At 50.4% G+C, this 57,671-nt stretch carries 46 protein-coding genes (2 of these 46 only partly in view); 21 read left to right on the top strand and 25 right to left on the bottom strand.

The window, feature by feature from the left end:
* The 11 genes from BLU97_RS09715 to BLU97_RS09665 all read left to right on the top strand — a co-directional run.
* Positions 1–320: the 3' portion of a DUF5123 domain-containing protein gene (locus BLU97_RS09715; RefSeq protein ID WP_074761365.1), read on the top strand. 1,372 nt of this gene lie to the left of the window's left edge; the window shows 320 of its 1,692 coding nt (coding positions 1,373–1,692); the start codon falls outside the window, past its left edge; it ends in the stop codon at positions 318–320.
* An 82-nt stretch (positions 321–402) separates the two neighbouring features.
* Entirely contained in the window at positions 403–1,950 is a 1,548-nt protein-coding gene (locus BLU97_RS09710; RefSeq protein WP_081352959.1) for a glycoside hydrolase family 28 protein, read from the top strand.
* A gap of 260 nt (positions 1,951–2,210) precedes the next feature.
* Entirely contained in the window at positions 2,211–3,296 is a 1,086-nt protein-coding gene (locus BLU97_RS09705) for a sialidase family protein (RefSeq protein WP_074761363.1), read from the top strand.
* Between the two features lie 110 nt (positions 3,297–3,406).
* Complete coding sequence (locus tag BLU97_RS09700; RefSeq protein ID WP_081352957.1) at positions 3,407–5,935, top strand: helix-turn-helix domain-containing protein; 2,529 nt, start codon at positions 3,407–3,409, stop codon at positions 5,933–5,935.
* 146 nt (positions 5,936–6,081) lie between these two features.
* Complete coding sequence (locus BLU97_RS09695) at positions 6,082–9,033, top strand: SusC/RagA family TonB-linked outer membrane protein (protein ID WP_074761361.1); 2,952 nt, start codon at positions 6,082–6,084, stop codon at positions 9,031–9,033.
* 27 nt (positions 9,034–9,060) lie between these two features.
* The gene (locus BLU97_RS09690) at positions 9,061–10,791 is read left to right on the top strand and encodes a RagB/SusD family nutrient uptake outer membrane protein (RefSeq protein WP_074761360.1); all 1,731 of its coding nucleotides are present in this window, start codon (positions 9,061–9,063) and stop codon (positions 10,789–10,791) included.
* A 182-nt stretch (positions 10,792–10,973) separates the two neighbouring features.
* The gene (locus BLU97_RS09685; RefSeq protein WP_074761359.1) at positions 10,974–12,023 is read left to right on the top strand and encodes a pectinesterase family protein; all 1,050 of its coding nucleotides are present in this window, start codon (positions 10,974–10,976) and stop codon (positions 12,021–12,023) included.
* A 78-nt stretch (positions 12,024–12,101) separates the two neighbouring features.
* Positions 12,102–13,409, top strand: a complete 1,308-nt coding sequence (axe7A, locus tag BLU97_RS09680) for an acetyl esterase Axe7A (protein ID WP_139208979.1) — start codon at positions 12,102–12,104, stop codon at positions 13,407–13,409.
* Entirely contained in the window at positions 13,385–14,539 is a 1,155-nt protein-coding gene (locus BLU97_RS09675; protein WP_074761358.1) for a dienelactone hydrolase family protein, read from the top strand. The genes axe7A and BLU97_RS09675 overlap by 25 nt, the downstream gene beginning before the upstream one ends.
* Before the next feature lie 9 nt (positions 14,540–14,548).
* Entirely contained in the window at positions 14,549–17,179 is a 2,631-nt protein-coding gene (locus BLU97_RS09670) for a beta-glucosidase (protein ID WP_074761357.1), read from the top strand.
* Between the two features lie 21 nt (positions 17,180–17,200).
* Positions 17,201–18,859, top strand: a complete 1,659-nt coding sequence (locus tag BLU97_RS09665; protein ID WP_081352955.1) for a glycoside hydrolase 43 family protein — start codon at positions 17,201–17,203, stop codon at positions 18,857–18,859.
* A 7-nt stretch (positions 18,860–18,866) separates the two neighbouring features.
* On the opposite strand, the gene BLU97_RS09660 is transcribed toward BLU97_RS09665, so the two are convergent.
* From BLU97_RS09660 to BLU97_RS09650, 3 genes are read right to left on the bottom strand one after another with little or no spacing between them, the layout of a single operon-like run.
* Positions 18,867–19,787, bottom strand: coding sequence for an endonuclease/exonuclease/phosphatase family protein (locus tag BLU97_RS09660; protein ID WP_254771697.1), 921 nt, complete (start codon positions 19,785–19,787; stop codon positions 18,867–18,869).
* A gap of 39 nt (positions 19,788–19,826) precedes the next feature.
* Complete coding sequence (locus tag BLU97_RS09655) at positions 19,827–21,398, bottom strand: carboxylesterase/lipase family protein (RefSeq protein WP_254771706.1); 1,572 nt, start codon at positions 21,396–21,398, stop codon at positions 19,827–19,829.
* Between the two features lie 14 nt (positions 21,399–21,412).
* Positions 21,413–24,478 carry an FAD-binding and (Fe-S)-binding domain-containing protein gene (locus tag BLU97_RS09650; protein ID WP_074761354.1) on the bottom strand — a complete coding sequence of 1,022 codons (3,066 nt, stop codon included), beginning with the start codon at positions 24,476–24,478 and terminating at the stop codon, positions 21,413–21,415.
* 188 nt (positions 24,479–24,666) lie between these two features.
* Between BLU97_RS09650 and BLU97_RS09645 the strand changes: the two genes are divergently transcribed.
* Positions 24,667–26,271 (top strand): L-lactate permease, encoded by a 1,605-nt coding sequence (locus tag BLU97_RS09645; protein WP_074761353.1) that lies wholly within the window; start codon positions 24,667–24,669, stop codon positions 26,269–26,271.
* Here the strand turns inward: BLU97_RS09645 and BLU97_RS09640 are convergent.
* Positions 26,264–27,064 carry a hypothetical protein gene (locus BLU97_RS09640; protein WP_139208976.1) on the bottom strand — a complete coding sequence of 267 codons (801 nt, stop codon included), beginning with the start codon at positions 27,062–27,064 and terminating at the stop codon, positions 26,264–26,266. The two genes, BLU97_RS09645 and BLU97_RS09640, sit on opposite strands and share 8 nt — an antisense overlap.
* 154 nt (positions 27,065–27,218) lie before the next feature.
* Between BLU97_RS09640 and BLU97_RS09635 the strand changes: the two genes are divergently transcribed.
* Positions 27,219–28,484, top strand: a complete 1,266-nt coding sequence (locus tag BLU97_RS09635) for an MFS transporter (RefSeq protein ID WP_074761351.1) — start codon at positions 27,219–27,221, stop codon at positions 28,482–28,484.
* 12 nt (positions 28,485–28,496) lie between these two features.
* Here BLU97_RS09635 and BLU97_RS09630 read toward each other — a convergent pair whose 3' ends face one another.
* The 12 genes from BLU97_RS09630 to BLU97_RS09575 all read right to left on the bottom strand — a co-directional run bounded on the left by BLU97_RS09630 (position 28,497) and on the right by BLU97_RS09575 (position 40,900).
* Positions 28,497–29,243 (bottom strand): sensor histidine kinase, encoded by a 747-nt coding sequence (locus tag BLU97_RS09630; protein ID WP_175456356.1) that lies wholly within the window; start codon positions 29,241–29,243, stop codon positions 28,497–28,499.
* A 175-nt stretch (positions 29,244–29,418) separates the two neighbouring features.
* Positions 29,419–29,844, bottom strand: coding sequence for an Hsp20/alpha crystallin family protein (locus BLU97_RS09625; RefSeq protein WP_028907222.1), 426 nt, complete (start codon positions 29,842–29,844; stop codon positions 29,419–29,421).
* 110 nt (positions 29,845–29,954) lie between these two features.
* Positions 29,955–33,329, bottom strand: a complete 3,375-nt coding sequence (gene mfd / locus BLU97_RS09620; RefSeq protein ID WP_074761349.1) for a transcription-repair coupling factor — start codon at positions 33,327–33,329, stop codon at positions 29,955–29,957.
* Between the two features lie 318 nt (positions 33,330–33,647).
* Positions 33,648–34,184, bottom strand: a complete 537-nt coding sequence (locus tag BLU97_RS09615; protein WP_074761348.1) for an HU family DNA-binding protein — start codon at positions 34,182–34,184, stop codon at positions 33,648–33,650.
* A gap of 683 nt (positions 34,185–34,867) precedes the next feature.
* Positions 34,868–35,629: a carboxypeptidase-like regulatory domain-containing protein gene (locus BLU97_RS09605; RefSeq protein WP_081352954.1), complete on the bottom strand. Its 762-nt coding sequence runs from the start codon at positions 35,627–35,629 to the stop codon at positions 34,868–34,870.
* Positions 35,630–35,640: 11 nt separating this feature from the next.
* Positions 35,641–36,462: a nucleotidyl transferase AbiEii/AbiGii toxin family protein gene (locus BLU97_RS09600; RefSeq protein ID WP_081352953.1), complete on the bottom strand. Its 822-nt coding sequence runs from the start codon at positions 36,460–36,462 to the stop codon at positions 35,641–35,643.
* Positions 36,459–37,091, bottom strand: a complete 633-nt coding sequence (locus tag BLU97_RS09595; protein ID WP_074761346.1) for a hypothetical protein — start codon at positions 37,089–37,091, stop codon at positions 36,459–36,461. The genes BLU97_RS09600 and BLU97_RS09595 overlap by 4 nt, the downstream gene beginning before the upstream one ends.
* A gap of 237 nt (positions 37,092–37,328) precedes the next feature.
* A complete protein-coding gene (locus BLU97_RS15840) occupies positions 37,329–37,514 on the bottom strand; it encodes a hypothetical protein (protein ID WP_139208974.1) in 186 nt (61 codons plus the stop codon).
* A 1-nt stretch (position 37,515) separates the two neighbouring features.
* Positions 37,516–39,342: a DnaB-like helicase C-terminal domain-containing protein gene (locus BLU97_RS09590; RefSeq protein ID WP_074761345.1), complete on the bottom strand. Its 1,827-nt coding sequence runs from the start codon at positions 39,340–39,342 to the stop codon at positions 37,516–37,518.
* A complete protein-coding gene (locus tag BLU97_RS09585) occupies positions 39,339–39,839 on the bottom strand; it encodes a DUF4373 domain-containing protein (protein ID WP_074761344.1) in 501 nt (166 codons plus the stop codon). The genes BLU97_RS09590 and BLU97_RS09585 overlap by 4 nt, the downstream gene beginning before the upstream one ends.
* Positions 39,836–40,306, bottom strand: coding sequence for a D-Ala-D-Ala carboxypeptidase family metallohydrolase (locus BLU97_RS09580; RefSeq protein ID WP_081352952.1), 471 nt, complete (start codon positions 40,304–40,306; stop codon positions 39,836–39,838). The genes BLU97_RS09585 and BLU97_RS09580 overlap by 4 nt, the downstream gene beginning before the upstream one ends.
* A 264-nt stretch (positions 40,307–40,570) precedes the next feature.
* Entirely contained in the window at positions 40,571–40,900 is a 330-nt protein-coding gene (locus BLU97_RS09575; protein ID WP_074761343.1) for a hypothetical protein, read from the bottom strand.
* Between the two features lie 270 nt (positions 40,901–41,170).
* Here BLU97_RS09575 and BLU97_RS09570 point away from each other — a divergent pair, with 270 nt between their 5' ends.
* The 5 genes from BLU97_RS09570 to BLU97_RS09550 all read left to right on the top strand — a co-directional run bounded on the left by BLU97_RS09570 (position 41,171) and on the right by BLU97_RS09550 (position 44,524).
* Positions 41,171–41,356, top strand: coding sequence for a hypothetical protein (locus tag BLU97_RS09570; RefSeq protein WP_074761342.1), 186 nt, complete (start codon positions 41,171–41,173; stop codon positions 41,354–41,356).
* Positions 41,353–41,946 (top strand): zeta toxin family protein, encoded by a 594-nt coding sequence (locus BLU97_RS09565; protein ID WP_074761341.1) that lies wholly within the window; start codon positions 41,353–41,355, stop codon positions 41,944–41,946. The genes BLU97_RS09570 and BLU97_RS09565 overlap by 4 nt, the downstream gene beginning before the upstream one ends.
* A 112-nt stretch (positions 41,947–42,058) precedes the next feature.
* Positions 42,059–42,808, top strand: coding sequence for a polyprenol monophosphomannose synthase (locus tag BLU97_RS09560; protein WP_074761340.1), 750 nt, complete (start codon positions 42,059–42,061; stop codon positions 42,806–42,808).
* A 19-nt stretch (positions 42,809–42,827) separates the two neighbouring features.
* Positions 42,828–43,589, top strand: a complete 762-nt coding sequence (locus tag BLU97_RS09555; protein ID WP_074761339.1) for a lysophospholipid acyltransferase family protein — start codon at positions 42,828–42,830, stop codon at positions 43,587–43,589.
* The gene (locus tag BLU97_RS09550) at positions 43,586–44,524 is read left to right on the top strand and encodes a metallophosphoesterase (RefSeq protein WP_074761338.1); all 939 of its coding nucleotides are present in this window, start codon (positions 43,586–43,588) and stop codon (positions 44,522–44,524) included. Before BLU97_RS09555 ends, BLU97_RS09550 begins: the two co-directional genes overlap by 4 nt.
* 11 nt (positions 44,525–44,535) lie before the next feature.
* Here BLU97_RS09550 and BLU97_RS09545 read toward each other — a convergent pair whose 3' ends face one another.
* The 5 genes from BLU97_RS09545 to BLU97_RS09525 all read right to left on the bottom strand — a co-directional run bounded on the left by BLU97_RS09545 (position 44,536) and on the right by BLU97_RS09525 (position 48,253).
* Complete coding sequence (locus tag BLU97_RS09545; protein ID WP_074761337.1) at positions 44,536–45,351, bottom strand: vitamin B12 dependent-methionine synthase activation domain-containing protein; 816 nt, start codon at positions 45,349–45,351, stop codon at positions 44,536–44,538.
* On the bottom strand, positions 45,348–46,682 hold the full coding sequence (locus BLU97_RS09540) for a dihydroorotase (RefSeq protein ID WP_074761336.1): 1,335 nt from the start codon (positions 46,680–46,682) through the stop codon (positions 45,348–45,350). Before BLU97_RS09540 ends, BLU97_RS09545 begins: the two co-directional genes overlap by 4 nt.
* A complete protein-coding gene (locus tag BLU97_RS09535) occupies positions 46,648–47,421 on the bottom strand; it encodes a DUF4369 domain-containing protein (protein ID WP_074761335.1) in 774 nt (257 codons plus the stop codon). The genes BLU97_RS09540 and BLU97_RS09535 overlap by 35 nt, the downstream gene beginning before the upstream one ends.
* Before the next feature lie 90 nt (positions 47,422–47,511).
* The gene (locus BLU97_RS09530) at positions 47,512–47,910 is read right to left on the bottom strand and encodes a hypothetical protein (protein ID WP_074761334.1); all 399 of its coding nucleotides are present in this window, start codon (positions 47,908–47,910) and stop codon (positions 47,512–47,514) included.
* Entirely contained in the window at positions 47,894–48,253 is a 360-nt protein-coding gene (locus BLU97_RS09525) for an FtsB family cell division protein (protein ID WP_051611883.1), read from the bottom strand. Before BLU97_RS09525 ends, BLU97_RS09530 begins: the two co-directional genes overlap by 17 nt.
* A 155-nt stretch (positions 48,254–48,408) precedes the next feature.
* Between BLU97_RS09525 and BLU97_RS09520 the strand changes: the two genes are divergently transcribed.
* Entirely contained in the window at positions 48,409–50,208 is a 1,800-nt protein-coding gene (locus tag BLU97_RS09520) for a DNA polymerase III subunit gamma/tau (protein ID WP_074761333.1), read from the top strand.
* A 31-nt stretch (positions 50,209–50,239) separates the two neighbouring features.
* On the opposite strand, the gene BLU97_RS09515 is transcribed toward BLU97_RS09520, so the two are convergent.
* The 3 genes from BLU97_RS09515 to BLU97_RS09505 are packed head-to-tail and all read right to left on the bottom strand — an operon-like array spanning position 50,240 to position 53,927.
* The gene (locus BLU97_RS09515) at positions 50,240–50,596 is read right to left on the bottom strand and encodes a response regulator (RefSeq protein ID WP_074761332.1); all 357 of its coding nucleotides are present in this window, start codon (positions 50,594–50,596) and stop codon (positions 50,240–50,242) included.
* A gap of 11 nt (positions 50,597–50,607) precedes the next feature.
* On the bottom strand, positions 50,608–52,089 hold the full coding sequence (xylE, locus tag BLU97_RS09510; RefSeq protein ID WP_074761331.1) for a D-xylose transporter XylE: 1,482 nt from the start codon (positions 52,087–52,089) through the stop codon (positions 50,608–50,610).
* 2 nt (positions 52,090–52,091) lie between these two features.
* Complete coding sequence (locus BLU97_RS09505; protein ID WP_074761330.1) at positions 52,092–53,927, bottom strand: sensor histidine kinase; 1,836 nt, start codon at positions 53,925–53,927, stop codon at positions 52,092–52,094.
* Positions 53,928–54,088: 161 nt separating this feature from the next.
* On the opposite strand from BLU97_RS09505, the gene BLU97_RS09500 reads away from it, so the two are divergent.
* On the top strand, positions 54,089–56,098 hold the full coding sequence (locus BLU97_RS09500) for an alpha-L-arabinofuranosidase C-terminal domain-containing protein (RefSeq protein WP_074761329.1): 2,010 nt from the start codon (positions 54,089–54,091) through the stop codon (positions 56,096–56,098).
* 164 nt (positions 56,099–56,262) lie between these two features.
* Positions 56,263–57,237 carry a hypothetical protein gene (locus BLU97_RS09495; protein WP_074761328.1) on the top strand — a complete coding sequence of 325 codons (975 nt, stop codon included), beginning with the start codon at positions 56,263–56,265 and terminating at the stop codon, positions 57,235–57,237.
* A 3-nt stretch (positions 57,238–57,240) separates the two neighbouring features.
* Here BLU97_RS09495 and BLU97_RS09490 read toward each other — a convergent pair whose 3' ends face one another.
* Positions 57,241–57,671: the 3' portion of a hypothetical protein gene (locus tag BLU97_RS09490; RefSeq protein ID WP_074761327.1), read on the bottom strand. The gene runs 415 nt beyond the window's last position; the window shows 431 of its 846 coding nt (coding positions 416–846); the start codon falls outside the window, past its right edge; its stop codon occupies positions 57,241–57,243.

The raw sequence follows: 57,671 nt of genomic DNA, 5'->3' as shown, positions 1-57,671 counted from the left end.
CTGGTGGAATCAATATCAAGAACTCTATCTATGGCTCATGCGGTGAGGTTCACACCAAGCCACAGTCTGGCATCAAGGGATGGACAGGTACTGTAGTTCCTACTACCGACAATGTATTCTTCACCAGCGATCTGGAATGGGCTATCAGCGAGGCTGACGGCACACCTGTCAATCCGCTCGATGGTACGAAGTTGGACACAGAGACCAAGAAGACCTTCAAGAATCCAAATCCTGCAGGAAGTCTGATGCCTGGCGACTATACATTAACAAACTCTGACGCAATCAAGGCTAAGGTTGGCGACCCACGCTGGTTGCCATAATAGTCGCAACAGAAACAGTATCATTAAGGGGCGAATGCTATCATAGCGTTCGCCCTTTCAAAAAATAAAAAACTATTTAGGAATGAGAATTAGAAACTATATCACAGCAATCATGCTGCTTGCTGCCACACAGACAGCCCATGCCGATGTGAGTTTCAGCATGCAGGCCGAAGCTGAGGCGCAGAACACGCCGCAGGGCTGGAAAGCGGTAGAGCTGCCACAGGGGCTGCCTGCGTTCACGGCAGCCAACACGTTTGATATCACTGATTTTGGTGCTGCCACTACCGCGGCGGATAACACCGCTGCCATCCAGGCCGCACTCGATGCTGCCCACCAGGCTGGCGGCGGCATGGTGATCGTGCCTACCGGCGAGTGGCTCTTCGGTCGTATCACCATCGGTTCGCGCACGGTGCTGCATCTCTGTGCCGGTGCTACCCTCAAATTGCTGGCTTATGCCGACCAGCCCGACCACACCACCAAGACACCTTATATCACCGATAAGAAGGGAGCCACGGATATCGTCATCGAGGGCGAGAGTGCCGAGACTTCTGTCATCGAGGGGCAGGGCGGTCCCTGGTGGGATGCCGTCGAGGCCAAGGAGTCGGGTTTGCAGCGCGGCTCAATCATCCGCCTCTATCAGGGAGAGCGCCATCTGTTCCGCCATTTCCGTCTGCAGAATGCGCCAGGCACCAACCTCACCCTGGGACAGTCGGGAAAAGGGGCACACAACACCGTGCACGATGTGCACATCTATGCACCTGCATCGACTGTAGCCGACCCATCTCATAACACCGATGGCATTCCCATCTGGACACAGTATTGCAACATCTACAACTGCCTGATAGACACGGGCGACGATAACGTCGTCACCGACAGCAACGCCCAATACATCCATGTGTGGAACTGCCAGTTCAAGGCTGGTCATGGTGCCTCGTTGGGCAGCTATACTGTGGATATGCACCATATCATCTACGAGGACCTGAGCTTCGATGGCACCGACTGCGGCTTCCGCCTCAAGTCGAATACCGACCGCAGCGGCGACGTGCACGACATCATCTTCCGCGACTGCACCATGCACAATGTGGCCACCCCGATACAGATTACCGCCTGGTACGACAAGGTGCCCGACTCGCCAGCCGCTGCCGCAGCATCGCCCGAGAGCGTCAAGTCCACTACCCCACACTATCACGACATTCTCATCCAGAATGTCACCGTCTCAGGCTACGACACCAAGAACAGCAATGACAAGAACTACAACGGCATCATGATCTACGGACGCCCGGAGAGCTACGTGCACGACGTCACCTTCGACAACGTGCAGATAGCCCATCGCAACGGCGTGCGCCTGTTCTTCTGCAAGGATATCAAGTTTATCAACGGATGTACGTTCACCAAGACACGCACCAGCCAGAGCGTCAGTACCACCGATGCCGATCTGAGCAGCGTAATGGAGAATTCGTACGAGGCCTCCTATAGCTGGAACGGCAGCACCTCTGGCATAGCCACTGCCATAGTCGCCCCGCAGCCTACAGCAGACCGCTACTACAATCTGCAGGGGCATACCTACAACAAGATGGCACGCTCCAAGGGCATCTACATCCACAACGGAAAGAAAGTGATTATGAAGTAGGTTATAAGTTCCCTCAATAAAAAAATTGCTCTGAAGATTAAAAATAGTTGCCAAAAACTTGCACATTTGAAAAAATTACAGCATCTCTTTGCATTAAGATGCAAGACCAACAAAAGCGTCTAAAAATTGCGAACAAACCTGAGATATTTTTTTGTAGGCCTTCTAAAAAAATTCGAGGCTGGCACCGCAAATCCACGACTAAGGAAGAGGAAATGAAAGTTTATTATATTTTTGCAGCCAAAAGAAACTATTACACAGATATGAAACAAATCAAACTGCTATTTGCATTATTAGTAGTCATACTGTTAACAGCGGCGACGCCCGACAAACAACGCACAAAAGCCACTGTAACTACCACCTCTGTCTTCCATGCAACAGAGGGTAGCGACCACTATGCCAACGGGGTGGTGATGACGGTTTTCAAGGGAAAGCTGTACTGCATGTGGCAGAGCTCGCCTAAGGACGAGGACACCGACGACACGTGGGTGGCCTACAGCACAAGCAGCGACGAGGGAAAAACGTGGAGCAAACCAGCAGCGCTGGCCCTGCCAACAGCTACCGACTACTGCACATCGGGCGGATGGCTGGTAAATGGCAACACGCTAACGGCTTATATCGACCTGTGGCAGAAAGGACTTGAGCCTCGTGGTGGACGTACTTATTTCATGACCACCACCGACGGACGCACGTGGAGCCAACTGCAACCCGTACTGATGGCCGACGGCACGCCCATGCAGGGAGTGCTGGAGCAAGACCCTTACCGACTGAAAGACGGCCGACTGATTGGCGCAGCCCACTTCATGCCAGGTCTGCATGTATGTCCGATATATACTGACGATCCTCATGGCGTGAGCGGATGGAATAAAGCCCGTTTTGAGGCCGAAGACAAGGGTAAGACATCGCGCGAGATTGAACCCAGTCAGTATGTGCGCCCCGATGGCACACTGGTGATGCTGTTTCGCGACCAGAACAGCTCGTTCCGCAAGTTGGTCTCCTACAGCACCGACCGCGGTGTATCGTTCACCAAACCCGTGCTGACCGATTATATCGACGGCAGAACCAAGCAGTGTGCCGGCAATCTGCCCGACGGCACGGCTTTTATGGTGAGCTGTCCCTCTGGCAGCAAAGAGCGCTGGCCGCTGGTGCTGCAGCTCTCAAAAGATGGAAAAACATTCGATAAAACCATCACCCTGCGCACGAAAGAGGAGCTTCCACCCCGCCGCTACGAAGGCCGCTACAAAACACTTGGCTACAGCTATCCCAAAGCTTTCGTATGGGGCAACAAACTCGTCATCGGCTACTCCATCAATAAAGAAGATGTAGCCTGCACCATCGTGGAGCCTTAAATGGACGCTTCATGTCGCAAAAAAAGAACTTTATTGTTTTTTTACGCTCTAGTGCCTAATAAATGCAATTTTTGTCTTATCTTTGCATCCAATAAGACAACTATAAGAAAATGAAGAGGAATATTCTCCTAACTATACTCGTATTACTTACAACTCTGCCAACTAAAGCCCAATCACAATGCATAGTGACACATTATGATGAGTTTAGTGGCATGGCCCAATGGTATGTCACACAGATCGTGCAAGACCATCAGGGGATGATGTGGTTTGCCACATGGAACGGTCTGAACCGCTATGACGGCTACGAATTCCAATGCTTCAAGTCGAGACCGGGCGACGGCATCGACATCCCCAGCGATCGCATACAAGACATGATACTGGCCGACGATGGCAACCTGCTATGCCAGATAGAAGGGCGCGTGTTTCTCTTCGATGTAAAATGGTGCAGATACCAGACACTCGAGAGAGAGAAAGAGCTTTCGCTCATCAAGTATTTCGACAACAAACACCAACAAGAAGTGGCCAACTACGAAGCCCCTTATCTTCATACAGACCAATTTGGAGTGGAATGGAAAATCTGCAATGACGGACAACTGCTGACCCGCCAATCCAAATCTGGCAACTGGCTTCCCTATAAGCCCAACATCGCCTTAGGCCAGAAAGTGAAATACAGCACTACAGACAGTGAGGGAAACGTGTGGCTCATCAGCAGCTACGGAGCCTACCGACTGATTTTCAAAAAGAAGGCTTACCAAATGCTGCCACAAGAGAAGTCTGCACAGATACGCTGTTTCTACGTGGACTCGTACCAACGCTACTGGATAACAAGCAAGGATGATGCAACAATAAGATTGTACGCACACGATAATACCTTATTAGGCTATTTAGGGAAAGACGGCCGACTGCACCACAACTACACCTCGTTCGGATCGCCTATCTACTGCATGCTTCAGGACTCTAAAGGCGTGTTCTGGCTGGGCAGCAAACCCGACGGACTGTTCAGACTGACGGAACAGAAAGACGGCTCCTTCGGCATAGAGCACTTCAGGCATAACGAGACACCAAGTTCGCTGAGCTTCGACCACGTATTCTTTATGAAGGAAGACCCACGAGGTCGCCTGTGGATTGGCACTTTTGACGGCGGACTAAACTGTCTGGAGCACCCACATGAGAAGGCATTGCATTTCACCCACAAGGACAACGGACTGAAAGTGCCTCAGGATGCCTGTCTGCGCATCCGCCATATCCACATCACCAAGGATGGCAAGATGCTCGTGGCCACGACAACAGGACTGCTGGTGACCGACGTGAGCGCAGCCGACGTGAAAGCCATCAGGTGGACGCACCACACCAAGGATGCACAGCGCTGTTCGAGTCTGAGCAACAACGCCACGATGTTTGTGGCCGAGGACAACCGCCAGCGTCTGTATATCTGTACCGAGAGCGGAGGGGTGAACCAGATACTGTCGGAAGATATCCTGAGCCAGAATCTGGAATTCAGACATTTCGACACTTCAACGGGGATGCCATCGGATGTGGCCTTGTCGGCCTTCGTAGAGAGAGACAATCTCTATATCGTAAGCAACAACCAGATAATATGTCTGACGGCCGAGACGCTGGACAACAAACTGCATGCCAGATACGACAGCTATCTGTGGAACGACCATCTGCGCTTCTCGGATGCTACCTCGGTACTACTACCCGACGGCAGGCGCATCTTCGGACTGCAGAACGGGGCTTTCGTGATAGCCCCCAGCAGCATGAAGAAGAGTAGTTTCGCACCACCGATAGCCCTGACTGGCATATCCATACAGAACAGCCCGATAGACTATGCCGTGAACGCGCTCGACACGCTGACACTCTCACCATCGGAGCGCAACATCACCATCACCTTTGCTGCTCTCGACTACTCTGACGGCGGCGATATTCACTATGCCTTCCGACTAAGAGGCGGCAGCGAACAGTGGAACAACATCGGCACTAACCATTCGGCCACATTCCTCGACCTGCGACCTGACACGTATGTGCTCGAAGTGCGATCGACCAACAGCGAAGGCGTATGGAGCGACAACGTACGCCAACTGGTCATCATCGTGAAACCCACTTTCTGGGAGACTGCATGGGCCAAGGTTCTCTACACGCTGCTGGTAGCAATGACAATATGGGGCATACTGCGCACGCGACGCCATATCAGGAAACTGAAACGACAGCAGAACGAACTGCACGAAGCTTACTTGACTCTACTGAATACCAAAGAGAATACCCACCCAACAACTACTACAGAGGAGAAACAGCCTGCAATAAAGCCTGAAGACGAGGCTTTTATGAAGCGCGCTATGACATTCATCGAACAGCATCTGGGTGATGCCGATATCAACATCGGCGATATGGCCGAGGCCACTGCTACAAGCCGATCGGGACTGAACCGCAAGATGAAATCACTGCTGGGCGTCACCCCGCTCGACTTCATACGTGAGGCCCGCATACGCAAAGCCTGCCAAATGCTGAAGAACGGAGCTTCAGTAAACGACGTGGCTTACACCTGCGGATTCTCCGACCCGAAATACTTCGGCAAGTGCTTCAAAACCGAAATGGGTATGACACCTACAGAATATAAGGTGGAAAATTCTGCCACCTAAGGGGGATTTTTGTGCCAAAACGGGCTTTTTGGCACAAAATCACACTCCGATGAAACAATCTTCCACACTTTTTTGCTTCGATTGCCATAATTTTGCAGTCGATTAAAATCATCTTTTAACTAATTACTTAATTTTTTTAACTGGCAATGAAGCAAAACTCTAAAAAACTGTCGATCATCCTCGCTATGTCTATGCTCTGGATGATGAGCTTCGCCCAAAAGGCGATTACAGGTAGTGTGAAAGATGCCAATGGCGAACCTCTGATCGGTGTAAGCATCTCAGCAGGTAGTAGCCACGGCACAGTAACCGACGTGGATGGACACTTCTCGTTGAAGGACGTTAGCCCATCTACCATCCTGAAATTTTCGTATGTTGGGTATAATACCCAAGAATTGAAAGTGGGCAATCAAAACAACATCAACGTCATCCTGCAGTCAAGTTACGAATCGCTCGACGAAGTAGTGGTAGTAGGTTATGGCGTGATGAAGAAGCGCGACCTGTCGGGCTCTATCTCCCAACTGAAGCCAAAGGATATCACCGCTGTTCCTACCACCAACGTGCTGGAGAGCCTGCAAGGCAAGATAGCCGGACTCGACATGACACCATCGAGCGGTGCTGTGGGAGCAGGATTCAGCTTCAACGTGCGCGGTAACCGATCACTGACAGCATCAAACGCACCGCTGATCCTGGTGGATGGTATCGCCTATGGTTCCGACATCACCATCAATCCCAACGACATCGAGTCGATAGAGGTACTGAAGGACGCCTCTACAACAGCCATCTATGGTAGCCGAGGCGCCAATGGTGTGATCATCATCACTACTAAGAAAGGTAAGGAAGGTAAGACGAAAGTGGAATTTAACGCCTATGCCGGACCGGTGATGAAGACACGCATGCCTGAAACCATGAATGCCCAGCAGAATGTGGACTTCCAGCGCGAGGCACTGGTGGCTGCCGGCAGCTATACCGACGACTCGGCATTCCTCACATCGGAACAGCAGGAGCTGCTGCGACAGGGGGTGAGCATCGACTGGCTCGACCTGGTGATGCAGAGTGGGTTCACACAGAACTATCAGGCCAGCATCAGCGGGGGCACGGAGAGGACTCAAGCCAGTTTCTCTCTCGACTACCAGAACGAGAAAGGACTGCTGCGCGGTGACCAACTGAACCGCTATGGAGGCCGACTGAACATCACCCACAAACTGGCTAACGCACTGGAGGTGGGAGCATCCATGCACCTGAACTACCGCAACCAGAACTCTTCGCCCAGCGGTGCCTACCACTATGCACGTACCTACTCGCCACTGGCCAAGCCTTACAACGAGGACGGCAGCATCAACCGTCTGCCACTGTACGGCAGCAGCTCTACATCGGTCAACCTGCTGGTGGATCAGAACAAGGACAACTATCTGAACGAGACTAAAGCCTACCGCCTGTTTGGTACTGGCTATCTGTCGTGGAACATCGTCAAAAGACTGAACTATCGCACCAATCTCGGTATCGATCTGCAAAGCACCACACAGGGACTATTTCAGGGCATCAACTCATCATTCGCACAGGGCAACAGTAACCGCGCCTATGCGCAGAAAACAGAGACTCATAACAATGGCTATACCTGGGAAAACATTCTGACCTACAGCAACGACTTCGGCGTGCACCACCTGACAGCCATGGTGGGCCACAGCATGTCGAAAGGACATTATGAGAGTCTCTCGGCCGACGGCAAAGGATTTGCATTCGATGCAGCACAATATCACAATCTGACCAGCGCCGAAGCAGATAAGAACATCAGCAGCTCGCTCACAGAGTCGTCAATGATTTCATATTTCGGACGTATCTACTACAAGCTGCTCGACAAATATATGCTCACCTTGACCATGCGTGCCGATGGTAGTTCAGTGCTGGCCGAAGGTAATAAATGGGGTTACTTCCCATCGGTAGCTGGTGCATGGCGACTGAAAGAAGAGAACTTCCTGAAGAACGTGGATGCCGTGAGCGACTTGAAACTCCGACTCTCCTATGGCCTTTCGGGCAACAGCGCTGTAAGCGCCTATCAGACTACAGGTGGACTGAACCAGACCTACTACGACTGGAACGGCACAGCGGCCTATGGCTACCGCCCCTACGGTCTGGCCAACAAGGACCTGAAATGGGAAAAGACACGCGTGCTCAACTTCGGTATCGACTATGGTATGTTCAACAACCGCCTCTATGCCACCATCGACCTCTACAAGACTTGGACCAGCGACCTGCTGCTACCTATGCTGCTGCCAGGACACACGGGATTCGACCAGGTGATCAGTAATATCGGAAAGACCGAGACTAAAGGTATCGACATCACCATCACCGGTGCCATCGTGGATAAGAAGGACTTCAAGTGGAATGCCGATCTGACCATGGGACACACCAAAGAGAAGATCGTCAGCATCAACAGCGATCAGGATGACGAACTCAACGGATGGTTTATCGGACAGCCCACACAAGTGTACTACGACTATCATAAGATAGGCATCTGGCAGAGCAACGAGGAGGCCGAAGCTGCTAAATACGGTCAGAAACCCGGCGACATCAAGGTGGAAGACGTGAACCACGACGGACAGATAACACCCGAGGCCGACCGCATGATCATCGGTCAGCGCACACCCAAGCTGACACTGGGATTCAACAACAAACTGCAATATAAGGCATGGGAGCTGGACTTCTTCCTCTATGGACGATTCGGACACACCGTCATCAACAACTTCAAGCGCGGTTTCATCCGCAGCGGATGGCAGAACCAGAGTGTTTACGACTACTGGACACCCACCAACCCTACCAACGACATGCCTCGCCCACTCTATGGCGACAACAACCCACTCTATGCCAGCACACTGGGATATGAGAAGGGCGACTTCGTGAAAATCAAGGATATCACCCTGGCTTATAACGTTCCACTGAAAGCCATCAGCAAGATTGGCTTGTCACGCCTGCGCATCTATGGCACGATGAAAAACTTTTTCACCTTCAGCGGCGTGTCTGACTATGACCCAGAGGGCAATGGCTCTATCTATTACCCCATCACCAAGGAACTGGTGTTCGGCGTAAATGTTGCATTCTAAATAAACTAACAACAAGAAAAAACAATTATGAAGAAATATATCTTTACGATAGGCCTCAGCATGACACTTGGCCTGTCATCATGCTCTGACTTTCTCGATGAGACCAACCGCAATGCGGTGACTGCCGACGTGCTCTATGGCACACCAGAAGGTTATGAGAATCTGGTAAACGCATGCTATGCTTATACCAAAGCCTTTATGGGCAACACCGACGGCTACTCACTTACAGAGATGGGAACCGACTGTTTCACAGGTGCTGGCAGTAGCTCGGGCAATGTGCCTGCACTGGCATATTATGGTGCAGAACTGAATCCCACACTCAAGTCATTCCGATATATGTGGAACGTGCTCTACAGCGGACTGAACTGTACGAATGCTGCCATCAGCCGCATCGACAATGCCGGACTCGACGAGGCCACCAAGCGCCACCGCTTAGGCGAGGTGCATTTTCTGCGTGCCCTCTACCTGCACCTGATTACCGAGATATGGGGTGATGCTATCCTCTATACCAACGAGATTCAAGCTCCAGAGACCACAGCCACTCGCACTCCGCAGGCAGAAATATATCAGCAGATATTTGCCGACCTTGACGAGGCTGCCACATTGCTGAATGGCACACAGCCCAAAGAGAACGGCCGCGTGACACTGAATGCCGTAAAGGCTCTGCGCGCCCGCCTCGACCTCTATCGCGGCAACTACAGCGAAGCGGCTACGCTGGCCAAGGAACTGATAAACTCGGGAGCCTACGACCTGTACGACTCGTTTGCCGACACATTCGACATGGCCAATGAAGCTGGACAGAACAACAAAGAGGCCATCTGGTGGGTGAACTATGCTGGCGATGCCAACGACCAGACACTGCTCTCGGCATTCTCTGTACGTCCTGGAGGCGAGGACTCACCTACCTTGGGCAATCGCGTGGGCAACCAGTCGCCCATCTTTGCCTGCATGAGCTACTGGATGGTAAGCGGATGCGGCGTGTGGGTGACGCCCGACACGCATGCGCCATGGGTTCAAAGTCAGCCCACACTGGCCTATCTCCACTCGTTCAACGAGCACATCGATCAGCGTTATGACGCTACGTTCAAAGGAATATGGCTGGTCAACAGCACCTCGTCTAACTATGATCCCAACTTTGGTCCCACCTATGGTGCGGCAGGTCCGCTGCAGATAGGCGATACGGCCTTTGTGGTATCGAAATATGTCTATACGGATGAAGAGCGCGCACAGCATCACTACAAGATCTATGATGCCAACGACGTGTTCGACCCTATCACGCACAAGAGTTTTGGCACACGCGACTATTTCATCAGTGGCTACAAATTCCACGATAGCACCAATCCCACAGGATGGGAGTATTTCAGTGGGCGCGACTGGTTTGTGCTCCGTCTGGCTGAGATGTACCTGATTGCTGCCGAAGCAGAGATGCAGCAGGGCAACAAGGCCGAGGCAGTACGCCTGCTGAACATCCTGCGCGAAAAGCGAGCCATCCCAGGACACGAAGCTGAGATGCGCATCACAGAGGCCGATCTGGATATTGACTTCATCTTGGATGAACGTGGACGTGAACTCTCGATGGAGCAGCAGCGATTCTTCGACCTGAAACGCACAGGCAAATTTGTTGAGCGTATCAAGAAGATGAACCCTGATGTGGCCGACGTCATTCAGTCGTACCACCAGTTGCGCCCCATCCCCCAGTCGGAGATCGACGCACTGACCAACAAAAGTGAGTTCAAACAGAACGAAGGTTATCAATAAACAGAATGATTCACATATTTAAGTTATATTAGTTTTAGTTATACAATGCGTAGAAGAAAGGAGGAGTGCGAGATGTATTCCTCCTTTAGAAACAAAAAAAAGAGAATATGAGAAAAGTATTATTAAGTATCTATTTAGTTTTACTCGCCGCAAATGTTCAGGCGGCACACAAAGTTTTTCACATGGTCGTAGCAGCCGATGGTAGTGGTGATTTCACATCCGTTCAGGCAGCCATCGACGCTGTGCCGGATAACAACCTTAACCAATGCCGGATATTCATTAAGGCTGGCACCTATAAGGAACACGTCTTCATACCACAAGACAAAGGACGACTCAGTCTGATTGGTGAAGGAAGAGACAAGGTGTTTATCACGGACAACCAGAAAAGTGGAGGACCAGAAGCCGTGCCGGTAGATAAAGGGGCTACAGTAGTGGTACACGCCAGCGACATCATCTTCCAAGGCATCTCGTTCGTCAACAGCTATGGTGTAGAGGCAGAGAACGGACCACAGGCATTGGCACTCTATGCCAAGGGCGACCGCATCGCTATCGACCATTGTGCCATTCTGAGCTATCAGGATACCTATCGCACTTCTGAAAGCGACAACGGGCGCAACTATGTCAGCAACAGCCTCATTCTCGGTGCAGTAGATTTTATCTATGGCAGCGGTAATGTCTGGTTGGAAAATTGCACCATCAAGATCAATCGTAAGTCGGGCGGATGGATTGTGGCACCCAAACATCGTGATACCACACGATGGGGATATGTGTTTAACAACTGTACGCTGACTGCCGACGGCAATCCTGTTGAAACAAGTATCCTGCTGGGGCGCCCCTGGCACCACCAGCCACAAACAGTTTTTCTGAACACACGTGCAGAAGTCACTATTCCCGCAGTGGGATGGTGCCCACACATGAACGGACTGCCAAAGGTGTTTGCCGAATACAACACCATGAATGCCGATGGCACCCCACTCGACCTGTCAAAACGCATCAACCGCTACTATCGCCTTGATGAAAAAGGTGACACCATCTGGTGTACAGCCAAAAACGCCCTGTCGGCACAGGAAGCTGCACAATACACCATCAAGGCCGTGATGGAAGGTGACGACCACTGGAACCCACAACTGCTGTTTGATACAGCCAATCACCCCATTGGCTACATCACCATCAACAGAAAAAAAATACCTGTCAACCAATACGGCTGTTTCGAAAGAAAAAACAAGCAATAAAAATAGGCTAAATTCTTTGTGATATAAATATAATATTGTAATTTTGCACCCAAGTAAACTACTTAAACAAAAGTGATTATGGCACAATTAAATAACAGATGGACTCTGAAAGCAATGATGTTGACAATTGTTTTAGGATTGACAACAGCATTATGGGCTGAAAACTATCCATACCGCTCTGATTATTTGTGGCTGACAATACCAGACCACGCCGACTGGCTATACAAAGTAGGCGAAAAAGCCAAAATTGAAGTTAGTCTGACACTCTATGGCGTGCCACAAGATGTGGAGGTGAACTACGAGATAGGCCCCGATGAAATGCCTGCCACATCATCAGGCACAGTAAAACTGAAACATGGTAGAGCCACTATCGACATAGGAACCATGAAAAAGCCAGGATTCCTGGATTTACGTCTCAACGTCAATGGGAAATATCAGCACCACGTCAAAGTGGGTTTCTCGCCTGAAAAACTTAAACCTTATACCCCCAACCCCAAGGATTTTGATGCCTTCTGGCAGAACAATCTGGAAGAGGCACGCCAAAGTCAACTGCATGTAGATTGCAAGAAAGTGGACAGATACTGCACCGATGAGACCGACACCTATCTACTAAAGATAAAGACAGACAAGCGACATAGCATTTATGCCTACCTCTCCAGACCCAAAAAGCAGGGCCGATATCCAGTAGTATTGTGCCCTCCTGGGGCCGGCATCAAAACTATTAAGGAGCCCATGCGAAACATCTATTATGCCAAAAACGGCTTTATCCGTCTGGAGATGGAGATACATGGTTTGAACCCTGAGATGACCGACGAGCAGTTCAAAGAGATTACCACAGCTTTTGACTATGAGAACGGCTACCTCACCAATGGACTGGAGTGCAAGGACAACTACTATATGAAGCATGTCTATGTGGCCTGCGTACGAGCCGTGGATTACTTATGCTCGCTTCCCGAATGGGATGGCAAGAACGTATTCGTACAAGGAGGTAGCCAAGGAGGAGCCTTATCGCTCATCACAGCTGCACTCGACCCGCGTATCACGGCATGCGTAGCCAATCATCCTGCACTAAGCGATATGGCTGGCTATCTGGACCATCGTGCAGGAGGATATCCTCATTTCAATCGGTTAAAAGGGATGCTAACACCAGAAAAAGTTGAGACGATGGCCTATTTCGATGTGGTCAACTTCGCGCGTCGCATCACTTGTCCGGTATATCTCACCTGGGGCTATAATGACGATGTATGCCCACCTACCACCAGCTATATTGTGTGGAATCTTATCACAGCGCCCAAAGAGTCGCTCATCACGCCTATCAATGAACACTGGACATCAGATACTACAAATTACAATCAAATGTTATGGTTAAAAAAGCATCTCAGATAATACTGCTTCTGTTAATAGCAGTCACTACAGCACAGGCTCAGAAACGCGAGAAATATGAATTCATGCGCAACCTGCCGGCGTATGCCGACTCGCTGATAGCCGACCTCGACTATCCCTTGGCATGGGGCAACAGCAAAATCAAAAATTTCAAGAAATGGCGCAAGGTAGCCCGTCAAAAAGTGCTGGACTGCATGCTGACACCGCCGCCGGCTCCTGCCAACGGCTACGAGGCCACCGTGCTCTATGAGGAGCAGAGACAGGGCTATAAGGCACGCAAGATAGAGATACAACTATCGCGATACTACAAGGTGCCGGCTTACGTGCTGATACCGGACGGAAAAGGCCCCCACCCGGCCATCAACGTGCTGCACGACCACGGCGGACATTTCTATATAGGAAAAGAGAAATGTATCTATCCGCTGGCCTGCGAGGACTCGACGGTAATCAAGGATGCGCTGGACTGGGCCAAGGGCTACGAGGGACAGTTCTTCGGCGACTATCTGGCGCAGCACGGTTATGTGGTGCTGTGCACCGACGCACCAATGTGGGGCGAACGGGGCCTGAAGGAGGGTATGAAACGTAACCTCTACGACATGATAGCCGGCAACATGATGATGTATGGCATCGACCTCTCGGCCTATATGACCTACGATGATATCGCTGCCACGGAATATCTGGCGCAGATGCCAGAAGTGGATGCCAACCTCATCGGTTGCACAGGTTGGTCGATGGGCGCGTATCGTGCCTGGATGCTGGCAGCACTGAGCGACCGTATCAAAGCTGGTGCCGCTGTATGCTGGATGGTGACGACCGACGAACAGATGGGATTCAAGTACAGTCGCACGGAGAACGGCGGGTTTGCCAACTGTCTGCCCGGACTGCGCCGCTGGCTGGACTATCCCCACATCGCCAGCATAGCCTGCCCCAAGGCCATGCTGTTCATCAACGGCACGCAGGACAAGCTCTTCCCTGTGGCTGGCGTAGAGAAGGCTTTCAGCACGATGCACGATGTCTGGAAGAGTCAGGGTGCCGACAATCAGCTGGAAACCGAGCTCTGGGACATGCCACACAGCTGCGGCAAGAGATCGCAGCAACGCGTACTCGAATTCTTCAATAAGCATTTAAAATAACTATCACTCATGCGAACCAAAATCTTTGCACTCTTCATGATGAGCCTCGGCATAGCACCGGTCAGCGCTCAACAGTTACCCTATCAGAACGTACAGCTCAGTGCGGCACAGCGTGCCGACGACTTGCTGAAGCGTCTCACCATCGACGAGAAGGTCAGTCTGATGATGGACACCTCGCCTGCCATTCCCCGTCTGGGCATCCCTCAGTTCCAGTGGTGGAACGAGGCACTGCACGGCGTGGGGCGCAATGGCTTTGCCACCGTGTTTCCCATCACCATGGCCATGGCTGCCTCGTGGGACGATGCCCTGCTGCACCAGGTGTTTACAGCCGTGAGCGACGAGGCACGTGTGAAAGCTCAGCAAGCCAAGCGTTCGGGCGACATCAAGCGCTATCAGAGTCTTTCGTTCTGGACACCAAACATCAACATCTTCCGCGACCCGCGCTGGGGACGAGGACAAGAGACTTACGGTGAGGATCCCTATCTGACGGCCAAGATGGGACTGGCTGTGGTACGCGGACTACAGGGTGTAGGCTACAACGGCGAAGACTTGGGTGTAAGTCCCTACCGCAAGCTACTGGCCTGTGCCAAGCATTTTGCCGTACACAGCGGTCCGGAATGGAACCGACATGAGTTCAACATCGAGAACCTGCCCGAGCGCGACCTCTGGGAGACATATCTGCCAGCCTTCAAGGCACTGGTGCAAGAGGGAAAGGTGGCCGAGGTGATGTGCGCCTACCAGCGCATAGACGGACAGCCCTGCTGCGCCCAGACACGATATGAACAACAGATACTGCGCGACGAATGGGGATTCGACGGACTGATCACCAGCGACTGCGGTGCCATCCGCGACTTCCTGCCCCGTTGGCACAATGTGGCCAAAGATGGTGGTGAAGCATCGGCCAAAGCTGTATTAGCCGGTACAGACGTGGAGTGCGGATCGGAATACAAGCACCTGCCAGAGGCTGTGCGACGCGGCGATATTAAAGAGGCCGATCTGGACCGCAGTCTGCGCCGACTGCTCATAGCGCGTTTCGAACTGGGCGATATGGATCCCGATGAACTTAATCCCTGGACAAAGATACCCGAGAGCGTTGTAGCCTCAAAGAAGCACAAGGATCTTGCCGGGCAAATGGCACTTAAAAGCATAGTACTGTTGCAGAACCGCAACAACGTTCTACCTTTGGACTACAACCGTCCCAACGCTGGTTCGGCACTCGACATGGTGGTGATGGGACCAAACGCCAACGACTCAGTGATGATGTGGGGCAACTACAGCGGCTACCCCACCCGCACTTTTACCGCATGGGAGTGCATCTTAACGCAGGCTAAACTGCTGAACTCTCACGCCAAGGTGCGCTACATACCGGGCTGCGGACATACCCGCAACGAGCAGTATGAAAGCCGTTTCCAACGAATGGTCGACCCATTGGGCAATCTTGGAATGCGCGCTACCTACTGGAACAATACCGAAATGAAAGGCGATCCCGATGCTGTAGTTGTGGCCAGGCAGGCGCTTAAACTCAGTAATGGCGGCAACACCGTGTTTGCCCCAGGCATAAACCTCGAGCATTTCTCTGCCTGCCTAGAAGGCACCCTTATACCTGCTGTCGACGAGACACTGATTTTCAACATCAGCGGCGACGACAAGCTTCGACTCATTGTTAACGGCGATACGCTGGTAAACATATGGAAAGGTCGCCAGCGCATTCAAGGTAACAAAAAAGAACTGAAAGTAAAGGCTGGTCAGCACTACAACATACAGGTGGACTATGTACAAGAGACGGGCTTTGCAGCCCTGAACTTCGATGTTCAGCATAGGATAGCTCCTACCACCGACGAGTTGCTGGCACAGATTGGCAATACCGAAACGGTGATCTTTGTGGGCGGCATTTCGCCAAGTCTTGAGGGTGAAGAGATGCGCGTAAACGAACCCGGTTTCGAGGGTGGCGACCGTACCAGCATAGAGTTACCCCAATCGCAGCGCGATATGCTCCGCCGACTGCACGAGGCAGGTAAAAAAGTGATTTTTGTGAATTGCTCGGGCGGTGCTATGGCTCTGGCTCCCGAGATTGAGACCTGCGATGCCATACTCCAGTGGTGGTACGCTGGCGAGCGCGGGGGGGCAGCCTTGGCAATGATCTTGTTCGGCGAGTTTGCACCCTGCGGAAAACTACCCGTGACTTTCTACAAGAGCACAGACGATCTGCCAGACTTCCTTGACTACACCATGAAGAACCGCACCTATCGTTACTTCAAGGGCGAGGCGCTGTTCCCATTCGGTTTCGGACTTACCTACGATAAGGTTCAGATTGGTCAGCCCACCTATACTAACCATCAGGTGCGTGTAAATGTTAAGAATCTAGGCGGATATGCCCCTGCAGCCATCGAGACTGTTCAGGTTTATATACGCCGTTTGGATGATCAGGAAGGACCTCTTAAGACGCTGCGTGCCTACCAGCAGGTGACTCTGTACAAAGGTCAGAACAAGACTATCAGCATCCCTCTACCCCGCAAGAGCTTCGAACTTTGGGATGCCCAAACCAACACCATGCGTGTAGTGCCTGGCAAGTATGAGGTGATGGTGGGGCTCTCAAGTGCCGACAAAAACCTGAAGAAAATCCTAGTAAACATCAAATAAATACCAAAACGATATTTAATCATGAACAAGAAACTACTATTGAGTTTATCTCTCATGTCAATGACATTGGCAATACAGGCGCAATACCGCTCGAAGGTATGGTGCCCTGACAATGGCAACGGCACATATACCAACCCCGTGATCAATGCCGACTACTCCGACCCCGACGTGTGTGTGGGTCCCAGCGGCGATGACTACTATCTGACAGCTTCGAGCTTCCACTGCACACCCGGACTACCCATTCTGCACTCAAAGGATCTGGTGAACTGGCAGATTGTGGGCTATGCATTGAAAAACCTCTACACAGGCAATGAAGCACTGCTGCGTCACTTCAGTAGCAAACCACAGCATGGCAACGGTGTATGGGCACCCAGCATTCGCTATCACAACGGACAGTACTACATCTATTGGGGCGATCCCGACTTCGGCGTGATGATGGTGAAAACCAAACATGGCGACCCTGCCGGCGAGTGGGAAGACCCTATCTGCGTGATTGAGGGACAGGGCTATATCGACACCACCCCACTCTGGGATGACGATGGGCGTTGCTATCTGGTGAACGGATGGGCCAACTCGCGCAGCAAGTTTGCATCGGTGCTGACAGTGCGCGAGCTGAATAGCGAAGGTACCAAGCCCATAGGCGAACCAGTGATCGTGTTCGATGGTAACGGCACAGAGAACCGCACCTGCGAGGGACCTAAATTCTACAAACGCAACGAGTGGTACTGGATTATGTGCCCTGCGGGCGGCGTGCCCACAGGCTTTCAACTGGCCATGCGCGCCAAATCGCCCTATGGTCCCTATGAGCACAAGATAGTGCTGGCACAAGGCAAGACAGCTATCAACGGTCCTCACCAGGGCGCATGGGTACATACGAAATATGGCGAAGACTGGTTCCTGCACTTCCAAGACAAGGAGGCCTATGGTCGCGTGGTACACCTAAATCCAGTGGACTGGAGCAGCGGCTGGCCCATCATGGGACACAAAGGCGAACCGGTGACAAGCTATCGGAAACCAAAAGCCTCTGTGAACACCATCATCAATCCAGTAGAGAGCGACGAGTTTGACAAGCCTGCCACGGGACTGCAATGGCAATGGCACGGCAACTACGACGAGAAGTTTGGTATGGCTACCGCCTTTGGTACCTATCGCATCTACACCTATAAGCTGTCGGCTGGATGGAAAAACTTTTGGGAGGTACCCAACATGCTACTGCAGAAGACACCAGCCGATCGCTTTACTGTAACTACAAAGTTGCGCTTCACCTCGAAGGCTGAGGGACAGATGGGCGGCCTCATCATGATGGGACTGGACTATACAGCCCTGGTAGTGCGCCGTACCGGCAAGCAGTTCGAACTGGTGCAGATCACGTGCAACGGTGCTGACAAAGGTGCCGCACAAACAGAGCAGCTGATAGCCACCCTGAAGCCCACGGCTATAGACAAGATAGACTACAAGCCCGGCATGCACGAGGATATCTATCTGCGCATGATAGTGAACGACTCGAAACTGAAGCTGGCTTGGAGTCAGGACGGCAAGAATTTCAAACCTTGCGGCAGCGAGTTTAAGATGAAAGAAGGAAAATGGATTGGTGCCAAGTTCGGATTTGTATCAGTAGAGACCGATGCCAAAGCCGACCGAGGCTGGTTAGAGCCCGACTGGATAAGAGTCGGGCTCTAACCAGCCATTACTTTCTCAAACGTACAAAAACGGGATAGTGATCGGAGGGAAGGCGTTTCTGATGCTTTTGGAAGTTGATCTCCTGTGGAGCATTGGCGCCTTTGAGAACATCACCGTTTTGTGGAGCCTCCGACCAATAGGCATTGGTAAGTACGCCGTATCGCTCTACAACAAAACAGGGCGATACAAAAACATGATCGATACGACTGGCGGTCTTCAATTCAGGATCCCAGCTGTTAAAGGTACCGTTCTCGGCAAAGCGGAACTGCGCCTTCTCAAAGCTGTCGTCCAATACACCCGACTGTGTAAAGATACCATAAATCTCGTTAGTCTGATCAACATTAAAATCACCTGTCAGCACCACGGGCTTACCCTTAGAAATCTCTTTGATACGCTGCACCACCAGTTTGGCACCCTCGCGGCGTGCCACAGTACCTACGTGGTCCATGTGCAGATTAAAGTAATAGAACTTCAAACTGGTACCCTTGAGTTTAAAATAACCCCACGAGCAGATACGCACACAAGCGGCATCCCAACCCAAACCAGGCTTCTCAGGGGTTTCCGACAACCAGAAGTCGCCATGATCCAACAGTTTGATTTTGTTACGGTCGTAGAAGATGTTTGAGTGCTCGCCGGCATGTTTCCCATCGTCACGACCTAACCCGATACAGTCGTAATCGGTCAGCTGCTTTAATAAGTCCTGACGCTGCGACTCCAATACCTCCTGAGCACCGAAGATATCCGGATGTTCAAACAGTATCTGACCGCACAATACCGGCATGCGCTGCTGCCAGGCATTACCTGCTTTGGCATCGCCGTCGTTCTGGTAACGAATGTTGTAACTGCCCACGTAAAGCTCCTGGGCCTGTGTAGTAATGCTGGCTGCCATCATCATGGCAACCAGCATAAGTTTACTGAATACTTTCATTAGTAGCGTTTAATTATTTGTGTAAATGAATTGAATAAATTATCTGTTCGATTCTACTTCGGCACGCTTTGCACGATAGTAACGATCCACGAAATCAATCTGCTCACGGTTGGGCACATTGATCAGCGATGCACCATTGCTGAACTGCATAGTGGTTGGCTTGCTCTCGTCGAAGGTTGGCCAGTAAGGCAGCCCCTTACCGTTAGGATTACCCGTCTTGGCAAAGTTCACCCAATACTGCTGAATGATTTCGGCCACTGCACTCTCGGCTGGATATTTTTCGCTCTGCAGCAGGAAGTGACCGTTCAGGTACATGATATCATCGGCATGAGCCACACCCTTACGACGTGGATCACGTGAAAAACTCATCTCCGAAGGCTGAGCCAGATAAGCCGCATAAGCCGCACTCTTACCCGTCTTGGCCTGCAAGCTAACCCATGCGTACGATGGCCATGCAAAGCCCATATCACGGAAGGCATCGCCAAAGCCGTGCCAAGCCTCGTCGTTAGTAGCACCAGGATAGAACTTCAGTGCCTCATCGGCCCATGCACCAAAAATGCTCTTCAGCGTTTTCTGATAGTCCTCGGCAGTAATGTTACCTGGGGCAAACAGCGCACCCTCGTCGCTGTTAGTCATCACGATTACGGGCACATCGTTATACTCGCCACGCTCATACATACGATACTGGTCGTCGCAAATCACGTAGCCATCCACACAAGGCCAGAAACCGGCAAAGCCCACGTTACCATCGCACAGTGCCATGGCATCCATGGCACGCAGCTGCTTCAGGTTCCTTTTCTTCAGATGCTTCATAAAGGCCACGCCCTGCTGCTCGGCACCCTTCTGCGAGGCATCAAGTCCTAACGAACGTGGCGCATCGCTCCAAGGCGCAAACGAGCCACCGCTATGACTGATACAACGATGGAACAAACCACGTGCCAAAGGCGATGCACACAGCATGCTGCAGCTGATGGCACCGGCACTCTCACCAAAGATGGTTACCTGATCAGGATCGCCACCAAACTGGGCAATGTTACGCTGTACCCACTGCAGGGCATAAATCTGATCCAACAGTCCGTAGTTACCCGAGTGTCCGTCTTTGCTTTCCTTAGTCAGTTCGGGATGGGCCATAAAGCCTAAGGCACCTGTACGGTACTCGATGCTCACGATTACCACACCACGCAGTGCCAGGTGCTTCCACAGGTCGCCACCATACCACTCGGTCTGGAAACTGCCACCGTGAATCCATACCATCACAGGCAGTTTGTCGTTTACGGTCTTAGCAGGTGTGGCAATACCCAGATACAGGCAGTCCTCGCTCATCATATCGGCCGTACGACCAGGACGTGTGGGCTGTGGAGGCATTTTTCCAAACTCATCGCACACGCGTACACCCTCCCAGGCCTTAGCAGGCTGTGGAGCGCGCCAACGCAGATTACCTACAGGAGGTGCTGCGTACGGGATGGCCTTATACACGGCCAGTCCATCGTCCAGTACACCTTGTACATCACCAGTTTCTACATGTGTAGTCAGGAGCGCTTGCGCCTGCACAGCAGTGCTGGCTGCCATCACGATGACAACCAGCAACAGTTTTCTAAGTAACACTTTCATCACTTGTTTAATTATTATTTTTTAGTTGTTGTACATTCATTTACCAGATACACAATACTCATATAAGGTATGCCTGTGTTCGATTCGAGACCGATCTCACAGGTACGACTGTTAGAGTAGCCCACCTCGATATGGTTAGCCTCAATCTGTGGGCGCAGCTTGCGCAATCCGTACTTATTCAGCTCAGGGAAGGTAAAGCCTCTGTCGCCAGCAAAACCGCAACAGCCCACACCCTCGGGCAGGAACACGTTGTTTGAGCACAGCTTAGCCAAGGCTATCATATCCTTATCTACACCCATCTGTCGGGTAGAACACGTCAGGTGTAGTGCTATATGACGGTCGATAGGATGGAAATCCAATCGAGGTACCAGGAACTTCATAATAAACTCAGCAGGCTCATAAAGATGCATTTTATGCATCACCTTCTTCATACGGTGCAGACACGGACTCTGGGCGCACAGCACAGGATACTTACCCTCCTCGCTGGCTTTCCACAGGGCTGCCTCCAGTTCGGCACTCTTACGGTCGGCAATATCCAGCATACCCTTACTCTCCCATATCTGGCCACAGCACATACGCTCCATGCCCTCTGGGAAGATTACCTCGTAGCCAGCCTTAGCCATCAACTGTATCACCTCATCCACCAGGTCGTGAATCTTGCCGCCACTCTTCGACTGTCCCATGGTCTGATTGATACAGCTGGGGAAGTAAACCACCTTTGAACATTGAACATTGAACATTGAACATTGAACATTTTTATCTTCTGTTTGCGCAGCAGAATGGTCAATGGTCAACGGTGAATGGTCAATGGAATTAATGATAAACTGCGTCAGGTCGCTCTTCTTGGGCTGGCGATGCTTCTTAGGCATAGCGGTAGTCCAGAGTGGCAGGCCCATCTTGTTCATCGTACGACATACGGTAGTCATCAGTGTCGGACCGAGTGTGACGTGTGCGGCATGTGCCACGTCGAGCACTACGCGCAGTCCGCTCTTGATGCCCGCCATATGCTTGGATGCATAATCGCCCACCCAGTAGCCCAACGGACGCGTGTTCATATCCATCTGACGAATCAGGTGTGTCAGCTCGCCCGTATTAATCTTCATGGGGCATGAGGTTGAACACAAGCCATCGGTAGCACAGGTCTGATCGCCATAGTACTTATACTGTTTCTGCAGGCGCTCCAAGCGCTCGTCGTCCTCACCAGTCTTAATCAGATGACGAATCTCGCGCTGTACGGCGATACGCATACGAGAAGATAGTGTGAGTCCGCACGACATACAGTTAACCTCGCAGAATCCGCATTCAATACACTTGTTGGCACGCTTCACCTGCTCGATGGTTTCCTTGGCTGTACTCAGCTTGTGATCCATCAGGTAGTGTCCGCCATCAGGCACACTCTTGAAGTCGTAATCCAACTCTGGCAGCGGCTTCAGACACTTAATAAAGCAGTCGGGATCGTCGTTGAATATCACACCCTGGTTCAGTAGTCCGTTCGGGTCGAAGATAGACTTCAGCTCCTTCATCACCTCGTAGGCCTTCTCACCCCACTCATACTTCACAAACGGTGCCATGTTGCGACCTGTACCGTGCTCTGCCTTCAAACTACCGTCGTAGCCCTCAACCACCAGCTTAGCCACATCGCGCATCATCTCGGCATAACGGGCCACCTCGTGCTCATCGGCAAAGCTCTGATTCAAGATAAAGTGGTAGTTACCCTCAAAGGCATGACCGTAGATACAAGCATCGTCGTAGCCATGATCGGCTATCAGCTTCTGCAACTTCACCGTAGCCTCAGGCAGACTCTCGATGGGGAATGCCACATCCTCAATCAGGCACGAGGTGCCTACCGGACGTGTACCACCTACCGATGGGAATATACCGCTACGGATAGCCCAGTACTTACCGTACACCGCCGGATCCTCGGTAAACTCAGCAGGAATATAGAGTTTGAATGCCCCTAAGCACTCCTTGATCTTCTCGATCTTCATCAGCAGCTGATCGTGGGTAATACCCTTGGTCTCGGTCAGTATAGCCGTCAAGTTATGGTAATCGCCAGGCTGCACGCCCTCAATCTTACCGGCATCCACATCCTGCTTATACTGCAGATAAACGGGATCATCAACCGACGAGAGCGACTTATAGTCGAGCATCTCTGCACTCTTCACCATCAGGTTCTCGGCGCTCATCTCCAGGTCTTCGTCGCCAGCCTTCAGCTTCTTCATAGCCACCACAGCCTCACAACTCTCCTTCATGGTCATAAAGTAAACCATGGCCGATGCCTTGAACGGATAGTCCTTCAGTGTTTTCATCGTTACCTCCGACAGGAAGGCCAGTGTGCCCTCGCTACCTACGATAGAGTGTGCGATGATATCAAACGGGTCGTCGTAAGCCACCAGTGGGCGCAGATTCAAACCCGTTACGTTCTTAATACTGTATTTCTTGGTAATGCGATCGGTCAGCTCCTGATCGGCACGTACCTTGTCACGCAGTGCCTCGATCTTAGAGATAAAATCAGGATGTTGTTTCTTGAATACCTCGCGACTCACCGGGTCGCCAGTATCCAGCTCCGTACCATCGGTCAGGATGATACGCGCCGACAGCAGCATACGGTCGCTATTGGCATGCACGCCACAGTTCATACCCGATGCATTGTTTACCACGATACCACCTACCATGGCAGCACCTATAGATGCCGGATCAGGTGGGAACACGCGTCCATAAGGCTTCAGTATCTGATTAACCCTCGCCCCTACTATACCAGGCTGCAGTTTGATGCTTTCGGCATTTTCCGAGAGTGTATATTTCTCCCAATGCTTGCCAGCCACAATGAGCACGCTGTCGGTACAGCTCTGTCCTGAGAGCGATGTGCCAGCAGCACGGAAGGTAAAGGGCAGTTTATACTTATCGCACAACTGTACAATCTTTGATATCTCTTCCTCACCATCACTACGAAGCACTACCTTCGGAATCTGGCGATAAAAACTGGCGTCGGTACCCCAACCTAAGGTACGTAGCTCGTCGGTGTAAATGCGCTCGGCAGGCATGAATCGCCGAAGTTCTGATAAGAATTCGTTTAGCATAGGGCTCTTGGGTTTAGTTATACTCGATTTTTGTGAGCAAATATACAAAATTTTTCGATATCATCACACTTTTTCAACGTTTTTTTGCCTCTTTTGATTTTTTCACAAAAAAAATCGTGGTACGTATCAAAAGTTTTCGTATATTTGTCGGCAGAACTTATATAAATATTCACTAACACTAAAATCCTATGTCAGCATTAGTATCTGCTATCCCTATTCTGTTACTCATTGTTTTAATGATGGGTTTCAAGGTATCTGGCTACAAGAGCGCTATCATTACGCTGATTGTAACCGTTGTATTGGCACTGTTCGCAGCACCAGCCTTAGGCATTGTGCCCGAGAAGTATGCACAGGCAAGCATCGTTGGCATCACGCTATGGTCGGTAGTCGAGGGACTGCTCAAGGCCTGCTTCCCTATCATACTTATTATTATATGTGCGATTTTTAGTTATAACATCCTTTGCGAAACCAAGGAAATTGAGACTATTAAGACGCAGTTTATCCAGATGACCTCGGATAAAGGTCTGCTGGTACTGCTGCTTACATGGGGTCTTGGTGGTGTGCTCGAAGGTATGGCAGGCTTTGGAACGGCTGTAGCCATCCCTGCAGCCATCCTTATCGGCTTAGGTTTCAAGCCGATGTTCTCGGCTGTTATCTGTTTGATTGCCAACACCGTAGCTGTAGGATTTGGTGCTGTGGGATTGCCCGCCACCACACTGGCCAACCAGGTTGCTGCCAGCGGTACCGCAACCCCTGAGGAGCTTTGCGAGGTAGCCACCTTTATTATCCTGCAACTGTCGCTCATGTTCTTTATCACCCCGTTCCTCATCCTGATGCTAACGGATAAGACCAAGGTTATCAAGAACATCTGCATTGCGCTGTTTGTGGGTTCGTTCTCTATTATCGTGCAGTTCTGCTGTGCCCACTTTATCGGTCCTGAGACACCAGCCATTCTGGGTTCGGTAGCCGCCATCGCCGCCATGCTGATTTACAACAAGCTGTTTATACACGATGAGAGTGCTAACGATACGGTACAGATCGAGAAGAAGAACTTCGGTCTGGTTAAAACGCTCAAGGCCTGGAGTGTCTACGGCTTGATTATCTTCTTCATCCTGATCAGCAGTAAGATTGTGCCTCCTGTTAACGAGTTGTTGGGTAGCACACTGGTTACCAAGTTCGACCTGCCCGTTATTGGCAACACCTTTAAGTTTGGCTGGCTGTCGAATGCCGGACTGATGATTTTCCTGGGTGCCGTGATTGGTGGATTGATACAGGGCATGAGTTTTGGTGCGCTGATGAAGCTGCTGGCCAAAACCACACTGAACCTGCAGAAGACGGTAGTTACCATCTGCTGTCTGGTAGCCATGGCCATGCTCATGAACAATACGGGTATGACTAACGATATCGCTAAGGGATTGGTAATGCTTACCGGTGTGGCCTTCCCATTCTTTGCACCGCTCATTGGTAGTATCGGTACGTTTGTAACGGGTAGCGCCACCAATGCCAACATTCTGTTTGGTAAGCTGCAGGCCACTGCCGCCAGCGACTTAGGACTGGTTAACCAGGGCACCTTCTTTGGTGTGAGTGGTAGCGAAACCAACTGGCTGGCCGCAGCCAACTGTGCCGGATCAGAAGGTGGTAAGCTGCTGTCGCCACAAAGTATCGCCATCGCAACCGCAGCATGTGACATGGAGGGTCAGGATGGCGATATTATGCGTAAGACCATGCCGTTCGCTATCTTCTGGATACTGATGAACGGTCTGATGGTATTCTTAGGCTTGCACGTTATTTAGCAGGCTGCAGGTACCAGCGTACCGTCCAGCTTAGCTCAGCATTGGGAGCCAGGGTTGTATAAGCACCTTGGCTCTCTATTTCTATATAGGTCTTGCCACGGTTCACGTACACCTGTATCTCGGCCTCGCCAGGAGCAGGCTCATCAGCCTTCAGGTCAGCAAACTTCTTGGTCAATACCAGGCCGTTGTTCTCGTAGCTCAGCCAGCCCTTACCGTCGGCATTCACCTTACGGTTCTGCGGCGCCTCGTCGGCAGCATAGCAAGCCACACCGTCTTTCTGCTCAAAGTTCATCAAACCGGCAGGCCATATGCTCTCCACAGGGGCATCAAACTTAATCACACCAGCATTAGGCACACGGGTAATCTCCCATGGGGCCACTTTGCGTTCTTCGCCGCTCTCGTTAATAATACTGTAGGTAATCACAATGGCACCATCCTTGTTATCGGTACTGAAGTCCTTGCGCACACGGTACTTCAGCTTCTCCGACACCGGACTGGTCATCACCAGATGCCCGTCTTTCTCTACTACCTCGTACACGCCCTTGTCGAGTTCGAATACGGGAGGCCAGTTCCACTCCTTCTGCGGACTTGTCCAGAAAGTGCTTCCGAAGCTTTCGGGCCACTTGAGCTGCGAAATTACTTCCTGATCCTGATACTTGAGCGACATGATTTTGGCGCCCTTTTCGGGGTTGATAATCATGGTTACATCACCAATCTTCACCTCTTTGTTCTGAGCCATAGCTGCCGATGAAAGGACCAGGGCTACGGCCGAAAGCAATACAATTCTTTTCATACTTATAGTTGATAATGATTATTTTTTTTGTTGTTATGACGCATGCCGAGGTCAAAAGTTAAGCCGCGTTATAGTTCGTTAACGTTAGTTCTGCCGATAACCGCCCAAAAAAGCGTACCTTTGCATTTTAAAAGTAGAAAGATTGGAAGATAAGATGGACAGACTTTGGAATAGGAACTACTGCAAGGTGATGGCAGCCAACTTTACGTTGTTTTTTGCCTTTTACGTGCTTACACCGCTGCTGCCGCTCTACCTGAGCGAGCATTTCGGCGCTACTAAGGATGTAATCGGACTGGTACTCTCGGGCTATACCATTACCGCCCTGCTGGTGCGTCCATTCAGTGGTTATGTGGTAGATACGTTCCCCCGCAAAACAGTGCTCATGATAGCCTTCGGTTTGTTTGCCATCTTCTTTGCAGGCTATCTGGCCGCCTCTACCCTGCTGCTGTTCACCATTGTGCGCACGCTGCATGGCGGTCCCTTCGGCTCAGTTACCACGGCCAATGCCACAGTAGCCATCGATGTGCTGCCCAGCAGTCGACGTACCGAGGGTATCGGCTATTACGGCTTGAGTAACAACCTAGCCATGGCCATCGCACCCACCATCGGCATTTTCATCTACCAGCTTACCAACAGCTTCGAAGTTCTGTTCTGGCTAGCGCTTATCGTGGCCACTACAGGCTGGCTGATCGACTCAACCGTTGATTTATCGAGGAAGGACGAAGGAGGAAGGAGAAAGGAGAATTGTTCAACTCTCTCATTAGACCGCTTCTTTCTTACACGTGGCTGGCTGTTGGGCCTGAACATGGTGGCTTTTGGCTTTAGCTTTGGTGTGCTTAGCAACTATCTGGCCATTTATGGTAAGGAGGTTATGGGTATTACCGGTGGCACAGGCACCTATTTCATGCTGTGCTCAGTAGGTCTTATCCTCAGTCGCCTGCAAGGCAGCAAAGCCCTCCGCGAAGGTCGTGTAACCCATAACGCCGCTACCGGTATGGTCATCTCCCTGGTAGGCTACACATTGTTCATTTTAATGCCAACGCTAACTCAATGTTCCATGGTCAATGTTCCGCTCCAGCTCTGCTGGCTTGCAAGGCAAGAATGGTCAATGTTCATCGGCTACTATGGTTCCGCATTGTTGATTGGTTTGGGCAACGGTCATATGTGGCCTGCGTTCCAGAACATGACCATCAATGTGGCCACCAACAAACAGCGTGGCACTGCCAACAGTACCATCCTTATCTCGTGGGATATCGGTATGGGATTAGGAATTCTGGTTGGTGGTATCGTAGCCGAGTTGATTAGCTACAGCGCAGCTTTCTGGACGGTAGTACTCGTTAACGGTACGGGTGTAGCCACATATTTCCTGGCTACGCGCGCCTTCTTCCTGCGCCGCAACCTCAATCCTACCGTACGCTAAAACATGTTGTGATTATCTTACCAACCCCTTCTTCGTGTCGCGCATCTTACAAGGTATCCAAACCGTAACATGGGTACCCTTGCCTTTCTCCGACTTCAGTTCGATGGTGCCATGCAGACCCTCAACAATCGACTTGCAGATAGATAAGCCCAGACCCGAACGCTGATTAAACAGTGCCAGCGAATCGTTACCCTGAATGAGTGTTGAGAAGTTCGACTGGAAGTCCTGAGGCTCACCGTCGCCTGTATCAATCACCTCAATCCTCAGGCCCTTATCCTCTTGGTCATAATCGATGGTAATGGTACCCTCCTGGGTGTGCGCAAGCGCATTGTGCAACAGGTGTGTCATCAGCTGATACATCAGGTTGGTATCTACCATGCCCTTGGCGTGTGGCGACAATGGCGAACGTACAACTACTTGTACATTGGCACCTGCGTCGCGCTGAGCCTCACGGCGATACGACGCCATCAGCTCGGCCAGATTCACCTCTATCATGGTAAAAGTGGCCATATTACTATCAAAGCTCGACAGTTCGAGTAGCTGCGATATAAAATACAGCAACTGCTTACCATTCTGGTTAATGGTAGTCATCGCGGCATTCAGCTTCTTAGGATTTGTTTCTTCAGTATCCAGCAGCTTCTGACTATCGGTAATAATAGCATTCAAAGGCGTACGCAAGGCATGACTCACATTGGCCATAAACACCGTTTTAATACGCTCGCTACGCTGTGCACGACCTATTTCATTTCTTAGGCGCACATGATAATAATGCTGCACAAGGAAAAGACAGATTGCAAACAAAAACAGAATCAGAATAAAAATAATCGATTGCCAACTCATAATGCTATATTTTAGGTTATTGAGTGCAAAGATAAGAAATAATCCGAAAAAAAAGAAGCAGTTAACATTTGTTAACCGCTTCTCCGATGTTTTATTATGCTATGTCTATCTGTCGCGATAGCTTAACCTTCTCTTCTACTATCTTAGGCAGCTCTACAGTAAGTACTCCGTTTTCTACGCGTGCCTTAATGTCCTCCTTCTTAACGTCGTCGGGCAGTATCAGTGTCTGCTCAAACTTCGAGTACGAGAACTCGCGGCGCAGATAGCGCATGTTCTTATCCTCATCCTTGTGCTCCTGCTTCTGTTCCATCTTAATAATCAGGTTGCCCTCATCGTTAATATGAACATTAAAATCCTCCTTCTTCATGCCCGGTGCTGCAAGCTCTACGGTGTAGGCCTTGTCGCTTTCTTTTACGTTGATAGCTGGTGCTGTGCAATTTGCCTTCGGCATATACTCGGTGTCGAACAAATCTGCAAATACACTTGGAATCCAACTGTTAGTTCTCATTACTGGCATCATAATTTTTACCTCCTAATTCTATTTTTTAAAATTGTTAAACCATGTTGTTGAGCGCCTAGTGGCGTTCACAAGCCATGATTGCAAAACAGATACCAGAGGCAAATTATGCGTCAGATTGACAGAATCTCCTGACAGATTGTCAGCGCAGAAGCTACAGTAGGTACCTCGGATATAACCACCGAGTGCTTACCTTTACCCTCGCGGAAGTTGCACTTACGGGGATAGCGCGACACGTACTGCAGTATCTTACCAAAGGCCTCGCTCTGGAAGTAAGGACTATCGTCGCGACTCACAAAGTAGAAGTACATCTTCTGCTGCTTCAGCATGATTTTCTCGATACCCAGCTGCTTACCGGCCACACGTAGCGGTACCACCAGAATCAGCTCCTCGCTCACAGCAGGTATGGCACCGAAACGGTCAACCAGACGTTTGCGATAGGCATCCAGCTGCAGCTCCAACTGCGTACTGTTAGCCAGGTTGTCAAGCTCACGATACAGCAGCATACGCTCCGAATCGCTCGGCACATACTGATCGGGGAAGTACATCTCGATATCGCTATCCAGTGCACAGTCATCAACCCAGGAGATATTACTTGTATCACTAGCCAGGCTAGCCGGGCTAGTTTTTCCAGCGGCAGAGTCTGCCGCTGAAGCGGCCGATTCGGCCGAAGCTAGGAATTCGGGCTCTTCGTTTTTAAGCTCACTCATTGCTTGGCTCAATATCTTCTGGTACGTTTCGTAGCCCAAATCGGCAATAAAGCCGCTCTGCTCCGAACCCAACAGGTTTCCGGCACCACGGATATCCAGATCCTGCATGGCGATGTTAATGCCCGAACCTAAGTCGGAGAAGTTCTCCAGGGCCTCCAGTCGTCGGCGACTCTCAGGATTCAATGCCGAGAGTGGCGGTGCCAGCAGATAGCAGAAGGCCTTGCGGTTGCCACGTCCCACACGTCCGCGCATCTGGTGCAGATCGCTCAGTCCGAAGTTGTGGGCACCATTAATAATGATGGTATTGGCATTAGGTATGTCGATACCGTTCTCAACGATAGTGGTCGAGAGCAGTATGTCGTAATCGTAGTTCGAGAAGTCGAGGATAATCTTTTCCAGTTCCTCGGGCTTCATCTGTCCGTGTCCGATACATATACGCGCATCGGGCACGTACTTCTGTATAATCTCGGCTATATGCTGCAAATCGGCTATGCGGTTGTTCACAAAGTACACCTGTCCGTTTCGGCTCATCTCGTAGTTCACAGCCTCGGCAATAATCTCCGGACTAAAGGTGTGGATCTCGGTCTGTATCGGATAGCGGTTAGGTGGTGGCGTTTGTATCACACTCAGATCGCGTGCGCCCACCAGCGAGAACTGCAACGTACGTGGTATAGGTGTAGCACTCATCGTAAGCGTATCTACCGATGTCTTCATCTGGCGCAGCTTTTCCTTGGTTGACACGCCGAACTTCTGCTCCTCGTCGATAATCAGCAATCCCAGGTCCTTAAACTTCACGCTCTTGCTGATCAGTCGGTGTGTGCCGATGATGATATCTATCTTACCCTCGGCCAGATCCTTCTGTATGCGATTGGTATCCTTAGTGGTACGTGCACGTGTCAGGTAATCCACCGTTACAGGCATGTCCTTCAGTCGGTTGCTGAACGTACGGAAATGCTGATAGGCCAATACCGTAGTAGGCACCAGCACAGCCACCTGCTTACCATCCACGGCGGCCTTAAAGGCTGCACGCACAGCCACCTCGGTCTTACCAAAGCCCACATCGCCGCACACCAGTCGGTCCATCGGACGTGCCTTCTCCATATCGGCCTTCACATCCTGTGTAGCCTTCAACTGGTCGGGCGTGTCCTCATACAGGAACGATGCCTCCAGCTCGTGCTGCATATACGAGTCGCGACTAAAGGCAAAGCCCTTTTCCTTCCTACGCTTGGCATACAGTTTTATCAGGTCGCGCGCAATCTCCTTAATGTGCTGTTTGGTGCGCTCCTTCAGGCGTTCCCACTGTCCCGTACCCAAGGTAGAGAGTCGTGGTGCCTCGCCATTATCCTGCGACTTGTATTTGGCCACCTTATACAGCGAGTGGATGCTCACGTAGATGGCATCGCCATGCTGATAGGTGAGTTTGATCATCTCCTGATAGCCATCGCCCTGCGGCATACGTACCAGTCCGCCGAACCGTCCCACACCATGATCCACGTGTACCACGTAGTCGCCAATCTCAAACTGCTGTATCTCCTTCAGCGTCAGCGCCATCTTTCCGCTACGGGCCTTGTCGCTCTTCAGGTTGTACTTGTGGAAACGGTCAAATATCTGGTGGTCGGTAAAGAAGCACACCTTCAGGTCGTCGTCGATAAAACCCTCGTGCAGTGTCTTATCTACCGGTGTAAAACGTATCTGTGCATGCTCGCCCTCGTTTTCGGCGCGCTGCGCAAAGATATCCTTCAAGCGCTCGTTCTGCTTGGCGCTGTCGGCCAGTATATACACCTGGTAGCCCTTATGCAGATAGTTGTCGAAAGCCTGAAACAGCATCTCGAAGTTCTTGTGGAACAGAGGCTGAATGGTGATGTGGAAGCTGATCATTGACCATTGACCATTGACCATTGACTGGCGATGACCGAACTCAATCCTGCGGAAGCCCTCAGCCTGATGCATAAACTGCACGCCTGTTACCAGCGGCATATCCTCCTGGAAAGCGGCATCGATGGCATCGCGCACATACAGATAGTCCTTGGTGGCAATGATGGTATCCTGGGGCAACAACGACAGGAACGGCTCCTGGGCAGCCTCGTCGGCCTCCAGTTCGGGCACTATCTCTACCCTGTCACGGGCATCCAGTGAGAGCTGATCCTCCACCTGGAAGGTGCGCACGCTCTCCACATCGTCGCCAAAAAAGTCGATACGATACGGGTACTCGCAGCTGTAGCTGTACACGTCGAGGATAGAACCTCGCAACGCAAACTGTCCGGGCTCGTACACGTAGTCCACCTCGTTAAAGCCCAACTCGCGCAACTGCTTGGTGATATCTCCCACGGGCACCTCCTGCCCTTTCTCAATCACCACCGTACGGTCGTTAAGCGTTTGCTTAGGCACCACCATTTCGGCCAGAGCCTCGGGATAGGTTACGATGAACACCGATTTGTCGATCTGTGTCATCACCTCAGTGCGCAGGATTTGTGAGGCCGAATCAAGCTGTCCGTACTTGATGGCACGACGGTAGCTGCTTGGGAAGAACAGCACCCGTCGGGTGCCCAACAGCTGTGTCAGGTCGTGATAAAAGTAGCCCGCCTCCTCGGCATCCTGCAGTATAAACAGGATGGGCGACTTACACTTAGCAGCCAGACTTCCAAACAACATGGGTGCACTCGAGGCCAACAGCCCCTCAAGGAAAATACGTCGTGTTGCCGCATTTTCAATCTCATGAGCCAGCGCCGCCACCTGTGGCAACTTGGCATATACCTTCTCTAGTTCTTCTATCTTCATTGTGATTCGGTTGCAAAAGTACAAAAAAATTGGCACGGATTACACGGATTAACACGGATTAATAATAAAATTCGTGTATTTCGCGTAATTCGCGCCTCTTTCTTCACTCTGGCGCTACACGATTTCTTCGACAAGCGAAGCGTTTACACGATCTGTACGCCCGAGGCAGCTGCTCCTGCCGCACCTAACAAGGCGGTCAGCACTGCCAAAAGGAACTTTGCATAAGTCCTCCAGTTCTTCATCATAATTCCTCCTTTCCTAATTTTTACATTATTTCTTTTTTACCTTTTAATAAGGCCGGGGCCGAAGCCCCAAACCTTAATCGCCGTACGACTCATCGTCGTCACCATTGCCGCCACCATTGCTGGGCTGGGTGTTGCCGCCAGTGTTACCGCTGTTGTTACCACTGTTGCTGCCGTTGTTAGCAGGCTTAGTGGTGTCAACATCATTCTTGGGGGCTTCCTGCACACTGCAACCAGTGATGAAGGTCTTCTGACGCACGCCACTGCCATCGGTCTTAACCTCGGGCTGGAACAGCACGTGCAAGTCCTTTATGTTCTTGCTTACGCTGAAGTCGGCTGCGCTGTTAGCACCCTCGCCATGAATGCCGATCTTAAACGATCCAAAGCCATTCAGCTTTACACGCTTAGAATCCTGCAACTGGTCGGCCATCGTCTCGATGAGCTCAGTGATCACAGCCACGATATCGGCCCTTTTCAAGGTACAGTTACGCTGCATGATAGTGGCCAGCATCTCCGTATCCACGGTCTGGGTGATCACGGCTCGTGGATACCACTTGCCATAGCCTTTAGCCTTAGGCGATGTTACTTTCGACAATCTGTAAAATACAGACATATTGCTCCTCCTTTCTTTACTCGGGATTCACATCCCTACTGCGTTAATTACTACTTAGGGCAGGAGTTTCCTGCTTGCAGCATCATTTTTCAAATGCACTGCAAAGATACAATATTTTTAACCCTTTTCCAAGAAAATTAGCCTTTGGCAGTTAGCCAAAATCATGCTGGGTTCCCCAGCTGAGTCACAACCACCTTAATCCTCCTTGTCCTAAGGAGGATCTCAAACCACTCCCCAAACCCCTCGCCAATCTTTGGCAAGGGGCTTAAGTTGATTCCGAGGGAAAACCCTCTCCATCAAAATTTTGGTATGGCTCTCCAGCCTTTGCCCCTTCGGGGTTCGCCATTCCTTGCTTAATGGGGGCAAGCCCCCAAACCCCAGCACTTCGTGCTCCATATTTTTCAAGGTCAGTAGCCCTAAGAAAAACATTCTTCGACAAGCGAAGCGCTTCGCGATTACCGCACGAGGAGGTCTTTAGAGGCTGTACTATTATCGGAATCGTCTTCGATTCTTGTGTCGCGTAGCGAGACAAGTAAATCGACATGAGAAGCTGTTTGAGCGCAGCGAGTTCTTCGAATGATTCCGATAATATTACAGCCGGCCTCCGAGACAGGACGTTTTTCTTAGGGCTACTGACCTTGCAGTAGTCCCTTGCAGTAGTCCCTTGCAGTAGCCGAAAAAATTTATTTATAATCTGCGGATTGGAAGTTGCAGAGGTTTTCGCCTTTCTCGTGGTGCTTGGTGTTCTCGGCGGTGATGCGTATCTGGTGGACGTCGGTATCGTCGTTACACACCTTGTAGTCGAGCATCATCAAGAATGCACCCATCTTCTGATTGCCGTATTGCTCGGTCATATTCTGGATGCTCAGAATCTTTACCTCCTGACCATCTACGAACGCCTGCACCTTAAAATCCTCCAGCTTCACCGAATAGTCGATCACACCATTGTTGTTGTCGCGATACAGTTTTTCGTCGTATTTCATCGCCTCGGTAGCACTCATCGGACGTGTGTAAACCATCAGTGCATTGGTGCCTGTGGGACAGAATGCCGTAGTGCCATACAGTTCAAGTCGGTGATAGCGAGGGTTGATAGTCAGATCCTTGTCGGCCATGATATTCCAAGCCCAGAACTCCAGTCTTCGGTCCTGCTCGGGCAGCTTACTGAATCTTACGTACTCGTCCCACCTCACAGCCGTAAGAGCCATATACCGACCAGGTTTAACGTTGGCGATACAGTAATAACCGGCACTATCGGTAGATGCACTATCCACAGCATGAAAATGCTTGTCCATCAGCATCACTGCACAGTGACTGACAGGCTTGCCATCAAAATCAGTAACACAGCCCGATATCTTAACCCGCTGCTGCGCCATGCCCGTCATACAGCCCGCAATCAGCAGCATCCATAAAAACAGTTTCTTCAATTGTCTAACGTCTATCATCATGATTAAAATTATTATTTAAACACTATCATGTCGGCCAGTTGCAGGAAGTAATCATTCGACCAGATGTCGAGTTCGCGAGGGTTATCGATGAATCCCTCAACATCTTGTTTTACAAGATTGATATCGGATGTTGCGAGCTTTTCACGAAGCTGCTGCATAAAAACTTCTTTCTCAATTAACTCTCCACTGAACTCGCGAATTCTTTCCTGCAGGTGGTGATAATCAAGCGGTATCTGGTGACGTACATACCATTCAAAATCGTACCAGTCACGGCCCTTTATTCTGCGTTGCCAAGCACGATAAACCAATGCATGCATCTTGCCAGCATACAGATCGGGCAACGTAAAGCACCGAGTGATAAAGGTGTATGGCATAATCAGAGTTTTCTGCTCTGTTTCAAACGCCAATGGTGGATTGGTATCAAGCTCAATCTTTACTTTTATCGTTTTCTTGGTTTGGAACTTAATATCGTAAGCTTCAGTATTCTCCTTTAGGAAAGCCGACTCTACACGTCCGAATGTCTTCTTCTCTTTCTTTACGATATTTACTTCATGCCCTGCCAACTTAAACTCCTCGATGATAGCTGGGAAGTAGTTTTCGAGATGTATGTCATCGCGCTTCTCGACTAACGAGAAGTCCATGTCTTCTGAAAAACGTGGCAGGTTATGGAATATTCGCAGACATGTACCACCATAAAAGGCTGCATGCTGAAAAAATCCGCCTCGTTGTAATCCTGCAAGAGCTATGCGTTGCATAACTTCTTGTTCAACGTTTGGCGTGGCAGTGCCCACTCTCTCGGCTAGTTGCGCCACCATTTCGTCGTAAATACTCATACTCGCTTTATAATTTTAATGAGGTTATTAAATATCTGTTCCTTACCACCATTCTGGGCGCAAGCCTCGATAATACTGATGTCGAATTCGTTCAAGGCATCCATATCAAAGCGTATATCCTCTTCGAGATATTGCTGTAATCTAATAACCGATTGCGACGGTAGGTAAGAGTCGTATAGCATGGTATCGCAAAGTGCCTTTTCGGGTGTAGCCATCAGGCAATTTACGCCATTCTCCTCTACACTCCTGATGCCGATTGGAAAATAACTGGGCTTTACCTGATAATAGGTGAAACGTCCTAATTTATTCTCAAACTCTCTGCTACGCTTGGTGGTGATTGAGGTCATGGTAAATACGCGCTCTGGAATCAGTCCGTACCATCTTAAAGCCCATTGCAGCGAGACATACGAAGGGCCATAGATATGATTGGCGCACAGTCGTACATTGATGGGCTTGCCACTTACTTGCTCATCCACCACATATAGTCCGCGCTTTAATCGGATAAGCTGTCCGTCCTTTTCTAAGGCCCGCACCTTTTCGTTAGGAGCTGCCAGATAATCAAAACAGGCAGCTATGGTGCCAGTCTGTACAGGAACATTCCCCAATTGTATCAAAGGATTTACCTTCATAAGCACTATTCTTTTGGCTGCAAATCTATAAAAAACTGCACAGAAAACCAAATAATTCTTTGTTTTCTGTGCAAAAATTAATAGTTTTTAACACCCTGCCAGGGGACAGGTTCCTGACAGCGCTATGACCACCGGTCTGCCATAAAATGATTTTTTTTGTGTTATAAAAAGTAGCTTTTCATGCATCGAAAAGCTACTTTTTGATGGGTGAAAAGTTACTTTTCGGAGGGCGAAAAGCTACTTTTTGTTGGGATGGTGGTGGCGCGCCTCCAAGTCGCGCAGGATGCGCCGGTCGCGACTGGGCTTTACGTAGTACAGCCACTTGCAGTGGTTGCACACACGGCGGTAGGTGCCCGTCTTCATACGTTCTAATTTGCTGCGCGGCAGCGTTTGCCCGCAACGCGTACAAGTTATGTACTCCATATTAAAACGGATCGCCATCTTTCCAGTCGGCAGTGTCGTCGGCCGTAGGGGCGGCATCAAAGTTAATCTGCTGCTGTTCGGCTTCGCGATAACTCCAGTCGTTGCGATCGCGGTCGTGCAGGGTCATGTTATCATCCTCGGTACCAACAAACCGACCGCATGTATTGTCGAACCCGAACGCCCGCTTACCAATCTGTCCCAGATGGCGAAAGCGTATCTTCAGCACGTGTATCCACGTTAGCGGTGCGGCCTTTGTGTATTCGTCGCGGCGCTCGCGCTGCAGTATCAATCCATAGTCGCACTTGTTGTAGAAGTCGGCCGAACCGGCGATATCATAGAGCGACGGCAACTGCGACTGCAAGCTGCCCTTACCCTCGGTCTGCGGTTTCTTGGGGTGCGCCACCAGTATAACCAGTACCTTCTCTTTATGTCCGAAGTCAACCATACGCTTCAGTACATACGATATCTTCTGCGTATCGTTGGCACCCGACAGCACAGGTAGTTCGATATAGTTAAATGGATCAATCAACAGCACGCGTATGCCCTTCTGCCGCACCAGTTGTGTGGCCGACGCCAGGATATCCTCGATAGAGTTGTTCTCCTCAGAGATGTGGAAGATGTTCTCGCGCAAAAAACGGAATCCACGATCGAGTGCCTGCGGCGTAAAGTTCTTGACCGACATCTCGCGTCCCATCAGTATCTGACCCAGTTCGTAATAGTGCAGACTCATCGGGTACTTCTCGGGCGAGTAAACGGCCGCCTTCCATCCCTGCTGCACAGCCAGCGACATCATCAGATAGTCGGCAAAACTCGACTTACCCGCACCAGGGAAACCCGAGATAACCATCAGTCGTCCGGGCTCAAAACGTACCAGATGGGCAAAGCCGTGCAGCTTGATACCTGGGAATCGCGGCACACCATTGTCCACCAGTTCACGGAATGCCTCTACCTCATCGTCGATCGTCGCCACACCCACCGGCATCTGCTCGCACACGTTCTCCATACATCGGCGCACGGCGTCCTCGCCTTCAGCCAGCAGCACATCGTTGGCATCCTTGCCGCCCATCCAGTCAACATAATAGAATTCGTTTTCGGCAAAGTACTTGGCCACCTCCTTACGTTTCTCGTTACCCTTCTCGTCGGTATCGCCGGCGTAAACAATGCGCACACCACTGAAGTGTTCGCGATAGGGGTCGAAACAGGACATGCGCGTGCCGCAGCCATTGGGCAGCGATATCACACTCTCGTAGCCACACTGCACCAGCACCGCCGTATCCATCATGCCTTCAGTGATATACACCGTGTCGGCACCCAGCACCGCATCGATGTTGTAAGGAATGATGCGGCAGCCCTTCTCGAACCTGAACTCCTTGTCGGGCGACTTATACTGCACATTGTATACCACGCCCTGCTCCATGAACCGGAATGCCATAAACGTTTTCTTGCCATCAGGCGTATCGGCAGGCAGTTCTGCCCACCCCACTCCCAACCGGTGCATCGTCTCGGGTTTGATGCCACGCTGCTTCAGGTAGGCCATGATCGACGAGGGGTATGAACCCAACGATATTTCGGGCTTCTGTTTCATCTGCTCACTGCTGGGCTTATACTTCCATTTGGCTGCCATAAAGTTGGCGCCGCAACAAAAGCAGTGTCCCACGCCTTTCGCCTCGTCGAATGCGCCATCGGTGCGCTTGCTGTGATGCCCCTCGTCGCCGCACAGCGGACAGTGGAAACGGTACTTCTGTTTGCCGCGGTCGCTACTCTTGGCCCGCGAGCGCAGTTCGTCTATGCTGTCGAGCAGCCATGTATTGCTATTCGTTTGTTTCATCTCTTCAGATAATTATCGTAATTGCGGTAGTCGGTTTGCTCGCGCGCGCCACCCTCCTCAGGCTGCTGCGTGTCGTCGACACACACGCAAGCAGACTGTTTTTCTTTATTTTCTTTTTCTATTTTTATTTCTATTTCTTCCGCGTGCGAATGATAAGTACGCGCGGGAGTGCCGCAACTTTGCCGCATCTTACTGGCAACCTTGCCGAACTGTTGTTGCATCCAATAGCTGGTAAAACGCTTCTTTTCGTCATCCACCACAAACAGACCATAACTGGTAATCAGGCGCTTCACATCCGAGCGATGACGATGGCCCTCAACAGCCAGCACACTCATTTGCGTACCGGTATAGGCACCCCACCCGCCCTCGCAATGAGAGAGGTAAAGATTAATGGAAACATACAAGCCCAAACCTGTAGCTCCTTCAGCCGCATACATATCGATTATATCAGGCTGCGACAGCAAGTTACGCTGTAATTTCAAATAGCCACTGTTCATCGTATCACTTGGCGTCGGTTAAGTCGGTAGTTGATACGGCAGCTGATGTGTATCCACCAGGCAGTGGCGCTGTGCTCCAGTATCAGCTGGTCAAAGTCGGCAAACTGCTCGGCATACTTCAGTAGCAGCCGTGCTGTCTGCTCATCTGTAGGGTGGCCGAACGGACGGTGCTTACGGGGGATGGTGATGTCGGCAGCCTCACCCTTCAGGTGCTGCGACGTGGACACACCGCCCACCATCTGGTTCAGCAGCGGGCAACGGTAGCCGCTGTTAACCTTGATGGGCAGTCGCAGCTGCTGGCGTATGGGCTCCAGACAGCGCTCGCAAAGGTTCTGCATCGCCGTGATGTGCTGCTTTAGAGGGATGTTAGGAATCTGTTTAGCTTCGGCTGTTGCTGAGTAACACATCTCGCCCAGCGTAAAATGCTCTGTTAGACGCATGGTCGTATCAATGATAGTTTTCTGCATAATGTTGGTAAATTATTTTTTAATGATTACACGTTTAATTGCTAACCCTAAGAAGGGCGCCACCCTGCAGGTGACGCCCAACCGTAATAATCTGTTTGCTGGTTGTTGTTGATTCATACATTTACAGTTTTTAGTGAGTAATAATGGTTCCTGGAACCACCTGCAAAGGTAATGCTTTTTTCAGGCTATTCCAATAGTAAAAGGAAGAAACCAGTCCTAAATTAGGACAAGTTTCTTCCCATCAGAGTGCATTAGCAACAGTGCTTACATATACTTATATATCGAACGATATATCGATTCGGCACTGGCATGCAGATTAGAATGTTCAGCCATATAGCGGCTCAACTCTCTGTGCGATACAATCAGTAGATGACGGTTAACCATGTTAGCCAGTTTCTGATACACCTTGCATGGACGAAACTTGGGGGAGCTGAAATTAAAATCAAATCTACTCACCTTAAGCACATCAACATCCGATTGGCAATCAATCAGAAAGTCGCACAAGTACTTGATATCATTCTCTAGCTGATCATGACATCCATCATGAAAGAGCGCCGACAGCGGTGTATCGGCAGAAATATGTTTTTTCTTCATAATCTATATAATCATAATTAATTTAGAGTTAAACGCCAAATGATTAATAGATTAGACGTTGGCCAATGATGTATTAGGCGAGTTTTCAAATCGTGCGCCCATAGCCAGGAAAGCAGCCCAACAAATCGATCCTGGGCTTAGATAATTAGTTGTTGTGTTAGCTACTTCGGGCATTCCGGAATGCAAAAGTAACAAAAAAAAAGCGATTTTCGTACCGCTATCAGAAAAAAGATGTATCTTTGCACGCAGAAAGTATAAACATATGCAGATATGAGCATCGACACTTACAAACTGACAAGCACAGAGGAGCCTACTGATGAGGTGCTGCAGGCCCTGATGGAAAAGGTGGCACAGACTGCCCGCGAGTCGAACGCAAAGGCTGAGGCAGAGAAGCGCAGACGACTGCAAGCCGTAGCCGATGAAATCAAAGAATGGAAAAGTAAGGCTGCAGTATGACAGAAATAAGACCCACACTCTGCGTTGTTGCCGGTCCCAACGGGTCGGGCAAGACGACTACCACTACCCAGTTGCTTGAAAACGAGTGGACGGCTGATAGTTTGTACATCAATCCCGATAACATTGCGCAAGAAATCTTCGGCGACTGGAATTCGCCTGAAGCCGTTTTGAAGGCTGCCGAGGAAGCCACACGCCAGCGTTACGAATGCTTGGAACAAGACAGAAACTTTGTCTTCGAGACAGTCTTCTCGTCGCCAGAGAAGCTGGAGTTCCTCCGTAAGGCAAAGGAAGCAGGTTTCTTCATTCGCCTATTTTACGTCTGCACATCAGATCCTGCCATCAATGTAGCCCGCATCACACAGCGTTATATGAACGGCGGTCACGAAGTACCCATCTCTAAGATTATCACTCGCTACTACAAGTCACTCGCCAATGCAGCAAAGGCCATCACCTTCGTTGACCGAGCCTACATTTACGACAATTCTGTAGACAACCAACTGCCTAAACTGCTTTATCGCACCACTGACGGACAGCCCTTTAAGCGCTACACCGACGACATTCCCCTCTGGGCACAAACCATTATAGATTAAGCACACCCCTACCCTCTGCAATACAAAATTATAACAATACAAAGAAAAACGAGTTTTCCTTTGGTATTTCGCTCGATTTGCACTATCTTTGCAGCGATTTAATAAAGAAAGTATGAAGCAAAGCGATAGTATAGTTATCATACCAACCTATAATGAGAAGGAGAATATCGAGAAGATTATACGCGCGATATTCGGGTTGGAGAAGAGTTTCCATATACTGGTGATCGACGATGGATCGCCTGACGGTACGGCTGCCATTGTGCGTAGCCTGATGGCCAACGAGTTTGGCGGACAGCTGCACCTGGTGGAACGTAGCGGCAAACTGGGACTGGGAACAGCTTACATTGCCGGATTTAAGTGGGCACTGGAGCGCGACTACGAATACATATTTGAGATGGACGCCGACTTTAGTCACGATCCCAACGATCTGCCACGACTGTATGCAGCCTGCAAAGACGAGGGCTACGATGTGGCTATCGGCAGTCGCTACGTGAGCGGTGTGAACGTGGTTAACTGGCCTATCGGACGTGTGCTGATGAGCTACTTTGCATCGAAATACGTGCGCTTGGTTACGGGCTTTAACGTACACGACACTACTGCAGGATTTAAGTGCTACAAGCGCCGCGTACTGCAGACCATCGAACTGGATAAGATTCGCTTTAAGGGCTATGCCTTCCAGATAGAAATGAAGTACACTGCCTACAAGATTGGCTTTAAGATCAAGGAGGTAAGCGTGATATTCGTGAACCGACAGGAGGGTGTGAGCAAGATGAGCGGTGGCATATTCGGCGAGGCATTCTTTGGCGTGATGAAGTTGCGCTGGGATGGATGGACACGCCGCTATCCGAAAATTGAAAATTGACCATTGACCATTGAACATTATGCTTAAGATACTATACAGAATCTACCAGTTTATTGTTTGTTTGCCGGGAATAGTGCTGATGACGATGATTACAGCACTCGAGGTGGGCATTGGTACCACCATAGGCAATGGCCACTTCTGGGGTTACATGCCTGGCCATATATGGGGAAAAATCATCCTCAAGATGTTTCTGATACCGGTAAAGGTGGAGGGGCGCGAGCATCTGGAAAAGAACCAGAGCTACGTGTTTGTGGCCAACCATCAGGGATCGTTCGACATATTCCTGATTTACGGACATCTGAACCGCAACTTTAAGTGGATGATGAAACAGGCGCTGCGCAAGGTGCCATTCTTAGGCTATGCGTGCGCCAAGAGTCATCAGATATTTGTAGATAAGCGCGGCCCCAGCAAGATACGTAAGACCTACAACGATGCACGTGAGATACTGAAGGAGGGCTACAGCGTAACGGTATTCCCAGAGGGTGCACGCTCGTTTACCGGGCATATGGGCGTGTTCAGAAAGGGCGCCTTTGCACTGGCCGACGAACTGCAGTTGCCAGTAGTACCACTCACCATCAACGGATCGTTCGACATCCTGCCACGTATGAAAGGCTTTAACTTTGTGAACTGGCATCCGATGACGCTGACCATACACGAGCCTATCTACCCCGTAGGACAGGGTCCTGAGAACGTAGAGGCTACTCTGCGACAGGCGTACGACTCGGTGATGTCGGCACTCGACCCTAAATATCAGGGCTTTGTAGAGAATCCCGATCAATGATTATCATCCGCTTTATCATCATCACGGTGCTATTTGTGATAGCACTTACTGCCGTTACCATCTGGGCCTATAAGCGCCGACAGAAGCTGGTGATGGCCGGAGCAGCCGTGGTGTGGTATATAGCGCTGTACGGCACCTTTGTGGGCTTCCAGAAACTGGAGGTGAACCATCAGACATATACATCGGCCGAGCTGCCGAAGGCTTTCGACGGTTACAAGATTGTGCTCTTCTCGGATGCGCACGTGGGCAGCTACACGGGGCGCAACGAGTGGCTGCTGCAACGGGCGGTTGACTCGATCAACGCACAGAAGCCCGACATGATTGTGTTTACTGGCGACCTGCAGAACGTGGATCCGCAGGAGATAGCCGAACACCTGAGCACACTGAGCCAACTGAAGGCTAAGGACGGCGTGTACAGCGTGCTGGGCAATCACGACTACGATAAGTACTTGCTACAAAAGGACGGGCTTGACACGCAACCCTGCCCAGAGACTATCGCACTGGAGAAGCGCATGGGCTGGCACGTGCTGCAGAACGAGAACTGCATCATCGTACGTGGCAGCGACACGCTGACGATTGCTGGCATGGACAATGATGGCGATGGCGAACGATTTCCACAGCGAGGCGACGTAAAAAAGGCGCTGCAAGGGGCTACACCGTTTGTGATTATGCTGGAGCACGACCCGAGTGGATGGCGACGCAAGATACTGCCCGACGGGCGCGCACAGCTGACGCTGAGCGGACACACGCACAACATGCAGTTTGCACTGTTTGGTTGGGCGCCGATGAAGTTGACGGGCAAGGAGATTAACGGCTGGTACGAGGAAGGCCGTCAATCGTTGTTTGTAACAGCGGGCTTAGGGGGATTGATTCCGTTCCGCTTTGGTGCCACAGGAGAGATTGTGGTGATAGAATTGAAAAATGCAAAAATGTAAAAATGCAAAAATTACAGGCTAAGCCACTTTCTTAGGACTTCGGCAGGAACGGCGCGGCGGCGGGCGTAATCCTGTAACTGATCTTCGCCGATTTTACCAATGGCAAAATAACGGGCTTTTGGATTGGATATCATCATGCCACTCACACTGGCATGGGGCTTCATGGCACCGCTCTCGGTAAGGCGGATGCCAATCTGTTTCATATCCAATATCTCATCTAACAGGAAATTCAAACTGGTATCGGGCAACGAAGGATAGCCCACAGCGGGACGGATACCCTGAAACTTCTCGACGAGCATATCCTCTATGCTCAGGTTCTCATCCTTGGCATAGCCCCAATACTCCTTACGTACCTGCTCGTGCAGACGCTCGGCAGCGGCTTCGGCCAAACGGTCGGCTAGCAGCTGGGTGAGCATCTTCTGATACACATCGCCATCAAAATCGGTCTCTAAGCCGATATCAACGGTGGTGGCGAACAAGCCGATTTTAGAGGCTTTGGGCGAAATAAAATCGGCTAAGCACATAAACGGGGGATTGCCTTGCTGCTGACGCAGACAGGGGATGGAGGCTACACGCACGGGGTGCATAACGCCACAATCGGGGCACAGCTGAGTGCGGTAGATCTCGATATCATCATCCTGACTACGGGCGTCGAACAGCTCGAACACGGCATGCACCTGGTACTGGCCGTCAAGCTCCTGCAGCTTGGCAAGGGCTTCGGCGTGCATACGCTGCTTCTCGGCCTCTTCCTTTACCTGCCAGGCAAAGTAGTAGTACACCCAGTTGATATAGGGCACCAGCTCGGATATGCGGTAGGTAATCTTCATCTAAACTGTACGGGTTGACCGATATAGTTGGTATCCACAACACCATCCTTGTAAACGGTATGACCATTGCAAAGGGTCTGTTCCACACGCCACAGGAAGGTATGGTTCTCCATCGGACTCCAACCACACTTGCTCTGAATCACATCCTTGGTTACGGTCCAAGCGGCATTAGGACGCACAATCACGATGTCGGCCTGATAGCCCTCGCGCAGATAGCCACGGTTACGCACGCCGAACAAATCGGCTGGGCGATGGCACATCAGCTCAACTAAACGCTCGATGGTGAGCACACCCTTATCCACCAGCTCAAGCATGGTTACCAACGAGAACTGCAGCATGGGCATGCCACTGGCAGCCTTACAGCAGCCTCCCTCTTTCTGTTCTAACAGGTGGGGCGCATGGTCGGTACCAATCACAGCGATACGCCCATCGGCCACAGCCTGACGCAGAGCATCGCGATCGGCTGCCGACTTGATGGCAGGGTTGCACTTGATACGCGTGCCTAAGGCATTGTAATCGCGATCGCAGAAATAGAGGTGCGAAGGCGTAACTTCGGCAGTAATTGGAGGAAGGAGGGAGGAGGAAGGAGGAAGGAGCTCTAACTCCTTGGCCGTAGTGAGGTGGGCGATGTGCAGCTGGGCATGGTGCTTCAGGGCAAGCTCTACAGCCAGTCTGGTGCTCTGATAGCAGGCCTCAACGCTACGAATCTCGGGGTGATGGGTTACCTTAGGGTCGTCGCCATACAGGCGCTTAGCCTCGGCCATATTGCGGTTAATAATGTCGGTATCCTCGCAATGCACCATGATAGGCATCTGGGCGGTAGAGAATATCTTCTCTAAGGCCTCACGACGATCCACGAGCATGTTACCCGTTGAACTGCCCATGAAGAGCTTGATGCCAGGAATACGATGCACATCGAGCTGCGAAAACAGATCGACATTATCGTTGGTGGCACCGAAAAAGAAACTATAGTTGACGTGACTTTTCTGAGCGGCCAGCTTAAACTTCTCGTCGAGGGCCTCGAGGGTGGTAGTCTGCGGCACGCAGTTGGGCATGTCAAAATAGGTGGTAACGCCACCTGCAGCTGCTGCCCTACTCTCGCTATCGATATCGGCCTTGGCAGTTAAGCCTGGCTCACGAAAGTGCACATGATCATCAATCAGACCGGGAAGAACGAAACATCCCGAAGCATCAATCACTTCGTCGAATGATGCGTTCGGGACGGTGTTTCCTTCTACAATCTTAGTTATCTTAGAATCTTCGACGATGACAGAACCGTCGAATTTGTTGGCGTCGTTAACGAGCGTTCCGTGTAGAATCAGGCGTTTCATTGTTTTCTTGAGCTGGTGCTGGAGTGGGTTTTACATCTTCAACAAGTCCGTTCTGACGAGCCTGAATCTCGTTTGCTACCTGGTAGTACTGCTTCACATAAGGATCGGCCTTGAACTTCTTGGTAGCCTTGCTCATAATATCCTCGATCTGGGGAGTAAGGACTGGATACTGGTAGTTACCGGTAATCATCATAAACACACCAGGACCAAGTACATTATCAAAGTTCTCGACAATAAAGTTGGTAACGAGCGAATCCTCCTGCATGGCGATACGATTGGCCTCGGCAGAGAGCTGACGGTTGATGACGTTCTCGTCGATACCCTCGAGCAGCATCTGACTCTGCTTGTGCGAGAGCTCGTTGAGCTCGTTACCCAGCTGATCGTGGCGCTTCATAAACTCATAGAGTTTCTCGTTGAGAGGTGAACCGCTAACGGTACGATTGGTATTGTCGATATGTATCTCGATATCGCCCTGCTCAATCACAACAGGCATCATGAGTGGCTCATCGTCCATATACAGACTGGCCATCTTGATGGTGTCGAGCAAGCCGGCGAATTTAAATTTTCCATGTACGACATCGCACGAGTCGAGATTCTTCAACTCGTCGTTGACCATTGTTTTGAGGTAAAGCTTACTTCCATCAAGTGCCGACACAGAGGTTGAACCCTGAATGTTGTATGATTCAGCACACGATGCGAAAGTTACTGCTGTTAGTAATGCGTAGAATATCTTGTTCATAACATATTGTTTTCGGCCGCGAAATTACAACTATATATTGAGGTATGAAAATAATTTTGCGCATTTTAAAACAAATGCGCAATCTTTTAATTATTTTTTTGCCTCTTTTTCGAGTTCACTACCAATTCGGTGCATAGAATAAAGCTGCAGCAGAGCGGCAATCAGAAGCACTATTACCCACTTGTTATACACATATTCTATATAGGTAATATAGCTCAAGCCTAAAAAGTTGCCTTTGCTGGCAAACATCAGCAGGGCTGCCACCAGGAACAGTACATCGCTGAGCAGCATCATGCGGCGCAGGCGACGGATGGTGAAGTTCTGACCCTCGTAACGCTGCTGCATCTGCATAGAGCTGAAGCCCAGAGCGCCGATGGCAAAAATATAAGGGGCACTGCCCCACCCTAATAATGTAGTACCGGCTCCAACAGCCATTAATATACCGCCAAACAGAAAGATGGCGGTTTGCAGTTTATTCAACTCTCTCATTAGTCTCTAAAGGTTTTACATCGCGATCATCATCGCTCAATACAAATATATCTTCATCGTCGGCCTTCATGAAGTAGCGTTCGCGCGCTATCTTCTCGATGGCCTTGGGATTACGGTCCAACTCCTTGATCTGAGCCTGATCGCGGTTAAAATCAGCTTCGAACTGCTCCTTCTCCTCGGTAAGCTCGGCAATACGCTGACGGTTCTTGAAATGGCTCCACAAACTGTTGTCGTCGAGGAAGCCTACCAGCAGCACACCTACAATACAAACCACGGCATACTTAAAGTAAACCGAGCGCCACACCAGCAGTGCGTAAGCCTTAATACTCAACAAAACTTTCATAAGCTCAACAATTTGCCTGCAAAGTTATAGTTTTTTTGGCACTGATTACACGGATTAACACAGATTAATAATAATTTTCTAAAAAAATCCGTATAATCCGCGCAATCCGTGCCTAATTTTCTGTATCTTTGCACCACGAAATTAAATTTAGCTTTATGGAATATATCGTTTCGGCCAGAAAATACCGTCCGCTGAGCTTTGATACAGTGGTAGGTCAGGCGGCCCTCACTACTACACTGAAGAACGCAGTGAAGAGTGGGAAGCTGGCTCATGCCTATCTGTTCTGCGGACCGCGTGGTGTGGGAAAAACCACCTGCGCACGTATCTTTGCCAAGGCCATTAACTGCCAGCACCCTACGGCTGAGGGCGAGGCTTGTAATGAATGTGAATCGTGCCAGAGCTTTAACGAGCAGCGATCGCTGAACATCTTTGAACTCGACGCCGCATCAAACAACTCGGTTGAGCACATCAAGACCCTGATGGAGCAGACACGCATTCCACCGCAGTTGGGCAGGTATAAGGTGTTTATCATCGACGAGGTGCACATGCTGTCAACAGCTGCCTTCAACGCATTCCTGAAGACGCTGGAGGAGCCGCCTGCACACGTAATCTTTATTCTGGCCACAACCGAGAAGCATAAGATTCTGCCTACCATCCTGAGCCGTTGCCAGATATACGACTTTGAGCGTATGACCATACGCAACACTATCGACCACCTGAAGCATGTGGCCGAGCAGGAAGGTATCACCTACGAGGAGCAGGCACTGGCAGTAATCGCCGAGAAGGCTGATGGCGGTATGCGCGATGCCCTCTCGATCTTCGATCAGGCAGCATCGTTCTGTCAGGGTAACATCACCTACGAGAAGGTGATTGAGGACCTGAACGTGCTTGACAGCGAAAACTACTTTAAGATTATCGACCTGGCCATAGATAATAAAGTGAGCGACATAATGGTGCTGCTGAACGGTGTGATTAACAAAGGCTTTGACGGCGGACTGCTGATTCAGGGGCTGGCTAAGCATGTGCGTAACGTGCTGATGGCACGCGACCCACAGACACTGCCACTGCTGGAGGTGAGCGACCAGATGCGTGCACGCTACGAGGAGCAGGCCAAGAAATGCCAGATAACATTCCTGTACGACGCGCTGAAGCTGATGAACCAGTGCGATATTAACTACCGACAGTCGAGCAACAAGCGCCTGCTGGTAGAGCTCACACTGATTGAGATAGCCCAGATAACACAGCCTGCGGAGGATGGCGCGAGTGCGGGGCGCAAGCCCCGACGACTGAAATCCCTGTTTAAGAACATGATTCAGCAACAGAAGCCCAAGAACGCAGCCCCACAGGTAGCTGCGGCTAAAGTTGCTGTATCGGCTGCTGCAGCTGTAACTGCAGAAGCAACTGGCGAAACGCAAACGGCTGGCTCCACTGTCAGCGAGGCAAACACTACAAGCAAGCCCAAGCTATCGCTGGGCGGCATCGGCTTTTCGTGGAAGAAACTGCGCCAGCAGGACAATGGGCCGCAGAAGGGCGGCATGCAGATCATCCCAGGATCGATTAACATGCCTACCGGACAGGATACCATCACCGATGCACAGTTTACACAAACCGACCTGGAATTCCAGTGGATGGCCATGTGTAACCGTATGCCACAGAAACTGAGCGGTATTGCTACCCGTATGAAGAACATGAACCCTGAGATAACAGAGTTTCCTACGGTTGAGGTGGTGGTGGATAACGAGCTCATCAAGCAAGAGATTGAGGATATCCAGAAGAGCATTGCCAAAACCCTACAGATATATCTGCACAACGACCAGATACAGATAACTGTCCGTGTAGCCGAACAAACGGAACACGTGAAGATACTATCGCGACGCGAACAGTTTGAGCAGATGGCAGAAAAAAATGCTGCCGTAGCAAAGCTACAGCAGGCATTCGATTTAGAATTGGCTTGAGTCATTCCGACTCAAGCCATTTTCTTTTCTATTACTCTCCAAGAATTTTCTTAAGCAGTGTCATGCACTCATCGCGATTAACGGGCTTTGAGAGGAATCCACAGCATCCTGCCTGTTCGGCAGCGGTACGGTCGCTATCAAAAGCATTGGCCGTAAGGGCTACAACAGGCAGATCGGGATGCTTCTCCTTAATCTGGCGAGTGGCCTCCAATCCGTCCATGATAGGCATCTTAATGTCCATCAGTACCAGATCGTAAGCGTTGGCATCAACCATCTCTACTGCAATCTGACCGTTCTTGGCACGCTCAAACTCAAAATCCTTCTTAAGCAGATACGTCATCAGTACGTAATTGCTGTCATTGTCTTCAGCTACTAAAATCTTTTTCATGTGTCAAAAAGTTATTTGTTAGTGAGTTTATCTTTCCACATCTTACTCATATCCTCGAGTGTCTTACCCTTGGTCTCAGGCACAAGGCGCCATACAAACAGGGCGGCCACTACACAGATAATGCCATAGAGTCCGTAAGTGAACCAGTGACCAAAGTCGTCGCCCTCAGAAAGGTGCATGTTGAACATGGGCACGAACGATGAGCTGACGATGAAGTTTGAAATCCACTGGAATGCTACAGCGATAGCTACAGCACCACCACGAATGGTGTTGGGGAAGATCTCGGCAATGAGCACCCAGGTGATGGGGCCCCATGAGAACATGAACGAAGCCGAATATACCAACAGCGATGCAGCTGTAAGCATCTCGAGTCCGGCATGTCCGAAGGTGAGTGCCACACCGAAGGCACCAAGTGCCATACCCAACGAACCGCTAATCAACAAAGGCTTACGTCCCCACTTCTCGACGGTGAACACAGCCACCAGGGTGAACGTAATATTGATAATACCCATAAATACAGTAAGAATCATGGGGTTATCCATTCCCATATCACCAAAGATACGTGGTGCATAGTAAAGCACAGCATTGATACCTACAGCCTGCTGGAATACTGAGAGCATGATACCCACAAAAATGCAGAGCGCACCGTAAGTGAGCAGCTTCTCGGTCTTAACAACCATGGTATCCTTGATATCCTGCAGAATCTGCTGAGCCTTGGCAGTACCGTTGATCTTGGCCAGAATACCCTCGGCCTTCTTATCCTCGCCAATAGAAACAAGGTAACGTGGAGTCTCGGGTACAAAGCAGATGAGCAGGGCAAACAAGCCTGCAGGTACAGCCTCGCTACCAAACATATAACGCCAACCGGTAGTAACAGTCCACTGTGCAGCAGGCGTAATCTCGGCAATCTGCTTACCGATATCCTCAACCAGTGGCTGAAGGTGGTCGCCCAGGATAAAGAAGTTAACGAAGTAAACTACCAGCTGACCGAAGATAATGGCAAACTGGTTCCAGCTTACAAGCATACCACGGATATTTGAAGGGGCAACCTCGCCAATGTACATGGGGCAGATGGCCGAAGCCAGACCTACACCGATACCACCGATAACACGGTAGAAGTTGAACATCAGAGCCAGTGTGTAAGTGGGCTGTCCATACTCGAAGAACAGGAACTCGGGGTCCATTGAGCCGAGGGCTGAGATAAAGAACAGCAAGCCGGCAACGATAAGCGACTTTTTACGTCCCAGGTTAGTGGCCAGGAATCCAGAGATGGCAGAACCGATGATACAGCCAATGAGGGCCGAGGCAGAGGTAAAGCCATGCCAACCATCAGTGTAATCAAAATCGCTTGCCGTTTTAAAAAACGCCTGTAATCCCTTTTCTGCACCGGATATAACAGCAGTGTCGTATCCGAACAGCAGACCGCCAAGTACGGCGACCATCACGATTGAAATGAGGTAGGCCTTGCTACCTTGTTCTGTTTGTTGATTCATAACTAATTATTTGTTTTAAGTTTAATTGGCAAACTGAGTGTAAAGGTGGTTCCAGCCGCAGAGGTCTGATCGAGCACAAGCGTGCCACCTAACTTGGCCACGGTTTCGTGGCAGTAGGCCAGTCCCAGTCCTAATCCTTCCTTGAATTCATCTACCTTGGTAAAGCGGTTGAAGATGGTACCAATCTTATCAGACGGAATACCACAACCGGTATCCTCGATAGTGAAGTGGAAGTAGTTCTTATCTTTGCTGAGTATAAGACGGATATAGCCGTCGTCGGTAAACTTAGCCGAGTTCTCAAGGATGTTGCCCAACATCTGCAGCAAGCTGTCGCTGTTGGTGGTGAGCGTCTTGCTATGACCTTCGGCCTGATCTACCAGTTCCAGGCTCACACGGTCGGGATTAACTGGCGGCATGGCACTCAGGGCCTTGTGGCAGATATCAAGGGCATCAGTTTCCTCTACATCCTTCAGCAGGTCCTTGGTATGCTCATTAGCCAAAGCCAGCATCTTGTTAACCAACGATGTAATCTGACGGGTGTTCTTACCGATGGTGTCGGCCAGACTCTGACGCTCCTCGGGCTCAAACTCAGCATTGGGTTCCATCAGCACCTGGGTAAAGCCATTGATGATATTGAGCGGCGTACGTATCTCGTGACTCACACTACGGATAAACTCTGTTTTCATCTCATCGGCTGCAGCCACCTGCTTATAGGCACGCTTCAGCTCCTTGTTCTTGGTGAGCAGCATCTCCTGGAAGCGGCGGCGTCCATAGATCGACATGGCCAGACCAACTATCAGCATCAAGGCCAGCACCATGGCTATCACCAATACGATATTCATCATACGGGCAGCCTTCTGCTTCTGGTTCAGCAGATACATCTCCTCTTCCTGATTCTGGATGTTCTCGGCTATAATCACACCTGTGATAGAGTCGCGTGTATGCATCAGGTCGCGCTGCATCTGGAACGCCTTATCCGTTTCGCCTAAATAGGTGTAGATATCGCAACTAACCAGATAGCGTTCTTTCAAATTGAGCAGGGTCTCAACCTGGGCTAAAGCTGCCTGGGTATTGCCGTTGAGCAGCGTTTGATAGATACGGGCATAGGGCAGGAAAATGTCGCCCTGAGGGTTGGCGTTCTTGGCATCCGCCTGCTCAGACAGAGTGATATACTTATGGAAATCGGCGTACCTACGCTTTTTAAACATCACGATGGCCTTCATAGCATAGGCATCGGCCAGTCCACGCCAGTAATCCTTCTGATCCTTATTGCGTGCCAATTCCTCTAAGTCCTTATCAAGCCACTTCAGCGTTTCTTCGCTATTGTTATTAAGCTGTATGTGCGCCATACCTAAGTACAGGAAGCTCAGTCCATCCTTCTCGTACTTGGTACCTTTAATCAGATCGATAGCCTTCTCAAACTCTTTCAAGGCACCGGGAATATTACCGCAGGCATTATACACATGACCTAACATCTTGGGCGCCAGAAACTGCTCGTCCTTAGCCACATCACGTCGACGTACCAAGTCGTCCTTCATGGTGTTGGCAATATGGTAGGCATCGTGAATATTCATGCGGTCGAGATTGTACATCACACCGCACACCCACGAGTCGTAATAGCCGGTATTATCCTTACATTCAATACAATGAGCCTGATAAGCCCAGCAAGCAGCATACACCTTATGAGAGTCGTCCTGAGAGCATGCGGCCCACATCGCATCACGCAGCTTGCTATGCTTAGCCGTGTCGCTACAGAAGTCTGTCTGAGACACCGCAGGCAACGTAACCAACAGTGTAGCAGCACAGAATATATATTTTGTCCAATGGTTCAAAGTCATTCTAAATAGGTTTATTTGGAAAATCCTCCGCAAAAGTAACGTTTTTCTGCGAAATCGCCAAACTTTTTCGGGCTTAAAATGTTATTTTTCGTATAAACTACACTAATATCAGAATTTTTATGTATTTTTGTGCCCGCTGACAACTAATTACAAAACGAGATATGAAATATTTATCAACAATCCTGCTGCTTGCAGCCAGTATGAGTGCTGGAGCGCAGACTCACGTTCTCGACGTGAACACCAAGAAACTAGGGGCACCCGTACAGCCCACTATGTACGGTATCTTTTTCGAGGATATCAACTATGCGGCTGATGGCGGACTGTATGCCGAGCTTGTAATGAACCGCTCGTTCGAGTACCCCAATCACTTTGCCGGATGGGATGTATCGGGCAACGTAACCATCAAGGATGACGGTCCATTTGAGCGAAACCCTCACTACGTACGCATGGCGCCTACAGGACATGGCGACAAGCACTCGATGATTGAGAATCGCGGGTTCTTCGGCATGGGTGTCAAGGGCGGTCAGGAGTATCGTTTCTCGGTTTGGGCCCGTGTACCTGATGGTGGAAAGGCCAAGCTGTGGATCGACCTGGTTGACAACGCTACAATGGGCGAAGACCAGAAGCTATGCAACGCTGGCGTAGAGGTTAGCGGCAGCGAGTGGAAAAAGTACACAGCCACACTGAAGCCAAAGACTACCTTTGCTAAGGCGCACCTGCGCGTATGGGCGGATAGTAAGGTAACTACCGATGTGGAGCATGTAAGCCTGTTCCCAACCGACACTTGGAAGGGACGCGAAAACGGCATGCGTAAGGATCTGGCACAGGCCCTGTTTGATATGCACCCTGGCGTATTCCGTTTCCCTGGAGGCTGTATCGTTGAGGGTACCGATCTGGCTACACGCTACCAGTGGAAGAACACAGTTGGTCCCGTTGAGAACCGACCACTGAACGAGAACCGCTGGCACTATACATTCACCAACCGTTACTTCCCAGATTACTATCAGAGCTACGGACTGGGATTCTTTGAGTTCTTCCAGCTGTGCGAGGACTTCGGTTCAGAGGCACTGCCAGTCATCTCATGCGGACTTTCTTGTCAGTTCCAGAACCCTGATCCTACCAAGCCTGGTGTACACGTAGCACTCGAGGATCTGGAGCCATATATTCAGGACGCACTCGACCTGATTGAGTTTGCCAATGGTCCTGCCGACAGCAAATGGGGTAAGGTACGCGCAGAGATGGGCCATCCTGAGCCATTCAACCTGAAGTATCTGGGTGTAGGTAACGAGCAGTGGGACTACGACGAGGCACATGGCGGCTTTGGTCCTGTGTTCACAGCACGCCTGAAGAAGTTCAGCGATGCCATCCGTAAGAAGTATCCTAACATCAAGCTCATCGGTACTACCGGTCCTAACTCAGAGGGTTGGGATTTCGACCTGCTGCAGCCTCGTATGAAGGAGCTGAAGGTAGATCTGTACGACGAGCACTACTATCGCAACGAGGAGTGGTTCCTGAGCCACGGACTGCGTTACGACTCATACGACCGCAAGGGTCCAAAGGTGTTTGCCGGCGAGTATGCCTGTCATGGCAGCAACAAGCACAAGTGGAACCACTACTATACATCACTGTTAGAGGCTGCCCACATGACTGGTATCGAGCGTAATGCCGACATCGTTCACATGGCTACCTATGCCCCACTCTTTGCACATGTTGAGGGTTGGCAGTGGCGCCCAGATGCTATCTGGTACGACAACCTGCGCATGTTCAAGTCGGTTAGCTACTATGTTCAGCAGCTCTATGCCATGAACAAGGGTACCAACGTACTGAAGCTGACGATGGACAAGAAGCCTGTAGCAGGTCAGCCTGGTCAGGACGGACTGTTTGCATCGAGCGTATGGGATGCCGCCACAGGCGAGGTGATTGTGAAGGTGGTTAACACTGGCGATCAGGCACAGCCCGTTAGCATTCAGCTGCAGGGCATCAAGGGCGCACGTACAGCCAACACCATCACACTCTGTCACGATGGTATGGACGACGAGAACACCCTGGATCAGCCAGAGAAGATTATCCCTCAGCCTGGCACATGTCAGGTAGAGGCCGGCAAGCAGGCTGCGGCTATCAACGATAATCTGCCAGCTAAGAGCTTCCGCATTTATAAGATTAAAAAGTAATCAAGTATATCGCAACACCATCAAGAGTCCCGCCATATAGCGGGATTCTTTTTATATATTACGGGCGCGCGTTCAGTTAAATATTCTAAAATAGTCAGATTACATACAGAAAATTAGTAATAAAATATGTAATTTTGCAGGTTGAAAACATGTTATACAACTATATGGATAAGAAAGAAATTATTAGCATTTGTACAAAAGTAGTGGCTGGAATTCTGGTTACAGTCGGCATCTTTGCTGTAGTACCCATGATTATGCTGGCCATGGACATTATCGGTGTAAGAATGGCTCCAGAGGGAATGGAACTGCCATTTACATTCAAGAAACTTGGACTTGACGCAATGGAAGCTAGCAACCCAGGCGTACTTACAACTTACGTATTTACACTCGCAACAACATTGTTGGCTGCTATCTATGCCCTGCTGCACGCTATCGGCAGAGCTACATTCAACATTGCACCCATGAAGCGTATTGAGCAGATTGCAGTAGGTGCCATCTTCGTGGTATCACTCTGCGTATTGCTGCCCACTACCAAGAGTATTTTCGATGCTACAGAGAAGGCCCTGGCACCTCAGGACGAGGATCGCAACACCTATATGGGCACACAGATGGACGAGTTTAGCAAGAACTACCTGATTAAGAACGGTTGGACACTGGTTAAGCACGAGCACTGTAACGACAACTACGTACGCAAGGGCGAGTACTACACAGGCGATACCGAGCATGCATATCTGGACGCTTGGAACCCTGCAGGACAGCAGGTTTACCACGCAGAGAAGCGCATGCCTGTTGAACCAGGTACATACCGCGTGATCTGTAGCGCACGTGCCGAGGGTAACGGCTGTTACATCTTTGCTACTACAACCAGCAAGAAGAGCGGCCTGAAACTGGTTGAGGTTCCTCACTATGGCAACAGCGGTGGTGAACTGTGGGAGAATGCTCCTGAGGGTTCAGACATCAAGGAAGCCAACAACGGCGAGGGCTTTGGCTGGAGTAAGGTAGTAGTTACCATCGAGGTGAAGGACGATGATACACTGGTATTCGGTGTGACAACCGATAAGAGCTTCACTGGAAAAGCCTACAACTCAAAGTGGTTCTCAGCAGCCGACTTCGAGGTTGAGCGCCTGAACATGAACTAATGACTAAGAGTCCTGGTGATAGGTTATCAAACCTTCTAAGGGACTCTTTAATATAGTACCCACATGATAGCCTAGTGTTTGCAGCACTAGGCTTAATTGTATCTGATAGTACCATGCTATACTACCTACAAACGATACGGGCAGCTCAGGACGGCCGTAACGCGACAGATGCAGGTTTACAAAATCGCTAAAAGCACTGTAAACCATCTCACGGATACCATCATCATCGAGATGGCGATGAATAAACTCTGAGAACGAAGCCAGGAAACGATTAGGCTGCGGCTGACGGTAAACCTTATCAATAATATCCGACAATTTAAGTTTTGTTTCCTGTTCAAACATATTACGCACACGCTGTGATAGAACGCCTGTATAGATGTCGTGAATCAAATGCTTACCTAACACAGCGCCACTACCCTCATCGCCAATAATAT

It is taken from the genome of Xylanibacter ruminicola (assembly GCF_900107775.1).
GTDB classification, from domain to species: domain Bacteria; phylum Bacteroidota; class Bacteroidia; order Bacteroidales; family Bacteroidaceae; genus Prevotella; species Prevotella ruminicola_C.
This window is presented reverse-complemented; position numbering and strand designations above follow the sequence as displayed.

Coding starts and splice junctions, on each gene's coding strand:
- BLU97_RS09650 (WP_074761354.1), bottom strand. CDS start 24,478: ATGCTAAACGAATTCTTATCAGAACTTCGGCGATTCATGCCTGCCGAG.
- BLU97_RS09545 (WP_074761337.1), bottom strand. CDS start 45,351: ATGAAGATTACCTACCGCATATCCGAGCTGGTGCCCTATATCAACTGG.
- BLU97_RS09605 (WP_081352954.1), bottom strand. CDS start 35,629: ATGATGATAGACGTTAGACAATTGAAGAAACTGTTTTTATGGATGCTG.
- BLU97_RS09670 (WP_074761357.1), top strand. CDS start 14,549: ATGCGAACCAAAATCTTTGCACTCTTCATGATGAGCCTCGGCATAGCA.
- BLU97_RS09580 (WP_081352952.1), bottom strand. CDS start 40,306: ATGCAGAAAACTATCATTGATACGACCATGCGTCTAACAGAGCATTTT.
- BLU97_RS09595 (WP_074761346.1), bottom strand. CDS start 37,091: ATGAAGGTAAATCCTTTGATACAATTGGGGAATGTTCCTGTACAGACT.
- BLU97_RS09530 (WP_074761334.1), bottom strand. CDS start 47,910: ATGAGAGAGTTGAATAAACTGCAAACCGCCATCTTTCTGTTTGGCGGT.
- BLU97_RS09570 (WP_074761342.1), top strand. CDS start 41,171: ATGAGCATCGACACTTACAAACTGACAAGCACAGAGGAGCCTACTGAT.
- BLU97_RS09615 (WP_074761348.1), bottom strand. CDS start 34,184: ATGTCTGTATTTTACAGATTGTCGAAAGTAACATCGCCTAAGGCTAAA.
- BLU97_RS09705 (WP_074761363.1), top strand. CDS start 2,211: ATGAAACAAATCAAACTGCTATTTGCATTATTAGTAGTCATACTGTTA.
- BLU97_RS09535 (WP_074761335.1), bottom strand. CDS start 47,421: ATGAACAAGATATTCTACGCATTACTAACAGCAGTAACTTTCGCATCG.
- BLU97_RS09560 (WP_074761340.1), top strand. CDS start 42,059: ATGAAGCAAAGCGATAGTATAGTTATCATACCAACCTATAATGAGAAG.
- BLU97_RS09550 (WP_074761338.1), top strand. CDS start 43,586: ATGATTATCATCCGCTTTATCATCATCACGGTGCTATTTGTGATAGCA.
- BLU97_RS09675 (WP_074761358.1), top strand. CDS start 13,385: ATGGTTAAAAAAGCATCTCAGATAATACTGCTTCTGTTAATAGCAGTC.
- BLU97_RS15840 (WP_139208974.1), bottom strand. CDS start 37,514: ATGGAGTACATAACTTGTACGCGTTGCGGGCAAACGCTGCCGCGCAGC.
- BLU97_RS09585 (WP_074761344.1), bottom strand. CDS start 39,839: ATGAACAGTGGCTATTTGAAATTACAGCGTAACTTGCTGTCGCAGCCT.
- xylE (WP_074761331.1), bottom strand. CDS start 52,089: ATGAATCAACAAACAGAACAAGGTAGCAAGGCCTACCTCATTTCAATC.
- BLU97_RS09690 (WP_074761360.1), top strand. CDS start 9,061: ATGAAGAAATATATCTTTACGATAGGCCTCAGCATGACACTTGGCCTG.
- BLU97_RS09525 (WP_051611883.1), bottom strand. CDS start 48,253: ATGAAAGTTTTGTTGAGTATTAAGGCTTACGCACTGCTGGTGTGGCGC.
- BLU97_RS09710 (WP_081352959.1), top strand. CDS start 403: ATGAGAATTAGAAACTATATCACAGCAATCATGCTGCTTGCTGCCACA.
- axe7A (WP_139208979.1), top strand. CDS start 12,102: ATGGCACAATTAAATAACAGATGGACTCTGAAAGCAATGATGTTGACA.
- BLU97_RS09640 (WP_139208976.1), bottom strand. CDS start 27,064: ATGAAAAGAATTGTATTGCTTTCGGCCGTAGCCCTGGTCCTTTCATCG.
- BLU97_RS09635 (WP_074761351.1), top strand. CDS start 27,219: ATGGACAGACTTTGGAATAGGAACTACTGCAAGGTGATGGCAGCCAAC.
- BLU97_RS09505 (WP_074761330.1), bottom strand. CDS start 53,927: ATGACTTTGAACCATTGGACAAAATATATATTCTGTGCTGCTACACTG.
- BLU97_RS09575 (WP_074761343.1), bottom strand. CDS start 40,900: ATGAAGAAAAAACATATTTCTGCCGATACACCGCTGTCGGCGCTCTTT.
- mfd (WP_074761349.1), bottom strand. CDS start 33,329: ATGAAGATAGAAGAACTAGAGAAGGTATATGCCAAGTTGCCACAGGTG.
- BLU97_RS09665 (WP_081352955.1), top strand. CDS start 17,201: ATGAACAAGAAACTACTATTGAGTTTATCTCTCATGTCAATGACATTG.
- BLU97_RS09515 (WP_074761332.1), bottom strand. CDS start 50,596: ATGAAAAAGATTTTAGTAGCTGAAGACAATGACAGCAATTACGTACTG.
- BLU97_RS09520 (WP_074761333.1), top strand. CDS start 48,409: ATGGAATATATCGTTTCGGCCAGAAAATACCGTCCGCTGAGCTTTGAT.
- BLU97_RS09655 (WP_254771706.1), bottom strand. CDS start 21,398: ATGAAAGTGTTACTTAGAAAACTGTTGCTGGTTGTCATCGTGATGGCA.
- BLU97_RS09645 (WP_074761353.1), top strand. CDS start 24,667: ATGTCAGCATTAGTATCTGCTATCCCTATTCTGTTACTCATTGTTTTA.
- BLU97_RS09565 (WP_074761341.1), top strand. CDS start 41,353: ATGACAGAAATAAGACCCACACTCTGCGTTGTTGCCGGTCCCAACGGG.
- BLU97_RS09540 (WP_074761336.1), bottom strand. CDS start 46,682: ATGAAACGCCTGATTCTACACGGAACGCTCGTTAACGACGCCAACAAA.
- BLU97_RS09625 (WP_028907222.1), bottom strand. CDS start 29,844: ATGATGCCAGTAATGAGAACTAACAGTTGGATTCCAAGTGTATTTGCA.
- BLU97_RS09695 (WP_074761361.1), top strand. CDS start 6,082: ATGAAGCAAAACTCTAAAAAACTGTCGATCATCCTCGCTATGTCTATG.
- BLU97_RS09555 (WP_074761339.1), top strand. CDS start 42,828: ATGCTTAAGATACTATACAGAATCTACCAGTTTATTGTTTGTTTGCCG.
- BLU97_RS09685 (WP_074761359.1), top strand. CDS start 10,974: ATGGTCGTAGCAGCCGATGGTAGTGGTGATTTCACATCCGTTCAGGCA.
- BLU97_RS09700 (WP_081352957.1), top strand. CDS start 3,407: ATGAAGAGGAATATTCTCCTAACTATACTCGTATTACTTACAACTCTG.
- BLU97_RS09600 (WP_081352953.1), bottom strand. CDS start 36,462: ATGAGTATTTACGACGAAATGGTGGCGCAACTAGCCGAGAGAGTGGGC.
- BLU97_RS09590 (WP_074761345.1), bottom strand. CDS start 39,342: ATGAAACAAACGAATAGCAATACATGGCTGCTCGACAGCATAGACGAA.
- BLU97_RS09660 (WP_254771697.1), bottom strand. CDS start 19,787: ATGAAAGTATTCAGTAAACTTATGCTGGTTGCCATGATGATGGCAGCC.
- BLU97_RS09500 (WP_074761329.1), top strand. CDS start 54,089: ATGAAATATTTATCAACAATCCTGCTGCTTGCAGCCAGTATGAGTGCT.
- BLU97_RS09495 (WP_074761328.1), top strand. CDS start 56,263: ATGGATAAGAAAGAAATTATTAGCATTTGTACAAAAGTAGTGGCTGGA.